The sequence below is a fragment of the Bacillus sp. JK74 genome (genome assembly GCF_053663395.1).
The window spans coordinates 115,344-163,514 of the sequence record NZ_JBSJQB010000007.1; the positions used below are offsets into that span (position 1 = coordinate 115,344).

At 48.0% G+C, this 48,171-nt stretch carries 39 protein-coding genes and 2 pseudogenes (1 of these 41 cut by a window edge); 27 read left to right on the forward strand and 14 right to left on the reverse strand.

Features of this window, described 5'->3' with window-relative positions:
• Together opuAB and ACWJJ5_RS17785 are read left to right on the forward strand one after the other, a co-directional pair.
• Positions 1 to 830 carry the 3' portion of a glycine/proline betaine ABC transporter permease subunit OpuAB gene (opuAB, locus tag ACWJJ5_RS17780; protein WP_003156639.1) on the forward strand. The gene continues 19 nt to the left of window position 1, outside the view, so only the last 830 of its 849 coding nucleotides appear in the window; the start codon falls outside the window, past its left edge; its stop codon occupies positions 828 to 830.
• Positions 830 to 1,711 carry a glycine betaine ABC transporter substrate-binding protein gene (locus ACWJJ5_RS17785; RefSeq protein ID WP_007409051.1) on the forward strand — a complete coding sequence of 294 codons (882 nt, stop codon included), beginning with the start codon at positions 830 to 832 and terminating at the stop codon, positions 1,709 to 1,711. Before opuAB ends, ACWJJ5_RS17785 begins: the two co-directional genes overlap by 1 nt.
• A gap of 35 nt (positions 1,712 to 1,746) precedes the next feature.
• Here ACWJJ5_RS17785 and ACWJJ5_RS17790 read toward each other — a convergent pair whose 3' ends face one another.
• Positions 1,747 to 2,868, reverse strand: a complete 1,122-nt coding sequence (locus tag ACWJJ5_RS17790) for a M20 peptidase aminoacylase family protein (protein WP_014304298.1) — start codon at positions 2,866 to 2,868, stop codon at positions 1,747 to 1,749.
• A gap of 134 nt (positions 2,869 to 3,002) precedes the next feature.
• Between ACWJJ5_RS17790 and ACWJJ5_RS17795 the strand changes: the two genes are divergently transcribed.
• The 4 genes from ACWJJ5_RS17795 to ACWJJ5_RS17810 all read left to right on the forward strand — a co-directional run bounded on the left by ACWJJ5_RS17795 (position 3,003) and on the right by ACWJJ5_RS17810 (position 8,449).
• Positions 3,003 to 4,436 (forward strand): YfcC family protein, encoded by a 1,434-nt coding sequence (locus ACWJJ5_RS17795; protein ID WP_454022589.1) that lies wholly within the window; start codon positions 3,003 to 3,005, stop codon positions 4,434 to 4,436.
• A gap of 91 nt (positions 4,437 to 4,527) precedes the next feature.
• Positions 4,528 to 5,016, forward strand: coding sequence for a DUF6773 family protein (locus ACWJJ5_RS17800; RefSeq protein WP_064107321.1), 489 nt, complete (start codon positions 4,528 to 4,530; stop codon positions 5,014 to 5,016).
• Between the two features lie 229 nt (positions 5,017 to 5,245).
• A complete protein-coding gene (gene amyE / locus ACWJJ5_RS17805; RefSeq protein WP_454022590.1) occupies positions 5,246 to 7,225 on the forward strand; it encodes an alpha-amylase in 1,980 nt (659 codons plus the stop codon).
• A 270-nt stretch (positions 7,226 to 7,495) separates the two neighbouring features.
• The gene (locus ACWJJ5_RS17810) at positions 7,496 to 8,449 is read left to right on the forward strand and encodes an L-lactate dehydrogenase (protein WP_176283103.1); all 954 of its coding nucleotides are present in this window, start codon (positions 7,496 to 7,498) and stop codon (positions 8,447 to 8,449) included.
• A 41-nt stretch (positions 8,450 to 8,490) separates the two neighbouring features.
• Here ACWJJ5_RS17810 and ACWJJ5_RS17815 read toward each other — a convergent pair whose 3' ends face one another.
• Complete coding sequence (locus ACWJJ5_RS17815; RefSeq protein ID WP_045206666.1) at positions 8,491 to 10,023, reverse strand: MDR family MFS transporter; 1,533 nt, start codon at positions 10,021 to 10,023, stop codon at positions 8,491 to 8,493.
• 114 nt (positions 10,024 to 10,137) lie between these two features.
• Here ACWJJ5_RS17815 and ACWJJ5_RS17820 point away from each other — a divergent pair, with 114 nt between their 5' ends.
• The 3 genes from ACWJJ5_RS17820 to ACWJJ5_RS17830 all read left to right on the forward strand — a co-directional run bounded on the left by ACWJJ5_RS17820 (position 10,138) and on the right by ACWJJ5_RS17830 (position 12,118).
• Entirely contained in the window at positions 10,138 to 10,599 is a 462-nt protein-coding gene (locus ACWJJ5_RS17820) for a MarR family transcriptional regulator (protein ID WP_017419364.1), read from the forward strand.
• A 63-nt stretch (positions 10,600 to 10,662) separates the two neighbouring features.
• Positions 10,663 to 11,292: a LysE family translocator gene (locus tag ACWJJ5_RS17825; protein WP_007409057.1), complete on the forward strand. Its 630-nt coding sequence runs from the start codon at positions 10,663 to 10,665 to the stop codon at positions 11,290 to 11,292.
• 64 nt (positions 11,293 to 11,356) lie between these two features.
• The gene (locus tag ACWJJ5_RS17830) at positions 11,357 to 12,118 is read left to right on the forward strand and encodes a YqcI/YcgG family protein (RefSeq protein ID WP_101562683.1); all 762 of its coding nucleotides are present in this window, start codon (positions 11,357 to 11,359) and stop codon (positions 12,116 to 12,118) included.
• A 1-nt stretch (position 12,119) separates the two neighbouring features.
• Here the strand turns inward: ACWJJ5_RS17830 and ACWJJ5_RS17835 are convergent, their stop codons facing one another.
• Positions 12,120 to 13,448, reverse strand: a complete 1,329-nt coding sequence (locus tag ACWJJ5_RS17835; RefSeq protein WP_454022591.1) for an amino acid permease — start codon at positions 13,446 to 13,448, stop codon at positions 12,120 to 12,122.
• A gap of 124 nt (positions 13,449 to 13,572) precedes the next feature.
• On the opposite strand from ACWJJ5_RS17835, the gene ACWJJ5_RS17840 reads away from it, so the two are divergent.
• Both ACWJJ5_RS17840 and nadE read left to right on the forward strand, forming a co-directional pair.
• Entirely contained in the window at positions 13,573 to 14,169 is a 597-nt protein-coding gene (locus ACWJJ5_RS17840; RefSeq protein WP_011996295.1) for a DUF1989 domain-containing protein, read from the forward strand.
• A 134-nt stretch (positions 14,170 to 14,303) separates the two neighbouring features.
• Entirely contained in the window at positions 14,304 to 15,122 is an 819-nt protein-coding gene (gene nadE, locus ACWJJ5_RS17845) for an ammonia-dependent NAD(+) synthetase (RefSeq protein WP_076851423.1), read from the forward strand.
• Positions 15,123 to 15,172: 50 nt separating this feature from the next.
• Here the strand turns inward: nadE and ACWJJ5_RS17850 are convergent, their stop codons facing one another.
• The 3 genes from ACWJJ5_RS17850 to ACWJJ5_RS17860 form a co-directional block, all read right to left on the reverse strand.
• The gene (locus ACWJJ5_RS17850) at positions 15,173 to 15,457 is read right to left on the reverse strand and encodes an antimicrobial peptide LCI (RefSeq protein ID WP_057080011.1); all 285 of its coding nucleotides are present in this window, start codon (positions 15,455 to 15,457) and stop codon (positions 15,173 to 15,175) included.
• Between the two features lie 180 nt (positions 15,458 to 15,637).
• A complete protein-coding gene (gene tmrB, locus ACWJJ5_RS17855; RefSeq protein WP_024084868.1) occupies positions 15,638 to 16,231 on the reverse strand; it encodes a tunicamycin resistance ATP-binding TmrB in 594 nt (197 codons plus the stop codon).
• A 54-nt stretch (positions 16,232 to 16,285) separates the two neighbouring features.
• The gene (locus tag ACWJJ5_RS17860; protein WP_326359137.1) at positions 16,286 to 17,074 is read right to left on the reverse strand and encodes a sugar phosphate isomerase/epimerase family protein; all 789 of its coding nucleotides are present in this window, start codon (positions 17,072 to 17,074) and stop codon (positions 16,286 to 16,288) included.
• A 203-nt stretch (positions 17,075 to 17,277) separates the two neighbouring features.
• Here ACWJJ5_RS17860 and ACWJJ5_RS17865 point away from each other — a divergent pair, with 203 nt between their 5' ends.
• The 9 genes from ACWJJ5_RS17865 to ACWJJ5_RS17905 all read left to right on the forward strand — a co-directional run bounded on the left by ACWJJ5_RS17865 (position 17,278) and on the right by ACWJJ5_RS17905 (position 28,037).
• Positions 17,278 to 18,588, forward strand: coding sequence for an MFS transporter (locus ACWJJ5_RS17865; protein WP_071392154.1), 1,311 nt, complete (start codon positions 17,278 to 17,280; stop codon positions 18,586 to 18,588).
• Positions 18,589 to 18,713: 125 nt separating this feature from the next.
• Positions 18,714 to 19,274: a shikimate kinase gene (locus ACWJJ5_RS17870; RefSeq protein WP_414094087.1), complete on the forward strand. Its 561-nt coding sequence runs from the start codon at positions 18,714 to 18,716 to the stop codon at positions 19,272 to 19,274.
• Positions 19,275 to 19,418: 144 nt separating this feature from the next.
• Complete coding sequence (cah, locus tag ACWJJ5_RS17875; RefSeq protein WP_025284201.1) at positions 19,419 to 20,375, forward strand: cephalosporin C deacetylase; 957 nt, start codon at positions 19,419 to 19,421, stop codon at positions 20,373 to 20,375.
• Between the two features lie 65 nt (positions 20,376 to 20,440).
• Entirely contained in the window at positions 20,441 to 21,226 is a 786-nt protein-coding gene (locus ACWJJ5_RS17880; RefSeq protein WP_171463419.1) for a nucleotidyltransferase domain-containing protein, read from the forward strand.
• Between the two features lie 187 nt (positions 21,227 to 21,413).
• The gene (locus tag ACWJJ5_RS17885; protein WP_139026625.1) at positions 21,414 to 22,325 is read left to right on the forward strand and encodes a proline dehydrogenase family protein; all 912 of its coding nucleotides are present in this window, start codon (positions 21,414 to 21,416) and stop codon (positions 22,323 to 22,325) included.
• Between the two features lie 18 nt (positions 22,326 to 22,343).
• Entirely contained in the window at positions 22,344 to 23,891 is a 1,548-nt protein-coding gene (gene pruA, locus ACWJJ5_RS17890) for an L-glutamate gamma-semialdehyde dehydrogenase (protein ID WP_003156602.1), read from the forward strand.
• Between the two features lie 91 nt (positions 23,892 to 23,982).
• Positions 23,983 to 25,437 (forward strand): sodium/proline symporter PutP, encoded by a 1,455-nt coding sequence (putP, locus tag ACWJJ5_RS17895; RefSeq protein ID WP_076851418.1) that lies wholly within the window; start codon positions 23,983 to 23,985, stop codon positions 25,435 to 25,437.
• A gap of 157 nt (positions 25,438 to 25,594) precedes the next feature.
• Complete coding sequence (locus ACWJJ5_RS17900; protein ID WP_003156600.1) at positions 25,595 to 26,830, forward strand: PucR family transcriptional regulator; 1,236 nt, start codon at positions 25,595 to 25,597, stop codon at positions 26,828 to 26,830.
• Positions 26,831 to 27,026: 196 nt separating this feature from the next.
• Positions 27,027 to 28,037 carry an NAD(P)/FAD-dependent oxidoreductase gene (locus ACWJJ5_RS17905; protein ID WP_071392150.1) on the forward strand — a complete coding sequence of 337 codons (1,011 nt, stop codon included), beginning with the start codon at positions 27,027 to 27,029 and terminating at the stop codon, positions 28,035 to 28,037.
• A gap of 54 nt (positions 28,038 to 28,091) precedes the next feature.
• Here ACWJJ5_RS17905 and cobA read toward each other — a convergent pair whose 3' ends face one another.
• The 4 genes and pseudogenes from cobA to ACWJJ5_RS17925 form a co-directional block, all read right to left on the reverse strand.
• Positions 28,092 to 29,531 (reverse strand): uroporphyrinogen-III C-methyltransferase, encoded by a 1,440-nt coding sequence (gene cobA / locus ACWJJ5_RS17910; protein WP_109955159.1) that lies wholly within the window; start codon positions 29,529 to 29,531, stop codon positions 28,092 to 28,094.
• 66 nt (positions 29,532 to 29,597) lie between these two features.
• On the reverse strand, positions 29,598 to 29,918 hold the full coding sequence (nirD, locus tag ACWJJ5_RS17915; protein ID WP_166706418.1) for a nitrite reductase small subunit NirD: 321 nt from the start codon (positions 29,916 to 29,918) through the stop codon (positions 29,598 to 29,600).
• Between the two features lie 20 nt (positions 29,919 to 29,938).
• Positions 29,939 to 32,356, reverse strand: a complete 2,418-nt coding sequence (gene nasD / locus ACWJJ5_RS17920; protein ID WP_173613185.1) for an NADPH-nitrite reductase — start codon at positions 32,354 to 32,356, stop codon at positions 29,939 to 29,941.
• 118 nt (positions 32,357 to 32,474) lie between these two features.
• Positions 32,475 to 32,603 (reverse strand): annotated as a pseudogene (locus tag ACWJJ5_RS17925) (hypothetical protein); the annotation flags it as partial.
• A gap of 144 nt (positions 32,604 to 32,747) precedes the next feature.
• Between ACWJJ5_RS17925 and ACWJJ5_RS17930 the strand changes: the two are divergent.
• The 5 genes and pseudogenes from ACWJJ5_RS17930 to ACWJJ5_RS17950 form a co-directional block, all read left to right on the forward strand.
• A complete protein-coding gene (locus ACWJJ5_RS17930) occupies positions 32,748 to 33,950 on the forward strand; it encodes a GTP-binding protein (protein WP_070081342.1) in 1,203 nt (400 codons plus the stop codon).
• 64 nt (positions 33,951 to 34,014) lie between these two features.
• A complete protein-coding gene (locus tag ACWJJ5_RS17935; protein ID WP_052827030.1) occupies positions 34,015 to 35,151 on the forward strand; it encodes a zinc-dependent alcohol dehydrogenase in 1,137 nt (378 codons plus the stop codon).
• A 14-nt stretch (positions 35,152 to 35,165) separates the two neighbouring features.
• Positions 35,166 to 35,600: an RDD family protein gene (locus tag ACWJJ5_RS17940; RefSeq protein ID WP_021494203.1), complete on the forward strand. Its 435-nt coding sequence runs from the start codon at positions 35,166 to 35,168 to the stop codon at positions 35,598 to 35,600.
• 117 nt (positions 35,601 to 35,717) lie between these two features.
• Positions 35,718 to 35,993: a YckD family protein gene (locus ACWJJ5_RS17945; RefSeq protein ID WP_369719109.1), complete on the forward strand. Its 276-nt coding sequence runs from the start codon at positions 35,718 to 35,720 to the stop codon at positions 35,991 to 35,993.
• Positions 35,994 to 36,206: 213 nt separating this feature from the next.
• A pseudogene (locus ACWJJ5_RS17950) lies at positions 36,207 to 36,437 on the forward strand (family 1 glycosylhydrolase); the annotation flags it as partial.
• A gap of 18 nt (positions 36,438 to 36,455) precedes the next feature.
• Here ACWJJ5_RS17950 and comJ read toward each other — a convergent pair.
• From comJ to hxlA, 4 genes are all read right to left on the reverse strand, one after another.
• The gene (gene comJ / locus ACWJJ5_RS17955) at positions 36,456 to 36,854 is read right to left on the reverse strand and encodes a competence protein ComJ (protein ID WP_077721770.1); all 399 of its coding nucleotides are present in this window, start codon (positions 36,852 to 36,854) and stop codon (positions 36,456 to 36,458) included.
• A gap of 20 nt (positions 36,855 to 36,874) precedes the next feature.
• Positions 36,875 to 37,312: a NucA/NucB deoxyribonuclease domain-containing protein gene (locus ACWJJ5_RS17960; protein ID WP_003156588.1), complete on the reverse strand. Its 438-nt coding sequence runs from the start codon at positions 37,310 to 37,312 to the stop codon at positions 36,875 to 36,877.
• Positions 37,313 to 37,670: 358 nt separating this feature from the next.
• On the reverse strand, positions 37,671 to 38,228 hold the full coding sequence (gene hxlB / locus ACWJJ5_RS17965; protein WP_077721772.1) for a 6-phospho-3-hexuloisomerase: 558 nt from the start codon (positions 38,226 to 38,228) through the stop codon (positions 37,671 to 37,673).
• A complete protein-coding gene (hxlA, locus tag ACWJJ5_RS17970; RefSeq protein WP_014304319.1) occupies positions 38,225 to 38,860 on the reverse strand; it encodes a 3-hexulose-6-phosphate synthase in 636 nt (211 codons plus the stop codon). The genes hxlB and hxlA overlap by 4 nt, the downstream gene beginning before the upstream one ends.
• A 231-nt stretch (positions 38,861 to 39,091) precedes the next feature.
• On the opposite strand from hxlA, the gene ACWJJ5_RS17975 reads away from it, so the two are divergent.
• Positions 39,092 to 39,454 (forward strand): winged helix-turn-helix transcriptional regulator, encoded by a 363-nt coding sequence (locus ACWJJ5_RS17975; protein ID WP_016936795.1) that lies wholly within the window; start codon positions 39,092 to 39,094, stop codon positions 39,452 to 39,454.
• 588 nt (positions 39,455 to 40,042) lie between these two features.
• The coding region (gene srfAA, locus ACWJJ5_RS17980; RefSeq protein ID WP_454022592.1) for a surfactin non-ribosomal peptide synthetase SrfAA at positions 40,043 to 48,171 on the forward strand (8,129 nt) is incomplete at its 3' end.

Sequence of the window (48,171 nt, forward strand, 5' to 3'; positions counted from 1 at the left end):
TTCCGTTAGCAGATATCGTTGACCGGTTTGTTGACTGGCTTACCATGACGTTCGGAGGTTTCTTTGACGGAATCTCAAACGGTTTGGCCGCTTTCGTAAACGCGATTGTGAGCGGTTTGGGTTTCATCCCGTCTATTTTATTGACTGTTATTTTTGCAGCTCTCGCTTGGTGGATCAGTACGAGAGGAATTGCACTCTTTACGTTAATCGGATTCCTTGTTATTGATTATTTGGGTTATTGGTCGCCGATGCTGCAAACGTTGGCGCTTGTCGTCACATCTGTTTTGATTTCCATTATTATCGGGGTTCCGATCGGCATATGGGCGTCTCAGAAAGAAACGGTCCGCCGCATTGTCACACCGATTCTGGATTTAATGCAGACCATGCCGGCTTTCGTATACCTGCTGCCTGCAATTTTCTTCTTTAATATCGGGGTTGTGCCAGGCGTTGTGGCATCTGTTATTTTCGCGATGCCTCCGACGATCCGCATGACGGTTCTCGGTATTAAACAGGTTCCGGCTGATCTGATTGAAGCGACGGAAGCATTCGGTTCAACGACGTCTCAGCGTCTGTTCAAGGTGCAGCTTCCGCTTGCCACAAAAACAATTCTTGCCGGTATTAACCAAAGCATCATGCTTGCTTTGTCAATGGTCGTTATCGCGGCCATGGTCGGTGCGCCGGGCCTCGGTTCTGAAGTATACAGCGCCGTGACACAGTTGAAAACCGGTGTCGGAGTGGAAGCGGGTATCGCGATCGTTATCGTAGCGATTACACTCGACCGTATCACGCAAAACATTAAAGTGAAGAAGAAGAGCAGGGGGAATGCCTGATGCTTAAGAAAATCATCGGTGTCGGCGTTACCGCTGCGCTGGCTCTTTCTTTGGCTGCCTGCGGTTCGCAGACTGATGGTAAGGCAACGGCTGCGGACCAGGTGAACAAAACCATTATCGGTATTGATCCGGGATCGGGGATCATGGCCCTGACGGATGAGGCCGTGAAGGATTACGGATTGAAAGACTGGAATGTCGTCACGGCGTCAAGTGCCGCCATGACGGCGACATTGAAGAAGTCATATGACCGGAAAAAGCCGATCATCGTAACGGGCTGGACGCCGCACTGGATGTTCTCCAGATACAAGCTGAAGTTCCTTGATGATCCGAAAAAAACGTACGGAACTGCCGAGCAGATTCATACGATTACAAGAACCGGCTTCAGTAAGGAACAGCCTAACGCGGCCAAAGTTCTCAGCCAGTTCAAATGGACGCAGGACGATATGGGAGAAGTCATGATTGCCGTTGAGGAAGGCGAAAAGCCGGCCAAAGCCGCTGCTGAATATGTGAAAAAACATAAAGACCAAGTGGCTCAATGGACAAAAGGCGCCCATAAAGTCAAAGGGGATAAAATCAACCTGGCTTATGTGGCATGGGACAGTGAAATCGCAAGTACGAATGTAATCGGAAAAGTATTTCAAGACCTCGGCTATGACGTGAAGCTGACGCAAGTGGAGGCAGGACCGATGTGGACTGCGATTGCGACAGGCAGCGCGGATGCGTCATTGTCTGCTTGGCTTCCGAATACCCATAAGGCATATGCGTCTAAATATAAAGGCAAATATGAAGATGTAGGAACGAGTCTGACAGGCGTCAAGATGGGTCTGGTCGTTCCTCAGTATATGAAAAACGTCAATTCAATTGAAGATCTGAAGAAGTAATGAGGAAAAGCAGCCCTGTAACGGGCTGCTTTTTTTTATGCTTCAAACGATTTGAGGACGGCGGCCGTTAATATCTCAGCGCCAGTAAAGATGGCGCTTCTGTCAAATGTCATTTGGGGATGGTGAAGTCCCGGCTCCAGACCGCATCCTAGGCCGAGCATCGTCGTTTTCAAGTTCGGCACCTTTAACCCGTAAAAGTGAAAATCCTCTCCTCCGGTTGTCACAAGGGGTTCATCCACATGTTCTTCTCCGAGAATGCTGCTGATCGCAGATGCCATGATGGCTTCCGCCTCCTTGTTTCGCTCGGCTGCCGGGAGGCTGTGTTCTTTTTGCAGTTCGATTTTTGCGCCGAATGCGGCAGCCGCCGCCTCACAGGCTCTTTCGGTTTCGGCGGTTAATTTCTCCATGGCGGCATTGGTTTGTGCGCGGAGATCAAGGCTGAACGATGCTTTTCCCGGAATGATATTGGAACTTTCTCCGCCTGCCTGAAGCTTTGTCATCTTCACGGAATGCGGGATGCCGGGATCAAGATGAATGAAGCTGAGTTTTTGGACGAGAAGAGCGGCGATTTCGATACTGTTAAGCCCGAGATGCGGTCTCGCGCCGTGGGCTTCTTCTCCGATAATCAGGCCTTCTATATGCCGGCTTGAGCCATGCAGAATGGACGGTGCGCATCGGCCGTTTGCCGTTTCCTGTACGGGGCGCACGTGCACGCCGTATAAGAAGTCAACATCATCCAGTACGCCTTTTTCAATCATTTTCAGCGCTCCGCCGCCTTTTTCTTCAGCCGGCTGAAAAATAAAGCGGATGGTGCCCTTCGGAAGCTTCGGCTGACTCTTTAAAAGCATCATCGTGCCGAGCGCCATCGTCATATGTGAATCATGTCCGCATGAATGGTTCGCCTGAAAGACACCGTCCACTTCCTGCCACAGCGCGTCAATATCCGCCCGGACAGCCACAACGGGCGAGCCTTCTCCGATTTCGCCGACAACACCGGTGCAATCATCAAACGTACGGATTCGGCAGCCGGCCTCTTTCAGTTTTTCAGTCAGATATTCAGTTGTTTGATATTCTTTCCAGCTTACTTCGGGATTGGCGTGCAGGTGGTCAAAAATGTCCATAATGACTTGCTTTTCATGCTCTGTGAGTCTGTTCATGCCGTAAGTCCTCCTTCAAAAGCTGTCTGTTTTTTATTTTTTGATATTGAAAACAGGCAATCGGTCTGTATATAATATAGCACATATCTGTATTTTCTGAATAGTTTATAAATTTAAAGCGGGATGGTGATGTTATGGCTGTGCCGAAGGCCGAACCTGTATTGAAAAAGAAGAAATTGTTTGTGATGCCTGATGCTTATGTGCTGCTGTTCATTGTCGCTTTACTATGCGCGATAGCATCGTACATCGTTCCCGCGGGGGAATTTGACAGGGTGACAAAGGGCAGTGTGACGTCCGCCGTCCCGGGAAGTTATCATTCTTTAGACCAGTCTCCTGTCAGCCCGATCGCTTTTTTTACCGCGATTCAGGAAGGGATGACAAGTTCCGCGCCGATTATTTTTTTAATCCTGTTTACGGGCGGAACCATTGCGACTTTGGAGAAAACGGGCGCCATCAATGGATTGATCAGTAATGTCATCAGTACGTTCCGCACCAAACAGCTGCTGTTTATTGCGATTGTCGGATCTCTATTTTCGATCCTCGGCACAACCGGCATCGTCGTTAATTCCGTGATCGGTTTTATTCCGATCGGCCTGATCGTCGCCCGTTCGCTGAAATGGGACGCCGTGGCCGGAGCGGCCGTCATTTATATCGGCTGCTATGCCGGGTTTAACGCGACGATTTTATCACCTTCACCGCTCGGGTTATCACAAAGCATCGCGGAGCTGCCGCTGTTTTCCGGCATCGGCCTGCGGATTGCCGTCTACATTTGTTTTCTGCTATCATCTATTTTATATATTTATCGGTATACGAGAAGGCTCAGAAAAGCAAAGGACGCCAGTCTGCTGGGGAACGATTGGTTTCCGGCGGCAGGTTCAATCCCGCAGGCTTCCGATCCGGAGGACAAGCCAGTCCCGTTTACCGTCCGCCACAAATTGATTCTGGCTGTCGCGGCTTTGTCGCTTGCCGGCTTTTTATACGGCGCGCTTACTCTTGGCTGGTCTGATTCAGAGATGGCCGCCGTGTTCATTTTTATCTCAATCGTGTCAGGCCTGATTGCGGGAATGGCGGCAAATGATATCGCAAAAACGTTTATTACAGGCTGTCAGGGCCTCGTTTACGGCGCGCTGATCGTCGGAATGGCGAGAAGCATTTCCGTTATTCTGGAACACGGAAAGCTGCTTGATACGGTAGTCAATGGACTTGCGTCACTGCTGCACGGTTTCAGCCCGATGGCAGGCGCAATCGGAATGTATATTTCCAGCGCCCTGCTTCATTTTCTGATATCATCGGGCTCAGGGGAGGCGGTCGTATTTATTCCGATCTTGGCGCCGCTTGCCGATCTGATGGGCATCACGAGACAGGTCGCGGTTGAAGCGGTCATGCTCGGGGAAGGCGTCGTAAACTGTGTCAATCCGACTTCCGGCGTGCTGATGGCCGTACTGGCTGCCAGCGGCATTCCGTACGTAAAGTGGCTTCGCTTCATGATTCCGCTGGCGCTGATTTGGTTTGTCATCGGCCTCGTGTTTATCTGCATAGGCGTCCTGATCAATTGGGGTCCTTATTAAACATTTTGTCAATGATATTTCGGTTTATCATTATGAATCGGCAAGATATAATGGGAGTTGTAAGCCATTCTTAATAGTACGGGAGGAAGTCATGAATCAGCGTCGGAACGGACTTTCAAACGTGAATGGAAAGAGTGAGAGTGTGAAAGAGAAAGAACGAATGATTTGGTCAGAAGTCGGAATGCTTGTGGGCACACTGTCTTTGCTTGACATCATCGTACGCGGACTTGTTCTGAACTGTCCGTTTAGGGAATGGGCCGGAAGCTTGGCGGTTTTCTTCATTATAATTGTTTATTATTGCATCAGGGCGGGAGCGTCGGGAATGCTCATGCCGAGAATAGACACCAAAGAAGAACTGAAAAAGCGGGTGAAGCAGCAGCGGATAGATTCAATTGCGGTCACTTTTGCGGTGGCGGCGCTTACGATGTACGACAGGGGGTTTCCCCATACATTCTTTGCTTGGCTGAAAATGATCTTTCTTTTTATCGTCTGCGGAGGCGTTCTGTTTTTGCTTCGGTATGTCATTGTGAAGCTGTCTTACAGAAGAGCGATAAAAGAAATAAAAAAGAAATCATCCTGACAGGTGGTTTCTTTTTTTGTTTGAAAGCGGGAAGTCTTTTGATTTGATAGGAATATAGATTTGAATTCACTCTGTCACGTTGCTTTGATAGAGAGAGTGTGATAAGTTGAAATGTAAGCGTTAACATAATTCTCCAGTCTTCACAACAGTTGAAAGGAGCTGAAGAAAGAGTAAGAGGAATTTTTGACTCCGCAGTCAGTCTTCAAAAATGAAATAAGGAGTGTCAAAAATGTTTGAAAAACGATTCAAAACCTCTTTACTGCCGTTATTCGCCGGATTTTTATTGCTGTTTCATTTGGTTTTGTCAGGCCCGGCGGCTGCAAACGCTGAAACTGCAAACAAATCGAATGAGGCGGCCGCGTCATCGGTCAAAAACGGGACCATCCTTCATGCCTGGAATTGGTCGTTCAATACGTTAACACAAAATATGAAAGATATTCGTGATGCGGGCTATGCAGCCATTCAGACGTCTCCGATTAACCGAGTAAAGGAAGGGAACCAAGGAGATAAAAGCATGAGGAACTGGTACTGGCTGTATCAGCCGACATCGTACCAAATCGGCAACCGTTACTTAGGCACTGAACAAGAATTTAAGGACATGTGTGCAGCCGCGGAAAAGTATGGCGTAAAAGTCATTGTCGATGCGGTTATCAATCATACCACCAGCGATTACGCCGCGATTTCTGACGAGATTAAGCGTATTCCAAACTGGACCCATGGAAACACACAAATTAAAAATTGGTCGGACAGGTGGGACGTCACTCAAAATTCATTGCTTGGGCTGTATGATTGGAATACACAGAATACTGAGGTGCAGGCCTATCTGAAACGTTTCTTGGAAAGAGCATTGAATGACGGAGCAGACGGGTTCCGCTATGATGCCGCCAAGCATATAGAGCTTCCGGATGATGGGAATTACGGCAGCCGATTTTGGCCGAATATCACAAATACATCGGCGGAGTTCCAATACGGAGAAATCCTGCAAGACAGCGCGTCCAGAGATACTGCTTATGCGAATTATATGAATGTGACGGCTTCTAACTATGGGCATTCCATCAGATCCGCTTTAAAGAACCGTAATCTGAGTGTGTCGAATATCTCCCATTATGCATCTGACGTGTCTGCGGACAAGTTAGTCACATGGGTGGAATCACATGATACGTATGCCAATGATGAGGAAGAGTCCACATGGATGAGTGATGACGATATCCGTTTAGGCTGGGCAGTGATTGGTTCCCGCTCAGGAAGCACGCCTCTTTTCTTTTCCAGACCTGAGGGCGGAGGAAATGGTGTAAGATTTCCCGGAAAAAGTCAAATAGGAGATCGCGGGAGCGCCTTATTTAAAGATCAGGCGATCACCGCGGTCAATCAATTTCACAATGTAATGGCCGGGCAGCCTGAGGAACTCTCGAATCCGAATGGGAACAATCAAATATTTATGAATCAGCGCGGCTCAAAAGGCGTTGTGCTGGCTAATGCAGGATCGTCTTCTGTCACCGTCAATACTTCAACGAAATTGCCTGACGGCAGGTATGATAATAGGGCCGGCGCCGGTTCATTTCAAGTAGCGAACGGCAAACTGACAGGTACGATCAATGCCAGATCCGCGGCTGTTCTTTATCCCGATGATATTGGAAATGCGCCTCAGGTCTTTCTTGAGAATTACCAAACGGGGGCAGTCCATTCTTTCAATGATCAGCTGACGGTCACCCTGCGTGCAAATGCGAAAACAACAAAAGCCGTTTACCAAATCAATAATGGGCAGCAGACAGCATTTAAGGATGGAGACCGATTAACGATCGGGAAAGGAGATCCAATCGGCACGACATACAACATCAAGTTAACCGGAACGAACGGCGAGGGTGCAGAGAGAACCCAAGAATACACGTTTGTCAAAAAAGACCCGGCCCAAACCAACATCATTGGCTATCAAAATCCGGATCATTGGGGCCAGGTAAATGCTTATATTTACAAACATGATGGAGGCAGGGCCATAGAATTAACCGGATCGTGGCCGGGGAAAGCAATGACTAAGAATGCAAATGGAATTTACACGCTGACGCTGCCTGCGAATGCGGATACGGCCAATGCCAAAGTGATTTTTAACAATGGCAGCGCCCAAGTGCCCGGACAGAACCAGCCCGGCTTTGATTATGTGCAGAATGGTTTGTATAACAACTCCGGTTTAGACGGTTATCTTCCGCATTAATGGATAGGGCCATCATCACATCAGCGTGCCGGCAAACCCTCGCTTCTGGGAAAAGGACAGCGCATCTTCAATCACGCTGAAAAGATGACAACATCCTAAAACGGTTCCGTTTTAGGATGTTGTCAACAATCTGGAAACCATCACCGATATTTTTTTGTCCAAAAATCAAACTTTTCTCTTGCAAAAGTTTGTGAAGTGTTGCACAATATAAATGTGAAATACTTCACAAGTTAAAAACAGACACCACGAAACACTGGAGGATGAGCATACATGATGAACGAACGAGTGAACAAAGTAGCATTAATCGGAGCAGGTTTTGTTGGAAGCAGTTATGCATTTGCGTTAATTAACCAAGGGATCACAGATGAGCTTGTGATCATTGATGTAAATAGAGAAAAAGCCATGGGCGATGTCATGGATTTAAATCACGGAAAGGCATTTGCGCCTCATCCGGTTAAAACGTCTTACGGCATATATGAGGATTGCAAGGATGCCGATATCGTGTGCATCTGTGCCGGAGCCAATCAAAAACCGGGCGAAACGAGACTTGAGCTGGTCGAAAAAAATCTCGCCATTTTTAAAAGCATTGTCGGTGAAGTAATGGCAAGCGGATTTGACGGCATCTTCCTCGTTGCCACAAACCCGGTCGACATTCTCACTTATGCGACATGGACATTCAGCGGGCTTCCGAAAGAACGCGTCATCGGCAGCGGCACGACACTGGATTCTGCGCGATTCCGTTATATGCTGAGTGAATACTTCGGCGCCGCTCCGCAAAACGTACACGCCCACATTATCGGCGAGCACGGCGATACCGAGCTTCCTGTATGGAGTCACGCCAATATCGGCGGAGTGCCGGTACAGCAATTGCTGGAGAAAAATGCAGCTTACAAACAGGACGAGCTGGATCAGATCGTTGACGATGTGAAAAACGCGGCCTACCATATTATCGAGAAAAAAGGCGCGACATATTACGGAGTGGCGATGAGCCTCGCCCGCATCACAAAAGCGATTTTGCGTAATGAAAACAGCATTTTAACCGTCAGCACATATCTGGACGGCCAATACGGTGTAAACGACGTCTTTATCGGCGTTCCGGCCGTCGTCAATCGGAACGGCATCGCAGGTGTGACGGAACTTGAGCTGAATGAAACAGAACAGGCTCAATTCAGCCGCAGCGCAAACGTGCTGAAAGATATTCTCGCTCCGCATTTCGCAGAGTAAACAAAAAAGCAGTACATGACAAACGCCATGTACTGCTTTTTTTAATTCGCTTTTTTCGCCATTTCCTGAGAGGTTTTTACTCTCGCTTTTCCCATAAACAAAATGGTAACGGCCGCAATGACGATCGGCGCCAGCGCAAGCGTAAATACATATGTGATGCTTTGCGACATGGCGTCAATAATGCGATCCAGAATGTGCGGCGGAATATGGGCGCGCGTGCCGGCCTGGAAAATGTCCTGCGGATTTCCGATGTTCTGCATCGCGCCGCCCGCTCCTTTCATGCCGCTGAATGAATCTGTGAGCTTGTTGGTAAACACATTCGTCTGGATGGTTCCGAAAATCGTCACACCGAGCGTCATACCGAATGATCTCAAAAACGAGTTTGTTGAGTTGGCGCTTCCGCGGTAACGCGGCTCCAGATCGTTCATGGACGCAGCCGGGAGCAGTGAGAAGTTGAAGCCGACGCCGAATCCTGAGATCAGCATGAATACCGTCAGCATCGTACGCGCCGTATCCGGTGTCATATTGGAAAGCAGCAGCATTCCGATAAAGAAAGCGACCACGGAAATCAGCATTAAATTGCGGAACCGCACTTTCGTCTGGAAAATTCCGCCGATCATACTTCCGATAACAGAACCGATCATCATCGGCGTCAAAATAAAGCCCGCGCTTGTCGCGGTGCTTCCGTACACAGCCTGAACGAAGATCGGGATAAACACCGCTAAAATGACGAACGTGGCTCCGTAAAGGAACGCCAGAATCTGTGCCGTAGCAAATAAACGGTTTTTAAACATCCAAAATGAGATAATCGGTTCTTCCGCTTTTCTTTCCACGATAAAAAAGGCGATAAAGAACACGGCGAACACAGCGAACAGACCGATGATCTGCACGGAGTTCCAATCATACGTTTTTCCGCCGAGCTCAAGAGCGAACATCAGACCGACAATGGAAACCACCAGTGTGATTGCGCCGGCCCAGTCGATTTTCTGTTTCTTATGTTCAAGAGATTCTTTATAATAACGAAGAATGAAAAACAATGATAGAATACCGATCGGCACGTTGATGTAAAACACCCAGTGCCAGCTGATGGAGTCGGTAATGAGCGCGCCTAAAAGCGGCCCGAGAACGCTGGAAAGGCCGAAAACGGCACCGAACATGCCCGACATTTTCCCGCGTTTTTCCGGCGGAAATAAATCAAAAATGATCGTGAAGGCGATCGGCATCAGCGCACCTCCGCCGATTCCCTGAATGACGCGGTAAATAATGAGCTGATCCATTGTTTGAGCGATTCCGCATAATGCAGATCCGATTAAGAAAAGAATAAGACCGAATAAAAAGAAACGCTTGCGTCCGTACATATCGGACAGTTTTCCGTAAATCGGCATACCGGCCATAACGGCTACCATGTATGATGCCGTCACCCACGCGAACTTATCGAAACTTCCGAGGTCCGCCACGATATTTCCCATCGCAGTGGCAACGATTGTATTATCCATAGCCGACATTAAAATGCCCAGCAAAAGACCGATGACGACAAACTTTGTCGAGGCGTCCTTCGCGGCTGTTTGTTCCATGCTTTTTTCCTCCCATACTTACTTTTGATCATTAAATTTGCTATGATCATATTAGATTTGCCGAAAATTATCTTGATCGTCAAGATAAATTGATTTTATAGGGAGGCCTGTCAGTTGTCAACAAGAAATACCAGAAGCGAGACGGAGGAAACCGCCATACAGTTATTCCGGAAGATGGCCACAAGGACGATCCTTTTTCATCAGGCGGCCGCTCAATCTCTCGGTCTGTTTCCGACCGATTTGAAATCAGCTGATATCTTAAATGAAGCAGGCCCGATGACCGCAGGCGAGCTCGGGAAAAAAACCGGCCTCAGCACAGGTTCGGTAACGGCGCTCATTGACCGGCTCGAAAAAGCGGGATATGTCATGAGGAAAAAAGACCCCGAAGACAAACGGCGGGTGATCATCGTGCCGCTGACAGCCGGAAAAGCGAATGTGAAGCAATTGTTCAGCTCCTTATCCCAGTCCACGATCAGCCTTTGCCGGCAATATAAAGAAGAAGAACTGCGGCTGATATTCGATTTTTTAGGAAAAGTGACGGACATAATGGAAGACGAGCTTGAGAAATTAAAATAAAATATCATAGCACGGCCCATTCATGAATAACTTGTACAAGTTGCATGAATGAGGGGGAAGCCAATGAACATCTTTTTAAGCTACATCGTTCTCGGGCTGTCATTGTCAGCACCTGTCGGACCGGTCAATGCGGCGCAAATTGACAAAGGCATCAAAAATGGCTTTTGGCATGCATGGATTTTCGGTCTCGGCGCTATGGCCGCGGACGGGCTATATATGATTCTGATCTATTTCGGGCTGTCTCAATTTTTGACCGCTCCTTTTGTAAAAACGTTTTTGTGGCTCTTCGGTTTTTTCGTGCTGACCTACACGGGAGTCGAAACGTTAAAAAATATAAGGGAAGCCATGAATGTCAGAAGCGGAAAAGGAAAACCGGCTTTTTACAAAACATTCGGCGCGGGGTTTTTTATTTCTCTTTCCAATCCGCTGAGCATTTTATTCTGGCTCGGCATATACGGGAGCATTCTCGCCAAAACCGCTGAATCCTTCGATGCAAATCAGCTTTTGATTTACAGCTCCGGCATTCTTCTCGGCATTTTGATCTGGGATTTCTGCATGGCGGTCGCCGCGAGCACTTTCAGAAATCTCCTTCATGAAAAAGCGCTCCGCTGGCTGACGGGAGCGGCGGGTGTGTCTTTGATCGTTTTCGGGTTTTATTTCGGATGGCAGGGGATTCAAATGCTCATCTCATAAATAGAAGAGTCACCCATCGCCTATCTCCGTCATAACGTATCATGACGATACTGGAGGTGGGCCGATGGCAAGCGGGCTGTACACAAAAAGTTGCCTTGAGGAAAAGTTATTGGATCTGCCAAATTGGCAGAGAATCGCTTTTGAGCTTCTATCAGAAAAAGTAGGCGATAAAGCGGATACGTTTCCGTGCATTCCCGGACGTCAGGGATTTTTGACAGATCAGCTCCGGATATCCTTTGCGGGTGATCCCCGCGAAGAGGGAACCCCGGAGGAAGTGGGGATGCTGCTGTCAGAGTACGGAAAGATCTCAAGGAATACCGGAAGATACGCGTCGCTGCTTGTGATTTTTGATACGCCTGAGGATTTAGCTGAGCATTATTCCGTTGAGGCGTATGAAGAGCTGTTCTGGTCTTTTTTAAACCGGCTGAGCGGCTGCGACCCGAAAGACTGGCCGGAAGACATGCCGGAAGACCCTGAACATTATAAATGGGAGTTCTGCTTTGACGGCGAGCCGTATTTTATTCTGTGCGCGACGCCTGCGCATGAAGCGAGACAAAGCAGAAGCTTCCCGTTTTTTATGCTGGCGTTTCAGCCGAGATGGGTTTTTGAAGGATTAAATGATTCAACCGCGTTCGGACGAAACATGAGCCGGCTGATCAGAAAACGCTTAGAGGCGTATGATGAAGCCCCTCTTCATCCCCGATTGGGGTGGTACGGAGGAAAAGACAATTTAGAATGGAAGCAATATTTCCTCCGTGATGATGAGACGCAAGTGTCAAAGTGTCCCTTTTCTTATTTGAAGAGACTGTTTAAACCGATGAAATAAGCTATGATCCGGCAGGGCTGTGTCCCTGCTTTTTTTGTACGATCCATGTCACGATCGCAATGACGGCGAGAAAACAAAGGCTGACCAGAAAACCGGGCCGGCTCGATTTCTCAAACAGCGTCCCGGAGACGGCCGCGACAATCAGCACAAGGGCGATAACAATCTGTACGGTTCCCATCTTTGTCGTTTCAAGCAGTTTCTTGCCCGAGAACAAAATGAACAGCCACGTATAAAGAAGCATCAGGCCCGCCGCGGTTGTCATGTGTTCATATATATTTTTCGGCAGCACCAATGACAGGATGATGGAGACGATGAGTCCGGCAAACGTCAATCCGAGCGCGGGCCAGCAGATTTTTTTGTTTTCCTTTAATCTGAAGCATTTCGGCGCATCCCCGTCATCGGCCATTGTACAAAGCAATGTCGTCACGGCAAACAGCGAGGCGACGAGCGTGGAAAATCCCGCAATAATAAAAATTCCGTTAAAAATATCAAGAATGATATCTAAATGAAAACCCTTCAGCGATGTAATAAACGGGCTGTCCTGTTCGGTGAATTTGCCCAGCGGCACTAACAGCAGCGCCAGGCCGAGAGAAATGACGTAAATCACTGCAAGTACGGCAAGCATGAGTCTGCCTGATTTTGAGGCTTCCTCCGGCTTTTTCAAGTGGACGGTCATCAGCCCCAAGACTTCAATTCCTCCGAAGGCGTAAAACGCATAAATCAATCCCGTCCATAACCCCATCGCTCCGTGCGGGAACAAATCCTTTGATTCGTTCGGCACCTGCACATCCGGTTTATGAGAAAATATACCGCACAGCGCCAATATGGCGATCACGATAAACATAAAAATCGCCGCCGTCTTGACAACAGCGAGCACATTTTCCGTTTTTTGAAAAACGGACAGCCCCGTAAATATAATCAAAAGACCGAGCACCGCATAAATGGAGGCGAAAATCCACAGCGGCACATTCGGAAACCAATGCTTCGTAAACAGCGAGATCGCTGTCAGCTGGCTTCCCGTGATCAGCATCTCGGACGACCAGTACACCCATCCGTTGCTGAAACCGGCCCAAGTGCCGAAAGCCTTTCTCGCATAGGCGCAAAAAGACCCCCTTTCGGGCTGTTTGGCCGAAAGCTTCGCGAGCTGCTCAAAGACAAAATAGGTGCCAAGCCCGGCAATAAGAAATGAGATCAGCGCGGAATATCCGCTTTTGACAATAGCGATGCTGGACCCGAGAAAAAAGCCCGTCCCGATTGTGCAGCCGACACCGATTAAGGAGAGCTGCCACCAAGCGAGATTTCCTTTAGGCTGGTCCTGTGATTTACCCATGAAGTTCAACCCCTTTATCAAAGCTTAGATTGCGGCCGTCAGAAGGGGAATATACATCCAATAAATTGCTTTACATGAAACAAACGGCCGGAGTTCATAATAGAAGAAAAAAAGGAGCAGTCTGATGACACAGCAATTTATCGTACCGCCGAAAAAAGGGCTCGGCCTGAAGGTTCACAAAGGGCAGATCATAAAAGTAGTCGATGTGGAAGGGCAGCAGGTGGCTGACTTCACGGCGTATCATGCCAAGGACTTTTATGAGCATCTTGATCAGGGCGCGACGATTGATGCCAACCAGTCTATTCATGTAAAAACGGGTGACCATATTTATTCGAATTTATACAAGCCGATGCTGACGCTGATTGAGGATACAGTCGGCAAGCATGACCTGCTGCTTCCCGCCTGCCGTCCGGATATGAACAGGCTTTTATACGGAAAGCATAAGGACGAGCTCCAGGATACGTGCTATGACAATATGAGCGGGGCGCTTGAACCGTTCGGGGTGCCGCGGCCGCATATGCATTACCCATTTGCCATCTTTATGAACACGGTGCTCGATGAGAAGGGGAACTTATCAGTCGAAACGCCTCTTTCTGACGCGGGTGATTATGTACGGCTCCGTGCGGAAATGGATCTCGTCGTCGCATTTTCATCCTGTCCGATCGAAAAAGGAAAATGCAACGGCGACAGCATCACGGCGCTGCGGGTGGAAATCAGCTGATCCCGGTGTATTTGATTCACTTAAAAACTGCACCTGTGCTATATTTAACAAAGAGTCGTACATAGTGGCATGATTCATTTTCAGCATGAACGGGAAATGAATCATAAAGAAACAATGCAGGAGGAGTGATTGGGATGAGCATCCAGAAACAAATTATGAATGATCTCCATGTAAAACCCTCGATTGATCCGAAACAAGAAATTGAGGACAGAGTGAACTTTCTGAAACAATATTTGAAAAAAACAGGTGCCAAAGGCTTTGTGCTCGGCATCAGCGGGGGGCAGGATTCCACGCTTGCGGGACGCCTCGCCCAATTGGCGGCTGAAAGCATCAGAGAAGAAGGCGGAAACGCGGAATTTATCGCCGTCCGTCTTCCGCACGGCACACAGCAGGATGAGGATGACGCCCAATTGGCGCTCAAATTCATTAAACCTGATAAATCATGGACATTTGATATTAAGTCCGCTGTCAGCGCGTTCGCCGATCAGTACAAAAAAGAAACGGGCGATCAGCTGTCTGACTTTAACAAAGGAAATGTAAAAGCCAGAATGAGGATGATCGCGCAATATGCCATCGGCGGACAAGAGGGGCTGCTTGTCATCGGAACCGACCATGCGGCTGAAGCGGTGACCGGTTTCTTCACGAAATACGGTGACGGCGGAGCTGATCTGCTGCCGCTGACCGGATTAACGAAACGCCAGGGCAGACGTTTATTAGAAGAGCTCGGCGCGCCGGAACGCCTGTATTTGAAATTACCGACGGCCGATCTGCTTGATGAAAAACCGCAGCAGACGGATGAGACCGAACTCGGCATCACATACAATGACATTGATGATTATTTAGAAGGCAAGGACGTTTCTTCCGAAGTGATTGAGGCGCTGGAAAAACGCTACCTCAGTACGGAGCACAAGCGCCAGGTGCCGGCATCAATGTTTGATGATTGGTGGAAATAGAATGAAAAAAACCTCCCTTTTGAAAGGGAGGTTTTTTGTTTATTTCATTTTTATTTATCTACACTTTCATAAATCCCTACCCAATACCCTTTGCTGCTGTCATAGTATTTGTATTTAAAAATCCATGTTGTACCATTCAGTTCGAAAGAAGCAGCGAAAATACCGTTAGGGCTTGGAACGGGCTTGATGGCATTAATGCCGGCATCTGCTTTCGTTGAGATTGGGCTATTTTCCACGGATGGGGATGCTGTTGGTGATGCGGCAAAGGCAGGAGCGGCAGACATCAGTAAGGCAAGAGACAGCGCAGAACCGGTTAACACTTTTTTGAATTTCATTTCGAACACTCCCTTTTCAAATGAAATGTATTACAGTGTTAATAATTAGACGATTATCCATATAATTCCTCCTTTATTTCTAAAATTTTTTTCTTAAATTGAAAAAAACATCTCTTCGGAGGGACTTTTTATTTATTGATCCATTTGCATGGGTCAGGGACATGTTTTCAAAACGCTTTTTTATTTGATACGGATATGATTCAGCTTCACCATTAATTTGTCGGTAAATCTTCGAAGGCTGCCTCTCGAATCAGGCTCAAGAGGCAGATTTGCTTGGGCAGCGATCGTTTCTGCGGCCTGCTGAATAGACATTTGGTCTGTATGGAGATGTTCTGCGAAGAGGCTATCAGACAGGCTGTTGATGCAGCGGTCGATTTGTTTTGCGGCCCAGGAGTTTTTTCCTTCCGCTCTGGTGCGCAGGCGTTTCAGCAATGTTTCCTTTGAAGCCAGCAGGGTAAAGTGGTGAATGGTCCGGCCATCCTGTCTCAGCCTGCTGATAATGTCATGGAAGTATTGATCGTTCGTAATGGTCATGGGCACAATGATGATGCCCTGATATGTATCTGACAAATAGGAAAGCATGCTGTAATTGAATTCCCGCCACAGAGGGTAGCTTTGAAAGTCATCTTCAGCGATATCCGGCGGTATCATCGAACGCATCGCAAACCCCATCTTTTCAGGATCATATACGTAAGACGGTTTCAGTCTTCTGTGCAGTTCAAACGCTGTTTGTGTTTTTCCGGAACCGAAAGCCCCATTTATCCAAATGATCATCATGATATCCCCCTTTTTCTATATGATACAAAAAAAGACCCTTCGATCGAAGAGTCAGCGGGAAAAAACAGACGTATATTCCCGGAGCGATTCCTTTATATGCGTAAAGGCATGTTCTCCAAAATACTCAAGAGAAACAAAACCGTCATATTGTCTGTTCATCAGCTCTTTTAAAAATGCTTTTTGATCGAGATCTCCTTGAAAAATCGGAGTTGGCTTGCTGAGATACCAGTTGTCAAAATTCCAGTGATAGTTTTTCAGATGAATATGGCTTACGGTATGATACAGCTTTTCTAAAGCGGACATTTGGTCAACGTGATTGACGTGTAGGTTGGAGCCGTCAAAAATGGTGCGGACCCGCGGATGTCCGACATCCTCCAAAAATGCCAGCGCCGCCTCCGGTGTATCCGCGTACGTATCGTAATGAATCTCAAGCCCGATATCGACTTCATAGTCATCTGCGAGCCGTGCCGACTGCTGAAATTGATCAACCGCACGTTGCCACTTTTCCGGTGACGTCCGATGCGAAGGAAGATTGCCGGCAAAGACTCTGATCAAGGGACTGTGCAGCTGTCGTGCCGCGCTTAATGCCCTTTGAACATCCTTTAACGCCTGCCTTTCATCCTGAGCGGCGAAGTCAGTGTACAAACTGACGGCAGGCACCCCGATGCCTTCCTCCTGAAGCTGCTGATCAAGCCTGTCGAGCGGGCCGATTTCCTCTATATATTGTTTAGCGTGTCCGTACCACAGTTCGATTCCGTCAAAGGAGTGCTCCTTCGCGAAAGAAATGATGTCGAAAATATGCTTTTTTTTAAATCCTGTCGTGCAAAAACTCAGTTTCATCGGTAATCCTCCCGTAACTGTCTATCATATGTGTACTTTTCCCCGGGTGAGATACGGATAAACAGGTGAAAAGGGCAGACACTTTTATAAGCAGGGTGTCAGTGCGGCACACAAATTGTTTAGCGCTTTTTTGCGTCAAAGTATTAAATAATTGACCGAAGTGTTGTACAATTAATTTCATTCGAGTAAGGGGGGAGAAGCCATTGAAAAATGAAACGGAGCTGACGGACTTCAGTCCCGTCCGCAATAAACCGACTCGCGCTCGTTATGTGATACTGTTTCTTTTGTTTTTTATCACTGCGATTAATTATATAGACCGTGCCAGTGTATCCATCGCCGCCCCGTCCATTCAGACATCGCTGAACATAAGCCCCGCGCTTTTGGGCGTCGTCTTTTCCGCATTCAGCTGGACCTATACGGGTATGCAGATTCCCGGCGGGCTCATTTTGGACAAATTCGGGTCAAAACGGACGTACGGCGTTTCTTTAATGATCTGGTCTGTTTTCACCGGAGTGCAGGCTTTTGCGGCCAGTTTCGGGTTTTTATTCGGCTGCCGCCTGATTATCGGGCTGGCTGAATCGCCTGCGTTTCCGGCAAACAACCGGATTGTCACGACATGGTTTCCAAGGCGGGAACGCGCCTTTGCGACGGGTGTTTATACGGCGGGGGAATATGTGGGGCTGGCGTTCGCCACACCGGTTTTATTCTGGGTGTTAACGGCATTTGACTGGCGCGCCGTCTTTATTTCTTCAGGCGTGCTCGGGCTTGTTTTCTCCGTTTTCTGGTTCAAAATGTATCACGAGCCGAATCGGTACCGGAAAGTGAACCGGGAAGAGCTTGATTATATTAGAGAAGGCGGCGGACTGACAGAGGTGTCTGAATCAGCCGGCAGGATCACGTGGCGGGATTTCGTCCAGCTTCTTAAATACCGCAAGCTTGTCGGCTTGTATATCGGCCAATTCGCCGTAGCCTCCACGCTGTTCTTCTTTTTGACATGGTTTCCGACTTATCTGGCGGAGGCAAAGCACATGGCTTTCTTAAAAGTCGGCTTCGCCGCATCAATCCCGTATGTCGCCGCCTTTTTCGGCGTATTGTTCGGCGGATATTGGTCTGACGGAATGATGAAACGGGGCGTGTCGGTGAACGTTGCCCGGAAAACCCCCGTCATCCTCGGTCTTCTGCTGACAGGCTCCATCGTGCTCGCGAATGTTACGGATTCTGCTCCTGCGGTTTTGACGATCTTATCCATTGCTTCTTTTGCGCAGGGCATGTCCAATATATCCTGGACGATGCTGAGTGAGGTGGCGCCAAGCGAAACAATCGGATTGGCAGGAGGCGTGTTTAACTTTTTCGCCAATATGGCCGGCATTATCACCCCGCTTATCATCGGGTTTATCGTTTCTGCGACCGGTTCATATAACGGAGCGATTCTGTTTGTCGGCGCTGTCGCATTTATCGGGGCATTTTCTTATATTTTCATTGTCGGAAAGGTGGAACGCATTACGCTCCGATAGAAAGAAAAACTCATCTCTTCTTATAAAGGGTGGGTTTTCTTTCATTGCATTATCTCTATATTTCAATATTGAGTTATCATATAATAAACATAACTTTTTCATTTCTTAGGAGGATTTCGCCGAAGATGAACGCAAAACGTGCCATTCCCGTAAGAGAAAGAAATATCGTACTGATCGGATTCATGGGGGTCGGAAAGACAACAATCGGCCAGCTGGTCGCTAGGAAATTATACAGAGACTTCATTGATATTGATTTGCAGATTGAGAAAGATTTCAATATGTCCATCCCTGAAATGTTTGAGAAAAAAGGTGAAGCCTTTTTCCGTCAGACCGAAAAGGATTATATATTAGATATCTGCCGCAATACGAAATTCAAGATCGTGTCACTTGGGGGCGGTTCGTTTAAACAAGAGGAAATCAGACAGTGCTGCCTTGAAAACTGTCTCGTGCTCCATCTTGATTTATCATGGGAGAATTGGAAGCAGCGGGCTGATCTGCTGATTGAAAGCCGTCCCGTTCTTCATAACCGTTCCATGGATGAAATGCAGCAGCTCTTTAACGAGCGCCAAAGCATCTATGATAAACATAATTCAAAAGTGGCGACGGATAATCTGGAACCAGAAGAAATCGCCGATTATATCGTAGAAACGTTAAAAATCGGCTGGGATCTGTATCAGCCGATGTAAAAAGAGCCGTGACGCTGTGAGCGTACGGCTTTTTTGTTTTCTTTTAAACAAACGTTTATTAAAATTTTTAGAAAATGAGTGTAAAATCGTGTTAAGATAGAGTCAGAAAATTAAATCTTATAAAACAAAGGAGATTAATCGGATATGCAATTATACGACTTGCCGCTCGACCAACTGCAAACCTATAAACCAAATAAAACCGCTCCTCATGACTTTTCGGATTTTTGGGCATCATCATTACATGAGCTTGCAAAGGAAGAGGCAAAGCCTGAATTGACGGCTGAAAGCTACCCGGCTGACGGTGTGAAAGTATTCCGGCTGACATACCGGAGCTTCGGCAAGGCGGAAATTGAGGGATGGTACGCCGTTCCCGACCGGCAAGGACCGCATCCGGCCATCGTGAAATATCACGGCTACAACGCGAGCTATGACGGGGATATACATGACATCGTAAATTGGGCGCTTCACGGATATGCCGCGTTCGGCATGCTTGTCCGCGGTCAGCACAGCAGCACAGATACAAGCGTCTCACCGCACGGACACGTTCCCGGCTGGATGACGAAAGGGATTTTAGATAAAGATACATATTATTACCGCGGCGTGTACTTAGACGCCGTCCGGGCTTTGGAAGTCATCAGCGGCTTTGATGAAGTGGATGAAACGAGAATCGCCGTCATCGGCGGAAGCCAGGGAGGCGGACTTTCAATCGCCGCGGCGGCACTATCTGACATTCCGAGAGCGGTTGCGGCCGATTATCCTTATTTAAGCAATTTTGAGCGGGCCATTGATGTCGCTCTTGATGAGCCGTATCTTGAGATTAACTCCTTTTTCAGAAAGAACGGCAGCCCTGAAACGGAGAAGGCCGCGATGAATACACTGGCCTATTTTGATATCATGAATCTGGCGGACCGCGTAAAAGTTCCGGTGCTCATGTCCATCGGGCTGATTGACCGCGTGACTCCGCCGTCGACGGTGTTTGCCGCTTACAATCATCTGGAAACGGAAAAAGAATTGAAGGTTTACCGGTATTTCGGACATGAATACATACCTTCTTTCCATACGGAAAAGCTGGCCTTTCTGAAAGCGCATCTGAAAGGCTGACAGCAGCGAAAAGCCCAAGTACTTGGGCTTTTTTCAGGAATGATCACGGAAAAGGACGGATACAGATGGAACAAAGGATCATCGAAGAATTAAAACGAATTGAAGCACAGCACGGCGTCAAGGTGCTTTACGCCGTAGAATCAGGGAGCCGCGCATGGGGATTTCCGTCAAGCGACAGCGACTACGATGTGCGGTTTCTCTATGTGCCGAAAAAAGAATGGTACTTTTCGATCGAACCGCATAGGGATGTCATAGAAGAGCCGATTCATGACATGCTTGACATCAGCGGCTGGGAACTGAGAAAAGCGCTGCGGCTTTTTAAAAAATCAAATCCGCCTCTTTTGGAATGGCTCTCTTCTGAGATGATCTATTATGAAGCTTTCTCAGCGGCTGAAAAGCTTCGGAAACTGAAAATCCGCGCCTTTTCGCCTGAAGCCGGCATTTATCATTATCTCAATATGGCAAAACGGAATGAAAAAACGGAATTGCAGGGCAGTGAAGTGAAGATTAAAAAGTATTTTTATGTTTTGCGTCCTCTCCTTGCCTGCAGATGGATTGAAACGTTCGGCTCCGTACCGCCGATGTCATTTCCCGTACTGGCCGATGCCTTATTGACGGATGAAGCGCTCATTTCTGAAATCAATACACTGCTTACAAGGAAAAAAAGCGGTCAGGAGCTGGCTCCGGAACCGAGAAATACGATCATTCACGGTTTTATAGAAGAAGAAATAGAACGCATCGGGCACTATGTCAAAACGATCAAAACACCGAAACCTGACATAACGGAGGAACTGAATCAGCTATTGATTCAGACCGTCGAAGAGGCGTGGGGGGAAAAAGGCGGAAATTGACGATTGCCGTCATTTCCGTCCGCCTTTTTTCGGCATAATCCGCCTGCTATCTAAGAAGCTGATTGTGGTAAAACCACAAAAATTTATCAGAATCTTTGTATTTTTAGAATATTGTGAGAGGATGTTTTGTCCATTTACAATAGACTCATACAAATACTTCTTAGATTGCGGGGTGTTAAGGTTGGAAGTGATTACAAGAGATTTTTTCTTATTTTTATCCAAGAGCAGCTTTCTCAATAAGATGGCGCGAAGCTGGGGAAGCCGTGTGGCAGCCGGCAAAATCATCGGAGGAATGGATTTCCGCAGTTCTATCCCGACAATCCGACATTTGAACAGCCAGGGGCTGTCAGTTACTGTCGATCATTTGGGGGAATTTGTCAACAGCGGTGACGTCGCGAAAGAACGCACCGAGGAGTGCATGCAGACCATCGCCTTAATTGCTGATGAACAGCTGAATTCCCAAGTGTCATTAAAAATGACGTCTTTAGGTCTTGATATAGATCTCGATCTCGTCTATGAAAATATGACGAAAATCCTCCAGACGGCTGAAAAACATAAAGTCATGGTGACGATTGACATGGAAGATGAAACGAGATGCCAGAAAACGCTGGATATCTTTAAAGACTTCCGGAGCCGGTATGAATATGTAAGCACCGTGGTGCAGGCTTATCTGTACAGAACGGAGAAGGATCTTGATGACCTCAGCCCGCTGAATCCGTTTCTGCGGCTTGTCAAAGGGGCCTATAAAGAATCGGAAAAGGTGGCCTATCCTGAAAAAAGCGACGTCGATGAAAATTATAAAAGACTCATCCGCAAACAGCTTTTAAAAGGACATTATACGGCAGTTGCCACGCATGATGACAAAATGATCGAGTTTACAAAACAGCTTGCCGAAGAGCACGGCATTTCAAACGACCGTTTTGAGTTTCAGATGCTGTACGGCATGCGCTCGCAAACCCAGCTCAGCCTGGTGGAAGAAGGATACCGCATGAGAGTCTACCTGCCTTACGGGGATGACTGGTACGGCTATTTCATGAGACGGCTCGCCGAACGCCCCTCAAACATCGCATTCGCCTTTAAAGGAATGACTAAGAAGTAAAAAAAGGGAGAGATGACAATGACTACACCTTATAAACACGAACCATTCACGAATTTCCAAGATCAATCGAACGTTGAAGAATTTAAGAAAGCGCTTGCGACGGTAAATGAGTATCTGGGAAAAGATTATCCGCTCGTCATCAACGGTGAAAAGGTAGAGACGGAAGCGAAAATCGTATCCATTAACCCTGCAGACAAAGAAGAAGTCGTCGGAAAAGTGTCAAAGGCGTCCCAGGAGCACGCTGAGCAGGCGATTGAAGCGGCTGCGAAAGCGTTCGAAGAGTGGAGATACACATCCCCTGAAGAAAGAGCGGCCGTTTTGTTCCGCGCGGCTGCCAAAGTCCGCCGCAGAAAGCACGAATTCTCCGCCCTGCTCGTCAAGGAAGCGGGAAAACCTTGGAACGAAGCTGATGCGGATACGGCGGAAGCCATCGACTTTATGGAATACTACGCGCGCCAGATGGTTGAATTGGCAAAAGGCAAGCCGGTCAACAGCCGCGAAGGCGAGAAGAACCAATATGTCTACACACCGACCGGCGTAACGGTCGTCATTCCGCCATGGAACTTCCTCTTTGCGATTATGGCGGGAACGACGGTGGCACCGATCGTAACGGGCAACACGGTCGTTCTTAAACCGGCAAGCGCGACACCGGTCATCGCGGCGAAATTCGTAGAAGTGCTTGAGGAATCAGGCCTTCCGAAGGGCGTTGTCAACTTTGTGCCGGGAAGCGGAGCGGAAGTGGGAGACTATCTCGTCGATCACCCGAAAACAAGCATCATTACGTTTACGGGATCACGTGAAGTCGGTACGAGAATTTTCGAACGCGCGGCGAAAGTGCAGCCGGGCCAGCAGCATTTAAAGCGTGTTATCGCTGAAATGGGCGGTAAAGATACGGTTGTTGTCGATGAGGACGCGGACATTGAATTGGCGGCTCAATCCATCTTTACATCAGCATTCGGCTTCGCTGGACAAAAATGTTCTGCAGGTTCACGTGCAGTTGTCCATGAAAAAGTGTATGATCAAGTATTAGAGCGCGTCATCGAAATCACTGAATCAAAAGTGACGGCAAGCCCTGACAGCGCTGACGTGTATATGGGACCTGTCATCGACCAAGGTTCTTACGACAAGATCATGAGCTACATTGAAATCGGAAAAGAAGAAGGCCGTTTAGTAAGCGGCGGCACCGGAGATGATTCAAAAGGCTACTTTATCAAGCCGACGATCTTCGCTGACCTTGATCCGAAAGCCAGACTCATGCAGGAAGAAATTTTCGGGCCTGTCGTGGCGTTTTCTAAAGTATCAAACTTTGATGAAGCACTGGAAGTGGCCAACAATACTGAATACGGTTTGACAGGCGCGGTCATTACAAATAACCGCAAACATATTGAACGGGCGAAACAGGAATTCCATGTCGGCAACCTGTACTTCAACCGCAATTGTACGGGAGCGATTGTCGGCTACCATCCGTTCGGAGGCTTCAAAATGTCCGGCACTGATTCAAAAGCGGGCGGCCCGGATTATTTGGCCCTCCACATGCAGGCGAAAACAATCAGTGAAATGTTTTAAGAGGGACTGAATGGGCATCCTCCTCGCGGGGGGTGTCCATTTCACCATAAACCTATAAAGCGGAGGAGGAAATGCCATAGCAAACATTCAGTTGATTATTTCCATTTGTATTTATATGGCGGGCATGCTGTTTATCGGTTATTTCGCCTACAGACGGACGTCGAATCTGACGGATTACATGCTCGGTGGGCGTTCTTTAGGCCCTGCCGTCACAGCGCTCAGCGCGGGAGCGGCGGATATGAGCGGATGGCTCTTGATGGGGCTTCCTGGCGCCATGTTCTCGACGGGATTAAGCGGCGCTTGGATTGTAATCGGACTTGTGCTCGGGGCTTGGGCGAACTGGCTTTTCGTGGCGCCGAGGCTGAGAACGTATACCGAAAAAGCGGGGAATTCCATCACCATTCCGGGTTTCCTTGAAAACCGTTTCGGTGATCATACGAAGCTTCTCAGACTGTTTTCGGGTCTCGTCATTCTCGTCTTTTTCACTTTTTACGTATCATCCGGCATGGTGTCCGGAGGTGTCTTATTCAACAGCATTTTAGGGTGGGATTACCACACCGGCCTGTGGGCCGTGACAGGCGTCGTTGTCGCCTACACCTTGTTCGGGGGCTTTTTGGCGGTAAGCTGGACGGACTTTGTCCAAGGGATCATCATGTTTGCGGCGCTTATTCTCGTGCCGATTGTGACGATTTTCCATACGGGCGGCCCGGGGGAAACCGTTGCCGATATCCGTTCCGTCAACCCGGAACTGTTTAATATGTTCAAAGGGACCACCGTCCTTGGCATTATTTCTTTATTTGCGTGGGGGCTCGGCTATTTCGGGCAGCCGCATATTATTGTGCGCTTTATGGCGATCACATCTGTGAAAGAGATCAAACGCGCCAGACGGATCGGAATGGGATGGATGATTTTGTCTGCACTCGGCGCGCTGTTTACGGGTCTTGCGGGAATCGCGTATTACCACCAGCGCGGGTTGAAGCTGGATGATCCGGAAACCATTTTTATTCAGCTCGGCAATATTCTGTTCCACCCGATTATTACGGGATTTCTCATTTCTGCGATTTTAGCGGCCATTATGAGTACGATTTCGTCTCAGCTGCTCGTTACGTCCAGTTCTTTAGTGGAGGACTTGTATAAGTCCATGTTCAGGCGTTCAGCTTCTGATAAGGAACTCGTATTTCTGGGGAGAATGGCAGTGCTTGCGGTGTCAATCGTCGCCCTGGTGCTCGCCTGGGAGAAAAACAACACGATACTTGGTCTTGTCAGCTATGCATGGGCGGGATTCGGCGCTTCATTCGGGCCGGTCGTACTGCTCAGTTTATTTTGGAAACGGATGACGAAATGGGGGGCACTCGCCGGCATGATTGCGGGAGCGATTACCGTAATCATTTGGGCGAATGCCGGTCTTTCAGACTTTTTGTACGAAATCATTCCGGGGTTTGCTGTAAGCCTTGCCGCTGTATTTGTCGTCAGCTTATTGACACAGGCTCCGTCAAAAGATGTCACAGATCAGTTTCATGACTACCGTGATACACTTTCTCAATAAAAGCAAGGAACGAGAGGAAGAAGGGACCGCCCTTTTTCCTCTTTTCACGATACAGGCTTTCGGATCATTCCGTTTTGGGAGTATATGAATTTTTTTCTATACAAAAAGTCACCCCTCAGAGTATGATAAAGATAAAAAGAGCATAGGAGAAATAGGTATGGAAGAGCTTTTAGAGAGAGTTTTTTCATTTACGGACATTGATAAATTAATTGATTTCATCAGTTATGAATTGCAGAAGCCCGTTATTCTGGAAAGCGCGGATTTCTTTTTGCTTGCCTATAATTCTTATTACATTAATCACTTCGACTCCGCCAACCAGCAGACGATATTCTCAAAAAAATGCCCCGTGCAGATTTTTGAAAGGTTTCTGAAGGACGGGGTGATCGAAAAGCTGAAAACCGTTCCTGAACCGTTCCGTGTCGAAAAAATAGACAGTATCGGACTGAATCAGAGAGTGGTTGTAAGCGCAAAACATAAAGGGGAAGTGATGGGCTACATCTGGATTCAGGAGCTCGACCGAAACTTGACGGACGAGGAGCTCGATTTTTTATATGAAACTTCATTCCATGTCGGAAAAATCATCTATAAAACGAACCGGCTGAAACAGGAAAAAGAAGAGAGAGCGGAAGACCTGGTGAAACGGGCGATCTTTCAGCAATTCTCCTCTGAAAAGGAGTTCAGGCGGGAAGCGGAAAAGATGAACGCCGTGCTGCCGTCGGTTTTTTCGGTAGTCGTCCTGCATGCCGCAAATGGGGATGGGGAGGCAGTCGAAGATGTAAAGGAAAATATCAAATCGTACTTGAATTTGCGGGATAAAGTCAGCCACGTCTTAACCATTGATTCCAATATTGTCATCGTCGTCGCAAGCTTCTCGCAAAAAAGCTCCGGCACTTCGGCAGCATCTGAATTCATCCACAAACTGCTGACTCATTTTCACTTTCAGAAGATCCCCACTCCCATCTATATCGGAATCGGCAATGAATACAGCAGCATCCTGAAGCTCGGGAAAAGTTATATAGAAGCCCTTGAAGTCATAAAGGCCGCCGAAATTACCGGAAATCAGGAAAATATCCCGTACGAATACAGTAAGCTCGGGATTTACCGCTATCTTGAAAGCATCGAAGAAAAAAACGCCTCACTGGAATATGTAAACGATGATTTAGCGTTATTAAAAGCCAAAGACAGAGAAAGCAGCACCGAACTGCTGAAAACGTTAGAAATCTATCTCCTCAATAACTGCAAAACAAAACCAGCCGCAGAACAGCTTTTTATTCATCAAAACACATTGAACTACCGCATCAAACAGATTCTTGACATGACATCAATTAATTTAAACGACTTCAGGACAAGGTGCCAGCTGTATCTCGATATCATGCTGATGAAAAAGAGATAAAAAAGAAACCAGTCGCCGTACTGGTTTCAGTTTTAATACCTTCCCGCTTATCAATCTCAGAACCTCGCTTCTGAATCACTCCTTTCCCGCAAGATGAGAAATGAATAAACACTGCTCCTCAATATGTGTTATACTTTCATTGATATTGATTCTCAATTAAAAATGTATGAAGTATAGATTAACGGGAGGCAGAACGATGGCGGAAAATCATGAGGTGTATGACGTCACGATTATAGGCGGAGGCCCGATCGGCCTGTTTGCGGCTTTTTATTGCGGGATGCGGGAGCTGAAAACGAAGGTGATCGAGTTTTTACCGCGGCTCGGAGGGAAGGTGTCTATGTTTTTCCCTGAAAAAATCATCCGTGATATCGGCGGAATACCCGGGATTGCCGGGGAACAGCTGATTAAGCAGCTGAAGGAGCAGGCGGCGACATTTGAGCCGGATATCGTGTTGAATCAGCGGGTGACCGGATTTGAACGGCTGGAAGACGGAACCATTGTGCTCGAAAGTTCCAAAGGGGAAAAGCACTATACGCGCACGGTGATTTTGGCCGTGGGCATGGGGACGCTTGAGGTCAATGAACTTGACAGCGCGGATGCGAGCCGGTATTCAGGAAAGAACCTTCATTATAAGGTGGAGAAGCTTGATGCGTTTCGAGATAAGCATGTCGTGATTTCCGGAGGGGGAGATACCGCGGTTGACTGGGCGAATGAGCTGGAACCGATTGCGGCGTCTGTTACCGTCTTGCACCGCCGTAAGGAGTTCGGCGGTTTGGAAAGCAGCGTGGCGAAAATGAAGCGGTCTTCCGTGCGGGTGCTTGCGCCGTATCGTCTGAAGCATCTCAATGGCACCGGGGAACGGATCGAGAGCGTCACCGTTTGCCAAACTGAGTCCGGACTTTCTGAAGTCATCAAGCTTGATGAGCTCATTATCAACCACGGGTTTAAAATTGATCTCGGTCCGATGAAGGACTGGGGGCTTGAGATAGAAGAAGGCAGGATTAAAGCTGACAGACATATGCGGACGAATCTTCCGGGCGTGTTTGTCGCCGGTGACGCCGCCCATTATGAAAGCAAGCTCAGACTGATTGCCGGCGGTTTCACGGAGGGGCCGACCGCCGTGAACAGCGCCAAAGCCTATTTGGACCCGCAGGCGGATCAGATGGCGATGTATTCGACTCATCATAAAAAATTGGTGACACAATAAAACAGGGCTGACCCCCGATGCTGAGCCTGGGGGTCAGAAAAGCATTCCGGCGTATCAGCTGTGAACGAGCATGTCTTTCATTTCATTTCGTATAAACTCAAATAACTGTTTCTGATTTTTCACGGCGGTAAACCCGCAGCCGGCGGGGACGTCTTCGCCCATGCAGATGACGGGAGGGCGGTTTCCTGACGGATTCGGTGATATGCCGATTTGTTTTCCGGCGCTGATCAAATGCTGAGCGGATTCTTTGCCCGTACAGATAATCATTTGCAGAGGAGACTCACTGATCGTGCGTTCGATCATGGAAGTGAACCGCTCATCCGCGATATGTTCATGGGTGATATAAAACGGGCATGATTTTGAGTCTGACAAGTTTTCTGCTGCTTGACGGCTTCCTACAATGAGCGAGTGCGGAGAATCATTTTGCCATTCGGATAGGAGAAAGCCCCGTTTTGTCAGTTCCGTCTTTGCAGCTTCGGTCGCTGCATTCAGGCTTGCGGTCACCCGGCGGATGTCGATCTGCTTGAATGCCAGTGTGTCAAAGAATTCGCATACCGCAAGGCGTGATGTGAAAAATAGTTGTTCAAAGGTGCTGATCTGTTTCAGGATGTTTTCGTTTGCGGGCATTTTTTTAACGATCCGCTTCGGCCATTCAATAACATCGGCGCCATACTCGCGCAGCTTGTCTGTCAGTGTATGTTCATCATCGCCATGAGTGACCACCATGATATGCCGCCCGATGAAGGGTTTGCTTTCAAACCAGCTGTGTGTTTGAAAATTGACAATATCACCAATGACGATAATGGCAGGGTTGGTGATGTTTTGGCTTTGAACTTTGTCATGGATATCCTGAAGCGTTCCTTTAACACTCCGCTGCCGCCCCCACGTTCCCCATTGAATGACGAGTACGGGAATGGAAGGGGATTTTCCGTACTCCATAAGCTTCCGGCATATAAATGACAGATTTTTAATGCCCATGTAAAACACAAGCGTTTGAACGCTTCGGGCAAGCCCTTCCCAGTCGAGATTCGGCCTGCCTTGCAATGATGTATCATGAGCGGTGATCATCGCGAAGGACGAAGCGAAATCACGATGGGTGACGGGGACTCCCGCATACAGCGGCGCTGCGATTCCCGAGGTGATGCCGGGCACCATTTCGTAGCGGATGCCGTGCTGATGAAGCGCCTCTGCCTCTTCGCCGACCCTGCCGAACACACTTGGGTCTCCGCCTTTCAAGCGGACGACGGTGTAGCCCTCCGCCGCTTTTTCAATCAGCAGGGCATTTATCTCAGACTGTTTCATAAAATGGCGGTCGGGCAGCTTTCCGCAATAAATGAACCGGCAGTCAGGTGAGGCGTATTCTAGAAACTTTGGGTTTGCGAGCCGGTCATACAAAATGATATCCGCTTTCTCCAGAGCCTGTTTTCCTTTTACGGTGATCAGCCCCGGGTCTCCTGGTCCGGCACCGACAAAGTATACGATTCCGTTTTTCATGATGGCGTCATCCCTTCAGCAATTTAAAAAATGAAGGACCACTTGAAAAAGTGATCCGGTCTTTGATCAATACAGGATGTATACATTCTCTCCTTCGATCAGTGTTTCGTATGTTTTGACACAGCCATGGTCCGGCTCTTGGACTTTTCCGTCTTCTAAGGAAATTTTCCAGTCATGCATCGGGCAGAAGACGTATTCTCCGCTGACGATGCCTTCAGCCAGGACGCCCCCTTTATGGGGACAGCGGTTTTCGACGGCACGGATGTTCCCGTCAGAAAGCTTAAATACGGCAAGCTCTTTATCTTCTATATATACGGTTTTTCCTAACTCCTCGGGTAATTCGTTTACATTGCCTATGCAAACCTTTGTCATATCTTTATTAACCATGTCCGTTCCCCCTTACTGTTTTATGAAGTCGTGACGACATTTTCGAATAGATCTTTAGATGCTTTTTTATCTTCAAGGAAGTATTGCCACGGATCTTTGTGGACAGAGAGTGTCTCATTCATTCTGTCGTTGAGCTCCTGCCGTTTTTCCGGATCGTTTAATACGGATTGGACATGAGATAAACCGACGCGCTCAAGCCATGCGGATGTCCGCTCCAGATAGTTTGCCGTTTCTCTGTAGTACTGAAGGTAAGCACCCGCGTATTCTAAGACTTCTTCATTCGTTTTTACTTTCATCAGCAAATCACCGGCGCGCAAATGGGTTCCGCCGTTTCCGCCGACATAAAGCTCCCAGCCTCCGTCGATGCCGACAACGCCAAGGTCCTTAATGCCTGATTCCGCACAGTTCCGCGGGCAGGCGGACACGGCCATTTTAACCTTATGAGGCGTATTGAGCCCTTCGAATTTTTTCTCAAGCGCAATACCCAGTGCCATGGAGTCTTGTGTGCCGAAGCGGCAGAATTGTTCGCCTACGCACGTTTTTACCGTGCGGAGTGTTTTTCCGTACGCGTAGCCTGACGGCATATCAAGCTCGGCCCATACTTTCGGCAGATCTTCTTTTTTAACGCCGATGAGATCAATTCGCTGGCCGCCGGTCATTTTAACGAGCGGGATCTCATATTTGTCGACGACATCGGCGATCTTGCGGAGATCTTGAGAGTTGGTTACGCCCCCGTACATCCGGGGAACGACTGAGTATGTTCCGTCCTTTTGAATATTGGCGTGCATCCGTTCGTTCACAAAACGGGATGTTCTGTCATCCTCGTATGTAGCCGGATTAATCATGCCTAAGTAGTAGTTGAGGGCAGGGCGGCATTTGGAGCAGCCTTCCGGCGTTTTCCAGCCGAGCACGTTCATGATTTCTCTTGTATGTGAGAGCCCTTTGGCTTTGATTTCTTCTACGACTTCATCTCTCGACAGTGAGGTGCAGCCGCAAATCGCTTCTTTTTGCGCGGATGAGTCAAATTCTGAGCCCAGTGTATATTGAAGAATGTCTTCCACGAGCGGTTTACAGCCTCCGCAGGAACGGGATGCCCCGGTGCATGCTTTGATTTCGTCCGTTGATGTGCAGCCTTTTTCCTGAATGGCTTGAATAATCGCGCCTTTTGAAACGCCGTTGCAGCCGCAGATGATTTCATCGTCGCTCATCGCCGCGGTCATGCTTGCGCCTGCTTCCTGATCAAGAGGCTGTAAGATTGATATTTTGGAGGTTTCAGAGATATCTGCTTGTTTTTGAATCATAGAAAACAGGCGGTTGCCTTCGCTGCTGTCTCCGAACAAAACAGCGCCGACAATTTGATTGCCCCTCAGGACGATTTTTTTATAAATGCCGTCCTGTTCATCGAACACTTTAATCGCCTTTTTGTCCTCTGATTCATCAAAGTCGCCGGCAGAGAAGACCTCGACGCCTGATACCTTTAATTGAGTGGAGAGAACGGAGCCTTCGTACGGTTTTGTTTCAATGCCGCAAATATGTTTGGCCAGCACTTTTGCCTGTTCATAGAGCGGCGCCACAAGACCGTATGCGATTCCGCGGTGCTCGGCACATTCACCGACCGCGTAAATGTGCGGAATTTCAGTCTGCATATAATCGTTGACAATGATTCCGCGGTTTACCGGGATGCCGCTTTCTGTGCCAAGCTGTGTATTCGGACGGATGCCGACCGCCATGACGACCAGATCAGCTTCGATGCTTGTGCCGTCTTTAAAGCGTATGCCTTCGACACGGTCAGTACCGAGAATTTCTTCGGTTTGCTTTTCAAGGAAAAAGGTCATGCCTTGTTTCTCTAATTCGTTTTGCAGCAGGCGTCCCGCCGCTGCGTCAAGCTGGCGCTCCATCAGGAATGGGGCGAGGTGGATGACAGACACGTCCATGCCGAGATTCAGCAGTCCGCGCGCGGCTTCCAAACCCAGCAGTCCTCCGCCGATGACGGCTGCTTTTTTATATTGTTTTGACGCGGCGAGCATCGTGTCGGTATCTTTTATGTCCCGGAATGCCGTGACGCCTTGTTTGTCTGCGCCCGGAATCGGAAGGATAAAAGGGACAGAGCCTGTCGCCAGGATGAGTTCATCGTAAGGCTGGATTCTGTCTGCATCGGTGATGACGGTTTGGTTTTCCGTGTCGACTTTGATGACTGTTTCACCGGTATACAGCTGAATGTTGTTTTCTTTGTACCAGTTCCAATCGTTTAACGTAATGTCTTGAATGTCGGTATCGCCTTGCAGCACTTTTGACAGAAGGATTCGGTTATAGTTGGGATGAGGTTCGGCCCCGAATATTGTAATCTCAAATTCATCTTTTGAAACACGCAGTATTTCTTCAATCGCTCTTACCCCGGCCATTCCATTTCCAACAAGGACTAGCTGTTTTTTTCCCATCAGATGATCCGCTCCTATCTTTGTTTTTTTCAGCGTAGCACAGCAAAAACAAATATTTAAGATGCATGTTATGAAATGTAACAAAAAATACGAAAAAATCTAAAAATTTTATGAAAAATTAGATAGGGCTGATTCGTACCGCACACATCTTAAAACCGGGCATTTTACAGTCCGGATCGAAGGCTTCACCAATTAAATCGTTGACGTTTTGCGTGTCAGACCAATGGATGGGGACAAACAATGTATGATGTCTGACTTTTACTTGATTTTTAACGGAGAATATATCAAAATAAATAGTAACAATTACGATTTGTAGCCATGTACATCGTGATAATAAGGGAGTTGCGGGATATAAATCGTAATCATTCTATTTTGTCAGGAGGCTATTGATATGAAAAAAATTCCGGTTACAGTATTGAGCGGCTATCTTGGTGCCGGAAAGACGACCGTTTTGAATCATATTCTACAAAACCGCAACGGTTTAAAAATTGCCGTCATCGTCAATGACATGAGCGAAGTAAATATAGACGCGGGCTTGGTAAAGCAGGGAGGCGGTTTGTCAAGGACGGATGAGAAACTCGTGGAATTATCCAACGGCTGTATCTGCTGCACGCTGCGTGAAGATTTATTAGTCGAAGTTGAGAAACTCGCGAAAGACGGCAGGTTTGATTATATTGTCATTGAATCAACAGGGATCAGCGAACCGATTCCCGTTGCCCAGACATTCTCTTATATAGATGAAGAAATGGGCATTGATCTGACAACATTCTGCAGGCTGGACACAATGGTGACCGTGGTGGATGCAAACCGCTTCTGGCATGATTTCCAGTCCGGTGACACCCTTCTTGACCGGAAGGAAGCGGCGGGAGAAGAGGATGAACGGGTGATTGCCGACTTATTAATTGACCAAATCGAGTTTTGTGATGTGCTCATTTTAAATAAATGCGACATGGTGGGCGAAAAAGAGCTTGAACAGCTGGAAACGGTTCTTTGCGCATTACAGCCCCGTGCCAGACTGATCCGGTCCGTCCGCGGAGAAGTGCCCGCCGAATGCATATTGAATACCGGTTTATTTGAGTTTGAGGAAGCGAGTTCATCAGCAGGGTGGATAAAGGAACTGACGGCAGGTCATGAAGCGCACACTCCGGAAACGGAAGAGTACGGCATCACTTCGTTTGTGTACTCGCGGCGTCTGCCGTTTCATACCGTTCGTTTTGACAGCTGGCTGCATCAATCAATGCCTGACAACATTGTGCGCGCAAAAGGAATTGTTTGGTGCGCAACCCGCAACAGCCTTGCGCTGCTGATGTCTCAGGCGGGTCCGGCGGTTTCGATTGAGCCTGTTTCTTATTGGGTGGCGGCAATGCCGAAACTTGAGCAGGAGCAGATCAAACAGCAGGAACCGGAGATTCTGGAAGATTGGGACGACCAATTCGGAGATCGTCATACGAACCTGGTGTTTATCGGAACAGATTTAGATGAAGCCGCCATTACAAAGGAATTGGATCAGTGCCTGCTCACGCCGTCTGAGTTCGATTCCGACTGGTCGCAGCTTGAGGATCCTTTTCAATGGGATATTCAGCGGGCTGAATAACATACCGGCCAAGTTTAGAAGCAGGTGAAAAGGGAAGGAGTGATGAAAAAGGAGCTGACCAAGTGTGAAAGCATTGACATACCAAGGAAAAGAACATATGGAAGTGAAAGAAGTCCCGGCACCCGCCATTCAAGATGAGAGAGATGTCATCGTTCGAATTACCGCAACCGGGATATGCGGTTCAGACCTTCATTTATATAAAAACGGAATACCCGCCGATCCGGGTTATATTGTCGGGCATGAGCCGATGGGAATTGTGGAAGAAACGGGCAGTCAAGTCAAAAAGCTGAAAAAAGGCGACCGGGTCGTGATTCCTTTTAACATCGGCTGCGGAGAATGTCATTATTGCAAGCACCAGATGGAAAGCCAGTGTGATGAATCAAATCCAAATCCTCATACAGATGCCGGCGGTTTATTCGGTTTTTCGGAGTTTAACGGAAATTATCCCGGCGGACAGGCTGAATATTTACGTGTTCCTTACGCTGATTTCTCTTCTTTTCTGGTTCCGGCAGACAGTGAGCTTGAAGATGAGCAGGTGCTGCTTCTGTCAGATGTCATGCCGACCGCCTTTTGGAGCGTTCAGCACAGCGGAGTGAAGAAAGGAGATACAGTCGTTATTCTAGGATCAGGTCCGATCGGCTTAATGGCGCAAAAATTCGCGTGGAAAAAAGGAGCTAAACGGGTTATCGCAGTTGATCAAGTCCCGCACCGCCTTGAACATGCGAGACGCATAAACGGAGCAGAGACCTTCAATTTTTCAGAACATGATGAGATCGGGAAACTGCTGCACGAACAAACGTCAGGGGGCGCGGATGTAGTGATTGATTGTGTCGGAATGGACGGCACGCCGCTTTCAAAAGAAAAAGCAGAGCAAAAACCGAATCAGTTCGGAACGATCAGCCCGATTCTTACAGCATCAGAAGCCGTTAAGAAGTTCGGAACCGTGCAGCTCACGGGCGCATACATTTCTGAAGCGGACGGCTTTCCGCTCGGCGATTTTTTCACACGCAACGTTTCTTTAAAAATGGGCCAGGCACCCGTTATTCATCTGATGCCGATGCTGTATCAAATGATTGAACAAAATGAAATTGATCCGACGGATATCATTACACACAAAATGAGTCTTGCGGAAGCTCCTGCTGCATATGATATATTTGACAAAAAAGAAGATGGCAACATTAAAGTGATTTTGAAGCCATAGCGAGGGGAAACATGATGAATATTTACAGACCGGCGGGATTTTGGATCAGATTGGGAGCCGTTGTACTCGACTATTTAATTACTTCAGTGCCTTTGGCGATTATTTTTATGCTGGCAACAGGAAAAGATCCGAATGAGAGCGCAATGATCAGCATCATTTTGACTCTTTATGGTATTTTGCTCCCTGTATACTGGAACGGTTATGTTATCGGCAAAAAGATCTGCGGTATCCGCATCGTCAAAAAAGACGGAACTCAGGTAGGCTTTCTCACTATGATTTTGAGAGTGCTTGTGGGCGGCCTGATATATGGCGTGACGTTTGGAATCGGTGTGATCGTGAGCGCATTCATGGTCGGAATGAGAGAAGACAAACGGTCAATCCACGATTTTGTAGCGGGAACGTATGTCACATACGCGCTGCCGGACGAATCGATTGAAAAGAGCGAATAATTTCGCTCTTTTTTTTGCATAAAAAATGGATGAGGGAGCAACATATAACAAACGTTAAAGGAGGAAAGAGTCATGAAAAAAGCTGCATTGTCTTTAGCTGCGTTTTTCATTACAGCAATGGTTTTCACAATGCCGGCACACGCCGAAACAAAAATGCCTTCAACAATGTCACTCACGGAACAGCAGAAAAAAGAAATTGAATCACTTGAAAAAGAAGTGCTCGAAAAACGCAAACATGTCATATCCAAATATGTTGAGTACGGGGTCCTGCCGAAAGAAAAAGCAGAACATATTAAACAGCATATGGACAGGCGCTTTAATATGATGAAACAAAATGGCTTTGTCCCGAAGCCTCCGCCTCATAAATTGGAAAAGCGGCATCATCATTCTTAAGCATCCGGCAAGCCGGATGCTTTTTTATCGGGATTGCTCTGAAATGAGTTTCATAACGTGTGATATCAATATCATACGCATCAGGAGGATGAAACACATGGTACATAAAAAACAGGGTCTGTTCCCTGATACATTTCTATGGGGGGGCAGCTTCGTCTGCCTATCAGGTTGAAGGAGCTTGGAATAAGACGGTAAAGGACCTTCAGTATGGGTGAACAGTGCAGAGTGGCCATTAGTGACGGAGTTCATCTCATCGGCTGCTGCAGCTGGTCATTCACGGATCTGTTAAGCTGGCTGAACGGCTATCAAAAACGCTACGGTTTTGTGTATAATCAATCGAGATAAAGAAGATGAAAAGGATTTGAAACGGATCAGGAAAAAAGTTTTTATTGGTACCAGAATGTAATTGAAACAAACGGTAAAAGTCCCCTGAGAGAAATATGATTCTCTCAGGGATTTCTTTTACATTGCGTCTGCATCAATAATATACGTATCCGCATGAAGATCGGATATTTCGGCAGGCACTGAATAACAGGTAAGGCTGTATCGGCCTTTCGGAATATTAAAGAAAAGCCGCTTTGACATCACGCTTTCAATCTCAATTCCATCTTTTACAGCCTCAAAGGGAACAGTCGCTTTTTTCTCATAGGATAGTACCGGTTCACTTGTGTTAAGCCTGAGGACGATAAATGCCCTCGTATTTCTCCTTGCTTCAAATGAAACAGCTCCGTCAGTTTCCGCATATCCTTTTTCAATGGCTTCATCGGTCCAATCGATAACAGGCGGTTCTGAATCTTTTTGGAAGATTGTAAATTGATGATAAGAAATGGCCAGTTCTTGCGGTTTCCATGATTTATTCAATGCGCTGTTCCTCCTGTTTTTTACTTGATTTTAAATAATACTCTCGTTCCGTCGGGATCATTGGTAAGCTGGTGTCCGACCCAAGAGCCGGCTCCGCGGTTGTCTGCCGGAGAAATATATTCTACGGAGGCATTGTTTCCGCCCTGTTTACAAACCGCCATCGGCCATTCATCCCTATCGTATCCCGTTTTGACAGGCACATGTTTAAGAGATTGCTCACGCCGCTTATGTACTCCGTCTCTGTCAATGGTGCATATGCTGGAATGCCCTTCTTTTATCGCGTCCTTAATATGCTTTGCTGTTTCCGGATATCGATCGGACGGAAATAGGATTACTTTGTCGTAATCACTCTTCTGAACGGTCTGCTCGTTATCTGAGAAAAGATCACCCTTGATCAGGGCCGCGACTGCTCCGGCAATGATGATAAGAACAAGCAGCAGTGCTTTTAATGTTTTCAAGAGTATCAATCACCTCCAGTTTTAAATTGCTGTAAAGCTGGTCCAAGAATAAAGCAGAATCGGCCGGCTGTAAAGCTGTTAAAATATATTTCTCAGCCGCAATTCAGCTGAATATCTGTAAAACCATCCGCACAAATCAATTTTATTCATTAAATATCCGATCAGAAAGTGTTTTTTGCCGTTTCCCTATTCAGAAATGAACGGTTGCGGCCGTATCGTCAATTGACTTATTATAGCGATAAGCTCACCGGCAGGATATCTTCGTCTGCGAGTGTCCGACCCGAAAACCTTGGCTTGCATGACCGTGCGCAACAAGACGATAAAAAGACGGCCATCTGATAAGAAGGCCGTCAGCAAATCATTCCAGATTCGCATGTTTTGTAAACATGTCTGCTGAATTTAATTCTTTTTTCTCCATGATTTTTAGAATAACCGCATCGTAAAACAGCAGAAGAGTTTGTTCGAATAAAGAACCCATCGGCTGAATCGTCTTTCTGTCTCCGCCGGTCTCTTCCTTAGGAGAGCCGGGAATCGTTATCGTAAGATCCGCAAGTTTGCCGAGACTTGAATCGGGGTTAATCGTTAATGCAGTGATGATGCCGTTAAGGCTTTTGGCTTTTTCAGCCGTATGAAGCAGACTTTTTGTTTCGCCTGAGCCTGAGCCGATGATGACGAGACCGCCTTCTTGGAGGGGAGGGGTAAGCGTCTCACCGACGATGTAAGCGTTCAGGCCGATGTGCATCATCCTCATGGCGAACGCTTTAGCCATAAAGCCGGAACGTCCCGCTCCGGACGTGAAGATTTGATCTGCCGATAAAATCTGATCCGCAAGCTTGTCAGCTTCACTGTCGGCTATTAATGCTGCGGTGCGGGATATTTCATTGAGTATTTCATGTAAGTATTCAGTCGTTTTCATGATCCTTGTGAAATCAGCTGTTTCATTTTAGCAGCAGCATCCGCTTTATTGTCAGCTCCCGTAATGCCTCCGCCGACAATGATTAAATCTGGGTTTTGTTTGATGGCTTCAGGAAGCGTATCAAGTTTAATGCCCCCGGCAATTGCGGTTTTAGCGCTCTTGACCGCTTTTTTAATCGCCGTCAGTTCCTCGAATGAATTCTTTCCTTCTGCTTGAAGATCATAACCTGTGTGAACACAAATATAATCAACACCGAGTTGGTCAATTTCTTTTGCACGTGTTTCAAGGTTTTTTACGTTAATCATGTCGACGAGAATTTTTTTCTGCTGTTTTTTTGCTTCGGCAACCGCCCCTTTGATCGTTGAGTCGTCTGTCGCTCCTAAAACGGTGATGATGTCGGCGCCCGCTTCTGCCGCTTTCATGATCTCGTAGCCGCCTGCATCCATGATTTTAAGATCGGCAAGCACTTTCAAGTGAGGAAAGGCTGATTTCATTTCCTGTACGGCTTTCAGGCCTTCATTAATGACAACGGGAGTGCCGATTTCTACAACATCTATATATTGTTCGACCTCTTTCACAAGTTCAATTGCTTCCGGGATATTCACTAAGTCTAATGCCAGCTGTAATTCCACTTTATATCCACTCCTCTTTTTCGTGTATTTACATTCTATAGAGTGCCCCGCATATTGAGAAGTACGCACTTTGAAGTCTAATAGTTACTTTGAGGATACTGTCCCCGCAGGCAATGCGCTTTGTTTCAGCAAAACTGCGTGGTAGTATAAACTGATGAAAGTTGTGTAAAAAAGTAAGCGTGTATGAATAGATGACGAACGTACAAAAAGTAAGAGGAAGGAGAATGGCCCGTGAGCCGAATGGATAAGAAAACGTTTAATTGCGAAAAGGAATTGACGCTTGCCGTGATAGGCGGGAAGTGGAAAATGCTGATTATGTGGCACCTGGGAAAAGAAGGGACAAAGCGTTTTAATGAGCTGAAAGCTTTAATTCCGGATATTACGCACAAAATTCTTGTGAATCAGCTCAGGGAGCTGGAGCAGGATCTGATCGTTCACAGGGAAGTTTACCCTGTCGTCCCTCCGAAAGTGGAGTACTCATTAACGGAGCAAGGAGAGACCCTTATGCCGATTTTGGACGCCATGTATAAGTGGGGAAAAGAATATATGGAATTAATCAACATTGATAAAACTGCAATAAAGGAATCTTTTTGAAGCGCTCTATGTAAAATAGAGTGCTTTTTTTGCGGTTTAATGAAATCATATTGCGAACGATTAAATCTCCTGTTTCGGTTCTTGCGCTGTTTTTTTCCCATCAGCTAATATATGAAAACTATTTTCATTCTGCCATAACTGGATATTCGAAAGATTTATACTATAGTTTAAAGATTTTTAATTTTACATAAATAATATTTTTAAAAATAAATTGCGGGATGCCGCAAAATACCCTCTGGAATTGTCGGAATTTTTTTCGGTGTGCCGAATGAAACTTTTCACCCATTTTTCGGTGATAAAAACAATAATTTCATATAAAGTGAACGTAAGTAGATATATAGTAATTCATGAAGAAATAGGTAAACCCTGTTGCTTACAAACATTGGATTCTTGTCTTGATTTCTCATAAATTTGAGCCGCATTTCGGACTGTGCGGGTGAGTGGATTGCGGATTTCGGCGGTGATTGAATCGGGATCGTTTTGGAGGTAAGTGGTTCTTTTGGCTTGATAATGAGTTAGGGACATTGAGGGAGGCTGTTTCTAAGGGAGAATTGACAATTTTATCTTAAAAAGGGGAGGCGCACACATATGGAAATAACTTTTTATCCTTTAACAAATGCTCAAAAACGTATCTGGTATACAGAAAAATTCTATCCGAACACAAGTATTTCAAATCTTGCCGGGTTCGGGAAACTCATTTCTGATGACGGCGTACAGGCTCATTACGTTGAGAAAGCGATACAGGAATTCGTCCGGCGGTATGAGTCGATGAGAATCCGTCTGCGGCTTGATGATGAGGGGGAGCCCGTTCAATATGTGAGCGAATACCGTCCGCTGACTATCGAACATACAGACATCAGGCAAGCAGGCTGCTCTGCGGAAGAGCTGTCAAAATGGGGACGTGACGAGGCAAGCAAGCCTCTGGCATTATATGATCAGGATTTATTCCGTTTTTCCGTGTATACCATCAGCGAAAATGAGGTCTGGTTCTACGTTAATGTGCATCACGTTATTTCAGACGGGATTTCCATGACGATTCTGGGCAATGCGATTACTGATATTTATTTGGAGCTTTCGGGCGGATCAAGTGAGGAACAGACGGAGATTCCTTCCTTTATCGAGCATGTGCTGACTGAGCAGGAATATGTGCAGTCGAAGCGGTTTAAAAAGGATCGGGATTTTTGGAACGGGCAGTTTGAGACCGTGCCGGAGCTTGTGTCCCTGAAACGGAGCCAGGCAGATGCGGGTCTTGATGCGAAACGGTTTTCTCAAGAAATTCCTCACGACTTATATGGCCGCATTCATTCATTCTGCGAGGAGCATAAAGTCAGCGTACTATCTCTGTTCCAATCAGCTCTGATCACTTATCTCTACAAAGTGACCGGCCGGGATGACGTTGTCACAGGTACGTTTATGGGAAACCGGACGAATGCGAAAGAAAAGCAGATGCTCGGGATGTTCGTATCTACGGTGCCTGTGCGGACAAGCGTTGACGGAGGACAGTCGTTCTTGGAATTCGTTAAAGGCCGGATGAAGGATCTGATGAAAATTCTCCGCCACCAAAAGTATCCGTATAACCTGCTTGTCAATGATTTGCGCGCTTCGAAAAGTTCGCTGAGCAGATTGTTTACGGTATCTCTGGAGTACCAGGTGATGCAGTGGCAGAAAAAAGAGAATCTGTCCTTCCTGACAGACCCTATTTTCAGCGGAAGCGGTACAAATGATATTTCGATTCATGTGAAGGAACGATGGGACACTGGGAAATTGACGATTGATTTTGACTATCGCAGCGACATATTCAAGGGAGAGGAGATTGTATCTGTTTCTGAACGTTTGATCACGCTGATTGAAGATGCGATTTCATCTCCTGATCGCATAATTGATGAGCTTACTCTTCTTTCTGAATCCGAGAAAGAGCGGCTGCTGACACGGGCCTCCGGCAATCCGGTGAATTACCGCGGGGAGATGACGATACCGGGGCTGTTTGAAGAGAAAGTGAAGTCACTGTCTGACAAACCGGCGGTGGTGTATGAAGACCGAACATTGTCCTATCGCACATTGCATGAACAGTCAGGCCGAATTGCCGGACGCCTTCTTAAAGCCGGGATATCAGCCGATACTCCTGTCGCGGTGCTGCTTGGCCGTTCTGAGCGTGTCATTGCGGCAATATTGGGAATTTTGAAAGCGGGCGGCGCCTATGTGCCGATAGATCCTGATTTTCCGGCGGATCGGATTCAGTACATTTTGGAGGACAGCGGAGCGAAGGCTGTTTTGACGGAGGCCGGAATACAGGCGCCTGTATCGGATGCCGAACCGATTGATTTTGACGAGGCTGTTCAGTTTGAAACGGCTGCGGACGGTGTCAGCACACAATCAGACCGGCTGGCTTACATCATCTACACGTCAGGTACAACCGGGCGGCCGAAAGGCGTGATGATTGAGCACCGGCAAGTTCATCATCTGGTGCAATCACTGCAGCAGGAGATTTATCAATGCGGTGAGCAGACATTAAGAATGGCGCTTTTGGCTCCGTTTCATTTTGATGCGTCCGTCAAACAGATTTTTGCCTCGCTTCTTTTGGGACAGACGCTTTATATCGTGCCGAAAACGACTGTAACGAATGGCTCGGCACTGCTGGACTATTATCGTCAAAACCGGATTGAAGCCACTGACGGAACCCCTGCGCATCTGCAGATGATGGTTGCGGCGGGAGATGTCAGCGGAATTGAATTGCGCCACATGCTCATTGGGGGAGAGGGCCTGTCCGCCGCTGTTGCTGAACAGCTGATGACGCTCTTTCATCAATCGGGCAGGGCGCCGCGTCTGACGAATGTGTACGGGCCGACAGAAACGTGCGTAGATGCGTCCGTGCATCAGGTGTCAGCCGATAACGGAATGAATCAACAGGCGGCGTACGTTCCGATCGGAAAACCGCTCGGCAACGCCCGTCTGTATATATTGGATAAGCACCAGCGGCTTCAGCCCGACGGCACGGCCGGTGAGCTGTATATCGCGGGTGACGGTGTAGGCCGCGGCTATTTAAATCTTCCGGATTTGACCGCAGAGAAGTTTTTGCAAGACCCGTTTAACGGAAGCGGCCGCATGTACCGCACGGGTGATATGGCGCGCTGGCTGCCGGACGGGACGATCGAATATATCGGCCGTGAAGATGATCAGGTGAAAGTCCGCGGCTACCGTATTGAGCTGGGAGAAATTGAAACGGTGCTCAGAAAAGCTCCGGGCGCGGCGCAGGCCGTCGTGCTGGCACGGCCGGATCAGCAGGGCAGCTTAGATGTTTGCGCATATATCGTTCAGGAAAAAGGAACCGAGTTTCACCCTGCCGAGTACAGGGAGTATGTGTCCAAGCACCTTCCAGATTACATGGTGCCCGCTTACTTTACAAAAACGGACGAAATTCCGCTCACGCCGAGCGGTAAGGCAGACCGCAAAAAGCTGTTTGCGCTCGATGTGCAGGCTGTCAGCTCATCCGAATATGCCGCGCCGAGAAATGAAACGGAGGAAACGCTCACCGTCATCTGGCAGGAAGTCCTCGGAATGGATAAGGCGGGCATTTATGATCATTTCTTCGAGTCAGGCGGTCATTCATTAAAGGCGATGACGCTTCTGACGAAAATTCATAAGCAAATGGGCGTTGAAATTCCGCTGCAATACTTGTTTGAGCATCCGACGATTGCGGCGCTTGCCGATTATGCGGAAAACCGAAACGAAGGACAGGCATTCAGTGCGATTGAGCCGGCTGAGAAGCAGGCGAGCTATCCGCTTTCGCTCGCTCAGCAGCGGACTTATATCGCGAGCCAATTTGAAGACGCGGGAGTCGGATATAACATGCCGGCTGCGGCCATGATTGAGGGCGCTTTAGACCGTGAAAAGCTTGAGCGTGCATTTTCTGCCTTAATCAGCAGGCATGAAGCGCTCAGAACATCGTTTCAATCAGAGGACGGCACGCCGAGACAGGTGATTCACGAACATGTTCCGTTTCATATTGAAATGATCGAAGCGCGCGGAAGAACGAATGAACAGGTCATGAAGGACTTTGTGCGCCGTTTTGATTTATCTGAGGCGCCGCTGTTCAGAATCGGCCTGCAAACGCTCGGTCACAATCGCCATATGCTGCTGTTTGATATGCATCACCTGATTTCTGACGGGGTGTCTATTTCCATCATGCTGAAGGAACTGGCTGACATCTACGGCGGAGATCAGCTGCCTGATTTGCGCATTCAATATAAAGATTATGCCGTATGGCAGGCGGAACGGGCGAAAGAAGGCTACAAGAAGGAGCGGGCGTACTGGAAAGAAGTCTTCAGCGGCGAACTGCCGGTGCTTCAGCTGCTCCCTGATTATCCGCGGCCGCAGGTGCAAAGCTTTGAAGGTGACCGCGTGTCCGTCAAGCTGCCGAAAATGCTGCGGGAACGGCTGCAGAAGCTTGCCGAGAAAAACGGAGCCACTCTTTACATGGTGCTGTTATCGGCATACTATACGCTGCTTTCTAAGTATTCGGGACAGGAAGACATCATCGTGGGAACACCGTCAGCGGGAAGAAATCACTCTGATACCGAGGGGCTTATCGGGATGTTTGTCAACACGCTTGCGCTGCGAAGCTCCGTGAAGCAGGATCAGACATTTGCCGGCTTGTTAGGTCATGTGCGGAAACAGGTGCTGGACGCGTTTTCCCATCAGGATTATCCGTTTGAGTGGCTGACCGAGGAGCTGAACGTGCCCCGGGACATGAGCAGGCATCCGATATTTGACACGATGTTCAGTCTGCAAAATGCTTCGGACGGAATTCCGGAGATCGGCAACCTGACGCTGTCTCTTCATGAAACCAACTTCAATATCGCTAAATTCGATCTGACAATGCAGGCCCGGGAAACAGCGGAAGGCATTGCGCTCGATTTGGATTATTGCACGAAGCTGTTTAAGCGCTCAACTGCGGATCGCATGCTTGCGCACTATGTCCGTCTGCTGGAGCGCGCGGCAGCTCAGCCGGATGCGAAAATCAGCGAATATGATCTGCTTTCTGAACGGGAGGCTTTGAACCAATTACAGCGGTTCAATCCGGAGCGCACAGCATACCCGAAAGAGCAAACGATCGTGCAGATCTTTGAAGAACAGGCCCGAAAGAACCCTGACCGGACAGCTCTTCAGTTCGAAGGGGAAACTCTGTCGTATCAGCAGCTGAATGAACGCGCCAACAGGCTTGCGCGGCATATTCTTTCGGTCGGAGGCGGCGGGAAAACCGCGGCTGTTTTATGTGAACGGTCAATGGACATGATTGTTTCCATTATGGCTGTGTTAAAAGCGGGGTCCGCCTATGTGCCGATTGATCCTGAGCATCCGGTTCAGCGGATTCAGCATTTCTTCCGCGACAGCGGGGCGAATGTGCTCCTGACTCAGCAAAGCCTCAAGCCGCTTGCGGAAAAGGCCGGTTTTCAAGGCGTCATTGTGCTTGCTGATGATGAGGCGAGTTATGAAAAGGACTCTCGCAATCCAGCATTGCCGTTTGATTCCAAAACGATTGCCAATCTCACGTATACATCAGGCACGACGGGAACGCCGAAAGGAAACATCGTCACACATGCCAACATTTTGCGGACGGTAAAAAACACGAACTATTTGACCGTTTCTGAAGAGGACACAGTGCTCGGTCTGTCAAACTACGTCTTTGACGCTTTTATGTTTGATATGTTCGGTTCGCTGTTAAACGGTGCAAAGCTTGTGATCGTCCCGAAAGATACGGTGCTGGACATGTCGCGCCTGTCCCGTGTAATCAAACGGGAGAACGTCAGCATTCTGATGATTACGACGGCTCTGTTCCACCTGCTTGTTGATATGGAGCCGTCCTGTCTGACGACGCTTCGGAAAATCATGTTCGGGGGCGAAAGAGCGTCTGTAGAACATGTCAAAAAGGCGCTGGCGGCAGTCGGAAAAGGAAGACTGCTTCATATGTACGGCCCGTCGGAAAGCACGGTGTTTGCGACATACCATCCGGTGGATGTCATTGAAGAGGATACGCTCTCCGTTCCGATCGGTAAACCGGTCAGCAATACGGAAGTCTTTATTATGAACTCAGCCGGACGCATTCAGCCGGCGGGTATTGCGGGAGAGCTGTGCGTCAGCGGGGAAGGTCTCGTAGAAGGCTACTACAACCGTCCTGAACTGACGGAAGAAAAGTTTGTAAAGCATCCGTTTAAGGAAGGTGAACGGATGTATAAAACGGGGGACTTGGCCAGATGGCTTCCGAATGGCGATATCGAGTTTATCGGACGTATCGACCATCAGGTGAAAATCCGCGGTCAGCGGATTGAGCTTGGCGAAATTGAGCATCAGCTTCAAAGCCATGACCAGATTCAGGAATGCATTGTGCTCGCTGTGGATCAAGGCGCGGGTGACAAACTTCTTTGCGCGTATTTTGTCGGCCTCAGGGAAATCTCTTCCCGGGAGCTGAGAGAGCATACGGCGAAGGATCTTCCGGCTTATATGATTCCGTCCGTCTTTATTCAATTGGATGAACTGCCTCTTACAGGAAACGGGAAGATCGACAGACGGGCGCTGCCGATGCCTGATGTGACCGCAGCGAATGCCGTGTCATATACGGCGCCGCGCAATGAAACAGAACAAAAACTGGCGGATATTTGGGCTGAGGTGCTGCAAATGGAACGGGTCGGCGTCCATGATCAGTTCTTTGAGATCGGAGGCCATTCGTTAGCGGGAATGAAACTGCTTGCTCTCATCCAGAAGACATTCGGCGTGCAGCTTACATTAAAGGATCTGTTCACTTCTCCGACGGCTGCGGGGCTGGCGCAGCTGATTGAAGGGGCTGAGCGGAAGGCGGCTGAGAGCATCGCACCGGCGGCCGAGCGGGAAACGTATCCGGTTTCTTCACCGCAGAAGCGGATGTTCGTGCTTCAGCAGCTGGAAGGCGCTGAAACAAGCTATAACATGCCGTCTGTGCTCCGCTTAAAAGGAAAGCTTGATGCAGAAAAGCTGAAATCCGTTATAAAACAGCTGACAGAACGCCATGAAGCCTTCAGAACGACATTTGACATAAAGGATGGAGAAACGGTTCAGCGTATATGGGCGGAAGCTGATATCGACATGGAATATTATGAAGCCTCTGAAGAAGATGCTGAACAGATTATTCAGAGCTTTATCCGGCCGTTCCGTCTGGATCAGCTTCCTCTCGTCAGAACGGGACTGGTCAAGCTGGCTGAACATGACCACCTGCTGCTGTTTGATATGCACCATATCATTTCGGACGGCGCTTCAGTCGGCGTGCTGATAGATGAACTGTCCCGCTTGTATGGCGGCGAAACGCTTGAGCCGCTGCGGATTCATTATAAAGACTATGCGGTATGGCAGCAGAAATTTATTCAATCAGAGCAGTACCGCAAGCAGGAGGAGCATTGGCTTCGGGAGCTTGACGGCGAGCTTCCGGTATTGACGCTGCCGGCTGATTACAGCCGTCCGGCCGTGCAAACCTTTGAAGGAGACAAGCTGGTCTTTTCTCTGACTGAGGAACAGACGTCGGCTCTTCGCAGTCTTGCGAAACAAACGGATTCTACCATGTACATGGTGCTGCTGGCGTCATACAGCGCCTTTCTCTCAAAACTGAGCGGACAGCATGACATCATTGTCGGCTCGCCGGTTGCGGGACGATCACATGCGGATCTCGCAAACGTCATCGGTGTTTTTGTGAATACACTCGCGCTTCGTACGTATCCGGAAGCGGACAAAACGTTCACGGACTATCTTAAAGAAGTAAAACAAACCGCTTTACATGCATTTGACGCGCAGGATTATCCGCTTGAAGACCTTCTGCAAAAGGTTGAGGTGCAGCGTGATACGAGCCGAAATCCGCTGTTTGATGCGGTATTCTCAATGCAAAATGCAAATGCTGAAGATCTGGTCATGGAAGGAATCGAGCTGAAGCACCATCCGTTTGACAGAAAAACAGCCAAGTTTGACCTGACAATGACGGCTGAGGACACAGACGGAGGCTTAACGTTTGTGCTTGAATATAACACCGCGCTGTTTAAACCGGAAACGGCAGAGACGTGGAAGCATTATTGGCTTCATCTGTTAAAAGCCGCAACGGAAAATCCGGCTGCGAAGCTTTCTGAGCTTTCATTGGTGAATGAAACAGAAAAACAAGCCCTCCTTGGTGCATGGAAAGGAAAAACAATTCCTGTGCCGCGGGACAAAACGGTTCATCGTCTCTTTGAAGAAACGGCCGCCCGCTACGCGAACCGGCCGGCCGCGGCATACAACGGCGCGAAATGGACGTACGGCGAGCTGAACGCAAGGGCGAACCGGATCGCGCGCATTCTCATGGACTGCGGCGTCACGGCTGACGAACGTGTCGGCATTTTAACGAAACCGTCCTTGGAAATGGCCGCGGGCGTACTCGGCGTCCTGAAAGCGGGCGCGGCATTTGTGCCGATTGACCCCGATTACCCGGAAGAGCGGATCAGCTACATTCTGCAGGACAGCGGCGCCAAGCTTCTTCTCACACAGGAAGCGCTGGACGTGCCGGATGGCTACAAAGGTGAAACGATTCTGCTTGACGGCGGACGCTCCATTCTGAGCCTGCCGCTTGATGAAAACGATGAAGCGAACCCGCAGACGGAAACAACGGCGGATCATCTCGCTTATATGATTTACACGTCAGGAACGACCGGACAGCCGAAGGGTGTCAT

What these genes read in the sequence shown, in the direction of transcription:
- ACWJJ5_RS17785 (WP_007409051.1), top strand. Translation starts at nt 830, where the DNA reads ATGCTTAAGAAAATCATCGGTGTCGGCGTTACCGCTGCGCTGGCTCTT.
- ACWJJ5_RS17790 (WP_014304298.1), bottom strand. Translation starts at nt 2,868, where the DNA reads ATGAACAGACTCACAGAGCATGAAAAGCAAGTCATTATGGACATTTTT.
- ACWJJ5_RS17795 (WP_454022589.1), top strand. Translation starts at nt 3,003, where the DNA reads ATGGCTGTGCCGAAGGCCGAACCTGTATTGAAAAAGAAGAAATTGTTT.
- ACWJJ5_RS17800 (WP_064107321.1), top strand. Translation starts at nt 4,528, where the DNA reads ATGAATCAGCGTCGGAACGGACTTTCAAACGTGAATGGAAAGAGTGAG.
- amyE (WP_454022590.1), top strand. Translation starts at nt 5,246, where the DNA reads ATGTTTGAAAAACGATTCAAAACCTCTTTACTGCCGTTATTCGCCGGA.
- ACWJJ5_RS17810 (WP_176283103.1), top strand. Translation starts at nt 7,496, where the DNA reads ATGATGAACGAACGAGTGAACAAAGTAGCATTAATCGGAGCAGGTTTT.
- ACWJJ5_RS17815 (WP_045206666.1), bottom strand. Translation starts at nt 10,023, where the DNA reads ATGGAACAAACAGCCGCGAAGGACGCCTCGACAAAGTTTGTCGTCATC.
- ACWJJ5_RS17825 (WP_007409057.1), top strand. Translation starts at nt 10,663, where the DNA reads ATGAACATCTTTTTAAGCTACATCGTTCTCGGGCTGTCATTGTCAGCA.
- ACWJJ5_RS17830 (WP_101562683.1), top strand. Translation starts at nt 11,357, where the DNA reads ATGGCAAGCGGGCTGTACACAAAAAGTTGCCTTGAGGAAAAGTTATTG.
- ACWJJ5_RS17835 (WP_454022591.1), bottom strand. Translation starts at nt 13,448, where the DNA reads ATGGGTAAATCACAGGACCAGCCTAAAGGAAATCTCGCTTGGTGGCAG.
- ACWJJ5_RS17840 (WP_011996295.1), top strand. Translation starts at nt 13,573, where the DNA reads ATGACACAGCAATTTATCGTACCGCCGAAAAAAGGGCTCGGCCTGAAG.
- nadE (WP_076851423.1), top strand. Translation starts at nt 14,304, where the DNA reads ATGAGCATCCAGAAACAAATTATGAATGATCTCCATGTAAAACCCTCG.
- ACWJJ5_RS17850 (WP_057080011.1), bottom strand. Translation starts at nt 15,457, where the DNA reads ATGAAATTCAAAAAAGTGTTAACCGGTTCTGCGCTGTCTCTTGCCTTA.
- tmrB (WP_024084868.1), bottom strand. Translation starts at nt 16,231, where the DNA reads ATGATCATTTGGATAAATGGGGCTTTCGGTTCCGGAAAAACACAAACA.
- ACWJJ5_RS17860 (WP_326359137.1), bottom strand. Translation starts at nt 17,074, where the DNA reads ATGAAACTGAGTTTTTGCACGACAGGATTTAAAAAAAAGCATATTTTC.
- ACWJJ5_RS17870 (WP_414094087.1), top strand. Translation starts at nt 18,714, where the DNA reads ATGAACGCAAAACGTGCCATTCCCGTAAGAGAAAGAAATATCGTACTG.
- cah (WP_025284201.1), top strand. Translation starts at nt 19,419, where the DNA reads ATGCAATTATACGACTTGCCGCTCGACCAACTGCAAACCTATAAACCA.
- ACWJJ5_RS17880 (WP_171463419.1), top strand. Translation starts at nt 20,441, where the DNA reads ATGGAACAAAGGATCATCGAAGAATTAAAACGAATTGAAGCACAGCAC.
- pruA (WP_003156602.1), top strand. Translation starts at nt 22,344, where the DNA reads ATGACTACACCTTATAAACACGAACCATTCACGAATTTCCAAGATCAA.
- ACWJJ5_RS17900 (WP_003156600.1), top strand. Translation starts at nt 25,595, where the DNA reads ATGGAAGAGCTTTTAGAGAGAGTTTTTTCATTTACGGACATTGATAAA.
- ACWJJ5_RS17905 (WP_071392150.1), top strand. Translation starts at nt 27,027, where the DNA reads ATGGCGGAAAATCATGAGGTGTATGACGTCACGATTATAGGCGGAGGC.
- cobA (WP_109955159.1), bottom strand. Translation starts at nt 29,531, where the DNA reads ATGAAAAACGGAATCGTATACTTTGTCGGTGCCGGACCAGGAGACCCG.
- nirD (WP_166706418.1), bottom strand. Translation starts at nt 29,918, where the DNA reads ATGGTTAATAAAGATATGACAAAGGTTTGCATAGGCAATGTAAACGAA.
- nasD (WP_173613185.1), bottom strand. Translation starts at nt 32,356, where the DNA reads ATGGGAAAAAAACAGCTAGTCCTTGTTGGAAATGGAATGGCCGGGGTA.
- ACWJJ5_RS17930 (WP_070081342.1), top strand. Translation starts at nt 32,748, where the DNA reads ATGAAAAAAATTCCGGTTACAGTATTGAGCGGCTATCTTGGTGCCGGA.
- ACWJJ5_RS17940 (WP_021494203.1), top strand. Translation starts at nt 35,166, where the DNA reads ATGAATATTTACAGACCGGCGGGATTTTGGATCAGATTGGGAGCCGTT.
- ACWJJ5_RS17945 (WP_369719109.1), top strand. Translation starts at nt 35,718, where the DNA reads ATGGTTTTCACAATGCCGGCACACGCCGAAACAAAAATGCCTTCAACA.
- hxlB (WP_077721772.1), bottom strand. Translation starts at nt 38,228, where the DNA reads ATGAAAACGACTGAATACTTACATGAAATACTCAATGAAATATCCCGC.